This window comes from Geomonas paludis, from assembly GCF_014193585.1.
Classification (GTDB): domain Bacteria; phylum Desulfobacterota; class Desulfuromonadia; order Geobacterales; family Geobacteraceae; genus Geomonas; species Geomonas paludis.
In genome coordinates this window covers 1265988-1322676 of record NZ_BLXY01000001.1, presented here as the reverse complement: position 1 = coordinate 1322676, position 56689 = coordinate 1265988, and the positions used below count along the sequence as shown (strand labels likewise).

At 59.1% G+C, this 56689-nt stretch carries 51 protein-coding genes and 2 tRNA genes (2 of these 53 only partly in view); 11 read left to right on the top strand and 42 right to left on the bottom strand.

Annotation, left to right across the window (positions count from 1 at the left end; genetic code table 11):
- Window positions 1-378 carry the 5' portion of a DUF2845 domain-containing protein gene (locus tag H7687_RS05495; protein WP_183345900.1) on the bottom strand. The gene continues 306 nt to the left of window position 1, outside the view, so 378 of the gene's 684 nt are visible here — the first part of the coding sequence; its start codon is at window positions 376-378; its stop codon lies beyond the left edge, outside the window.
- 291 nt (window positions 379-669) lie between these two features.
- Between H7687_RS05495 and H7687_RS05490 the strand changes: the two genes are divergently transcribed.
- Window positions 670-936: a DksA/TraR family C4-type zinc finger protein gene (locus H7687_RS05490; protein WP_183345898.1), complete on the top strand. Its 267-nt coding sequence runs from the start codon at window positions 670-672 to the stop codon at window positions 934-936.
- Window positions 937-946: 10 nt separating this feature from the next.
- Here H7687_RS05490 and H7687_RS05485 read toward each other — a convergent pair whose 3' ends face one another.
- The 11 genes from H7687_RS05485 to H7687_RS22190 all read right to left on the bottom strand — a co-directional run bounded on the left by H7687_RS05485 (window position 947) and on the right by H7687_RS22190 (window position 13111).
- Window positions 947-1201, bottom strand: coding sequence for a DUF2442 domain-containing protein (locus H7687_RS05485; protein WP_198424611.1), 255 nt, complete (start codon window positions 1199-1201; stop codon window positions 947-949).
- 50 nt (window positions 1202-1251) lie between these two features.
- Entirely contained in the window at window positions 1252-1437 is a 186-nt protein-coding gene (locus tag H7687_RS05480) for a hypothetical protein (RefSeq protein ID WP_183345896.1), read from the bottom strand.
- 174 nt (window positions 1438-1611) lie between these two features.
- Window positions 1612-2943 (bottom strand): butyryl-CoA:acetate CoA-transferase, encoded by a 1332-nt coding sequence (locus tag H7687_RS05475; RefSeq protein ID WP_183345894.1) that lies wholly within the window; start codon window positions 2941-2943, stop codon window positions 1612-1614.
- A gap of 41 nt (window positions 2944-2984) precedes the next feature.
- Window positions 2985-3542 (bottom strand): XRE family transcriptional regulator, encoded by a 558-nt coding sequence (locus tag H7687_RS05470; RefSeq protein WP_183345892.1) that lies wholly within the window; start codon window positions 3540-3542, stop codon window positions 2985-2987.
- A 235-nt stretch (window positions 3543-3777) separates the two neighbouring features.
- Window positions 3778-4710, bottom strand: a complete 933-nt coding sequence (locus H7687_RS05465) for a thiamine pyrophosphate-dependent enzyme (RefSeq protein ID WP_183345890.1) — start codon at window positions 4708-4710, stop codon at window positions 3778-3780.
- The gene (locus H7687_RS05460) at window positions 4707-5864 is read right to left on the bottom strand and encodes a pyruvate ferredoxin oxidoreductase (protein ID WP_183345889.1); all 1158 of its coding nucleotides are present in this window, start codon (window positions 5862-5864) and stop codon (window positions 4707-4709) included. Before H7687_RS05460 ends, H7687_RS05465 begins: the two co-directional genes overlap by 4 nt.
- Window positions 5861-8164 (bottom strand): FAD-dependent oxidoreductase, encoded by a 2304-nt coding sequence (locus H7687_RS05455; protein WP_183345887.1) that lies wholly within the window; start codon window positions 8162-8164, stop codon window positions 5861-5863. Before H7687_RS05455 ends, H7687_RS05460 begins: the two co-directional genes overlap by 4 nt.
- 261 nt (window positions 8165-8425) lie before the next feature.
- Complete coding sequence (locus H7687_RS05450; RefSeq protein WP_183345885.1) at window positions 8426-9994, bottom strand: sigma-54 interaction domain-containing protein; 1569 nt, start codon at window positions 9992-9994, stop codon at window positions 8426-8428.
- Between the two features lie 205 nt (window positions 9995-10199).
- On the bottom strand, window positions 10200-11366 hold the full coding sequence (locus tag H7687_RS05445; RefSeq protein WP_246404609.1) for an Hsp70 family protein: 1167 nt from the start codon (window positions 11364-11366) through the stop codon (window positions 10200-10202).
- Between the two features lie 612 nt (window positions 11367-11978).
- Window positions 11979-12404, bottom strand: a complete 426-nt coding sequence (locus tag H7687_RS05440; protein WP_183345883.1) for a hypothetical protein — start codon at window positions 12402-12404, stop codon at window positions 11979-11981.
- Window positions 12404-13111: an NlpC/P60 family protein gene (locus H7687_RS22190; protein ID WP_183345881.1), complete on the bottom strand. Its 708-nt coding sequence runs from the start codon at window positions 13109-13111 to the stop codon at window positions 12404-12406. Before H7687_RS22190 ends, H7687_RS05440 begins: the two co-directional genes overlap by 1 nt.
- A 434-nt stretch (window positions 13112-13545) precedes the next feature.
- Between H7687_RS22190 and H7687_RS05430 the strand changes: the two genes are divergently transcribed.
- Window positions 13546-14901, top strand: a complete 1356-nt coding sequence (locus tag H7687_RS05430; protein WP_183345879.1) for a tyrosine-type recombinase/integrase — start codon at window positions 13546-13548, stop codon at window positions 14899-14901.
- A 167-nt stretch (window positions 14902-15068) separates the two neighbouring features.
- Here the strand turns inward: H7687_RS05430 and H7687_RS05425 are convergent, their stop codons facing one another.
- From H7687_RS05425 to mobF, 9 genes are all read right to left on the bottom strand, one after another.
- The gene (locus H7687_RS05425; RefSeq protein ID WP_183345877.1) at window positions 15069-15308 is read right to left on the bottom strand and encodes a helix-turn-helix domain-containing protein; all 240 of its coding nucleotides are present in this window, start codon (window positions 15306-15308) and stop codon (window positions 15069-15071) included.
- A gap of 210 nt (window positions 15309-15518) precedes the next feature.
- Window positions 15519-16970: a Fic family protein gene (locus H7687_RS05420; RefSeq protein WP_246404606.1), complete on the bottom strand. Its 1452-nt coding sequence runs from the start codon at window positions 16968-16970 to the stop codon at window positions 15519-15521.
- Window positions 16971-17044: 74 nt separating this feature from the next.
- Complete coding sequence (locus H7687_RS05415) at window positions 17045-17383, bottom strand: DUF4830 domain-containing protein (protein ID WP_183345874.1); 339 nt, start codon at window positions 17381-17383, stop codon at window positions 17045-17047.
- 1197 nt (window positions 17384-18580) lie between these two features.
- The gene (locus H7687_RS21915) at window positions 18581-19426 is read right to left on the bottom strand and encodes a hypothetical protein (RefSeq protein ID WP_246404603.1); all 846 of its coding nucleotides are present in this window, start codon (window positions 19424-19426) and stop codon (window positions 18581-18583) included.
- A 49-nt stretch (window positions 19427-19475) separates the two neighbouring features.
- Window positions 19476-20114 carry a hypothetical protein gene (locus tag H7687_RS05405; RefSeq protein WP_183345872.1) on the bottom strand — a complete coding sequence of 213 codons (639 nt, stop codon included), beginning with the start codon at window positions 20112-20114 and terminating at the stop codon, window positions 19476-19478.
- An 855-nt stretch (window positions 20115-20969) separates the two neighbouring features.
- A complete protein-coding gene (locus H7687_RS05400; RefSeq protein ID WP_183345870.1) occupies window positions 20970-21272 on the bottom strand; it encodes a helix-turn-helix transcriptional regulator in 303 nt (100 codons plus the stop codon).
- Between the two features lie 12 nt (window positions 21273-21284).
- Entirely contained in the window at window positions 21285-23117 is a 1833-nt protein-coding gene (locus tag H7687_RS05395) for a type IV secretion system DNA-binding domain-containing protein (protein WP_183345868.1), read from the bottom strand.
- Window positions 23114-23641 carry a YlcI/YnfO family protein gene (locus H7687_RS05390; RefSeq protein WP_183345866.1) on the bottom strand — a complete coding sequence of 176 codons (528 nt, stop codon included), beginning with the start codon at window positions 23639-23641 and terminating at the stop codon, window positions 23114-23116. Before H7687_RS05390 ends, H7687_RS05395 begins: the two co-directional genes overlap by 4 nt.
- A 317-nt stretch (window positions 23642-23958) precedes the next feature.
- Window positions 23959-27258, bottom strand: a complete 3300-nt coding sequence (gene mobF, locus H7687_RS05385; protein ID WP_183345864.1) for a MobF family relaxase — start codon at window positions 27256-27258, stop codon at window positions 23959-23961.
- 503 nt (window positions 27259-27761) lie between these two features.
- Here mobF and H7687_RS05380 point away from each other — a divergent pair.
- Window positions 27762-27849 (top strand) — tRNA-Ile (locus H7687_RS05380).
- 297 nt (window positions 27850-28146) lie between these two features.
- Entirely contained in the window at window positions 28147-29931 is a 1785-nt protein-coding gene (locus tag H7687_RS05375; RefSeq protein WP_183345862.1) for a retron Ec67 family RNA-directed DNA polymerase/endonuclease, read from the top strand.
- On the opposite strand, the gene H7687_RS05370 is transcribed toward H7687_RS05375, so the two are convergent.
- Genes H7687_RS05370 through H7687_RS05355 form a run of 4 tightly spaced genes read right to left on the bottom strand, consistent with a single transcriptional unit; the run spans window position 29928 to window position 33640 of the window.
- The gene (locus H7687_RS05370) at window positions 29928-30572 is read right to left on the bottom strand and encodes a PIN domain-containing protein (RefSeq protein WP_183345861.1); all 645 of its coding nucleotides are present in this window, start codon (window positions 30570-30572) and stop codon (window positions 29928-29930) included. The genes H7687_RS05375 and H7687_RS05370 overlap by 4 nt on opposite strands.
- Window positions 30550-31728 carry an XRE family transcriptional regulator gene (locus tag H7687_RS05365; protein ID WP_183345860.1) on the bottom strand — a complete coding sequence of 393 codons (1179 nt, stop codon included), beginning with the start codon at window positions 31726-31728 and terminating at the stop codon, window positions 30550-30552. The genes H7687_RS05370 and H7687_RS05365 overlap by 23 nt, the downstream gene beginning before the upstream one ends.
- A complete protein-coding gene (locus H7687_RS05360) occupies window positions 31725-33098 on the bottom strand; it encodes a 7-cyano-7-deazaguanine synthase (RefSeq protein WP_183345858.1) in 1374 nt (457 codons plus the stop codon). The genes H7687_RS05365 and H7687_RS05360 overlap by 4 nt, the downstream gene beginning before the upstream one ends.
- Window positions 33095-33640 (bottom strand): hypothetical protein, encoded by a 546-nt coding sequence (locus tag H7687_RS05355; RefSeq protein WP_183345855.1) that lies wholly within the window; start codon window positions 33638-33640, stop codon window positions 33095-33097. Before H7687_RS05355 ends, H7687_RS05360 begins: the two co-directional genes overlap by 4 nt.
- A gap of 257 nt (window positions 33641-33897) precedes the next feature.
- Here H7687_RS05355 and H7687_RS05350 point away from each other — a divergent pair, with 257 nt between their 5' ends.
- Window positions 33898-34050 (top strand): hypothetical protein, encoded by a 153-nt coding sequence (locus tag H7687_RS05350; RefSeq protein ID WP_183345853.1) that lies wholly within the window; start codon window positions 33898-33900, stop codon window positions 34048-34050.
- A 28-nt stretch (window positions 34051-34078) separates the two neighbouring features.
- Here the strand turns inward: H7687_RS05350 and H7687_RS05345 are convergent.
- Window positions 34079-34153: transfer RNA gene (locus H7687_RS05345), tRNA-Gly, on the bottom strand.
- A gap of 144 nt (window positions 34154-34297) precedes the next feature.
- Here H7687_RS05345 and H7687_RS05340 point away from each other — a divergent pair.
- Complete coding sequence (locus H7687_RS05340) at window positions 34298-34555, top strand: hypothetical protein (protein ID WP_183345851.1); 258 nt, start codon at window positions 34298-34300, stop codon at window positions 34553-34555.
- A 213-nt stretch (window positions 34556-34768) separates the two neighbouring features.
- Here the strand turns inward: H7687_RS05340 and flgM are convergent, their stop codons facing one another.
- From flgM to miaB, 7 genes are all read right to left on the bottom strand, one after another.
- Complete coding sequence (gene flgM / locus H7687_RS05335; protein WP_183345849.1) at window positions 34769-35062, bottom strand: flagellar biosynthesis anti-sigma factor FlgM; 294 nt, start codon at window positions 35060-35062, stop codon at window positions 34769-34771.
- Window positions 35063-35140: 78 nt separating this feature from the next.
- Entirely contained in the window at window positions 35141-35803 is a 663-nt protein-coding gene (locus H7687_RS05330) for an HAD family hydrolase (RefSeq protein WP_183345839.1), read from the bottom strand.
- Between the two features lie 162 nt (window positions 35804-35965).
- Window positions 35966-37516 carry a glutamine-hydrolyzing GMP synthase gene (gene guaA / locus H7687_RS05325; protein ID WP_183345838.1) on the bottom strand — a complete coding sequence of 517 codons (1551 nt, stop codon included), beginning with the start codon at window positions 37514-37516 and terminating at the stop codon, window positions 35966-35968.
- Between the two features lie 86 nt (window positions 37517-37602).
- Entirely contained in the window at window positions 37603-39072 is a 1470-nt protein-coding gene (gene guaB, locus H7687_RS05320) for an IMP dehydrogenase (protein ID WP_183345836.1), read from the bottom strand.
- A gap of 462 nt (window positions 39073-39534) precedes the next feature.
- Window positions 39535-40605 carry a M42 family metallopeptidase gene (locus H7687_RS05315; protein ID WP_183345834.1) on the bottom strand — a complete coding sequence of 357 codons (1071 nt, stop codon included), beginning with the start codon at window positions 40603-40605 and terminating at the stop codon, window positions 39535-39537.
- 343 nt (window positions 40606-40948) lie between these two features.
- A complete protein-coding gene (locus H7687_RS05310) occupies window positions 40949-41452 on the bottom strand; it encodes a bifunctional nuclease domain-containing protein (RefSeq protein WP_183345832.1) in 504 nt (167 codons plus the stop codon).
- Between the two features lie 22 nt (window positions 41453-41474).
- On the bottom strand, window positions 41475-42800 hold the full coding sequence (miaB, locus tag H7687_RS05305) for a tRNA (N6-isopentenyl adenosine(37)-C2)-methylthiotransferase MiaB (protein ID WP_183345830.1): 1326 nt from the start codon (window positions 42798-42800) through the stop codon (window positions 41475-41477).
- A gap of 456 nt (window positions 42801-43256) precedes the next feature.
- Here miaB and H7687_RS21910 point away from each other — a divergent pair, with 456 nt between their 5' ends.
- The 3 genes from H7687_RS21910 to H7687_RS05285 all read left to right on the top strand — a co-directional run bounded on the left by H7687_RS21910 (window position 43257) and on the right by H7687_RS05285 (window position 47214).
- Window positions 43257-45239, top strand: a complete 1983-nt coding sequence (locus tag H7687_RS21910; RefSeq protein WP_246404599.1) for a DUF3373 domain-containing protein — start codon at window positions 43257-43259, stop codon at window positions 45237-45239.
- A gap of 80 nt (window positions 45240-45319) precedes the next feature.
- The gene (locus tag H7687_RS05290; protein WP_183345828.1) at window positions 45320-45649 is read left to right on the top strand and encodes a hypothetical protein; all 330 of its coding nucleotides are present in this window, start codon (window positions 45320-45322) and stop codon (window positions 45647-45649) included.
- A gap of 173 nt (window positions 45650-45822) precedes the next feature.
- A complete protein-coding gene (locus H7687_RS05285; RefSeq protein WP_183346092.1) occupies window positions 45823-47214 on the top strand; it encodes a cytochrome C in 1392 nt (463 codons plus the stop codon).
- Window positions 47215-47437: 223 nt separating this feature from the next.
- On the opposite strand, the gene H7687_RS05280 is transcribed toward H7687_RS05285, so the two are convergent.
- Window positions 47438-48127 carry a class I SAM-dependent DNA methyltransferase gene (locus H7687_RS05280; RefSeq protein ID WP_246404597.1) on the bottom strand — a complete coding sequence of 230 codons (690 nt, stop codon included), beginning with the start codon at window positions 48125-48127 and terminating at the stop codon, window positions 47438-47440.
- Between the two features lie 459 nt (window positions 48128-48586).
- On the opposite strand from H7687_RS05280, the gene rpsT reads away from it, so the two are divergent.
- A complete protein-coding gene (rpsT, locus tag H7687_RS05275; RefSeq protein WP_183345826.1) occupies window positions 48587-48850 on the top strand; it encodes a 30S ribosomal protein S20 in 264 nt (87 codons plus the stop codon).
- Window positions 48851-49083: 233 nt separating this feature from the next.
- Here rpsT and holA read toward each other — a convergent pair whose 3' ends face one another.
- The 3 genes from holA to leuS form a co-directional block, all read right to left on the bottom strand.
- Window positions 49084-50073 (bottom strand): DNA polymerase III subunit delta, encoded by a 990-nt coding sequence (gene holA, locus H7687_RS05270; protein WP_183345824.1) that lies wholly within the window; start codon window positions 50071-50073, stop codon window positions 49084-49086.
- An 81-nt stretch (window positions 50074-50154) separates the two neighbouring features.
- Window positions 50155-50679, bottom strand: a complete 525-nt coding sequence (gene lptE / locus H7687_RS05265; protein ID WP_183345822.1) for an LPS assembly lipoprotein LptE — start codon at window positions 50677-50679, stop codon at window positions 50155-50157.
- A 14-nt stretch (window positions 50680-50693) separates the two neighbouring features.
- On the bottom strand, window positions 50694-53168 hold the full coding sequence (gene leuS, locus H7687_RS05260) for a leucine--tRNA ligase (protein WP_183345820.1): 2475 nt from the start codon (window positions 53166-53168) through the stop codon (window positions 50694-50696).
- A gap of 75 nt (window positions 53169-53243) precedes the next feature.
- On the opposite strand from leuS, the gene H7687_RS21815 reads away from it, so the two are divergent.
- The gene (locus H7687_RS21815) at window positions 53244-53384 is read left to right on the top strand and encodes a hypothetical protein (protein WP_198424610.1); all 141 of its coding nucleotides are present in this window, start codon (window positions 53244-53246) and stop codon (window positions 53382-53384) included.
- 102 nt (window positions 53385-53486) lie between these two features.
- Here H7687_RS21815 and H7687_RS05250 read toward each other — a convergent pair whose 3' ends face one another.
- The 5 genes in view from H7687_RS05250 to H7687_RS05230 are tightly spaced (at most 29 nt apart) and all read right to left on the bottom strand, a layout consistent with a single transcriptional unit that may run on beyond the window.
- The gene (locus H7687_RS05250; RefSeq protein WP_183345812.1) at window positions 53487-53864 is read right to left on the bottom strand and encodes a response regulator; all 378 of its coding nucleotides are present in this window, start codon (window positions 53862-53864) and stop codon (window positions 53487-53489) included.
- 29 nt (window positions 53865-53893) lie between these two features.
- Entirely contained in the window at window positions 53894-54712 is an 819-nt protein-coding gene (locus H7687_RS05245) for a GAF domain-containing protein (protein ID WP_183345810.1), read from the bottom strand.
- A 27-nt stretch (window positions 54713-54739) separates the two neighbouring features.
- Window positions 54740-55807 (bottom strand): protein-glutamate methylesterase/protein-glutamine glutaminase, encoded by a 1068-nt coding sequence (locus H7687_RS05240; RefSeq protein ID WP_183345809.1) that lies wholly within the window; start codon window positions 55805-55807, stop codon window positions 54740-54742.
- Window positions 55804-56673 (bottom strand): CheR family methyltransferase, encoded by an 870-nt coding sequence (locus H7687_RS05235; RefSeq protein ID WP_183345806.1) that lies wholly within the window; start codon window positions 56671-56673, stop codon window positions 55804-55806. Before H7687_RS05235 ends, H7687_RS05240 begins: the two co-directional genes overlap by 4 nt.
- Window positions 56673-56689, bottom strand: the 3' end of a protein-coding gene (locus H7687_RS05230; RefSeq protein WP_281376678.1) for a HEAT repeat domain-containing protein. Its footprint extends 1972 nt past the window's final position; 17 of the gene's 1989 nt are visible here — the last part of the coding sequence; its start codon lies off the right edge, out of view; it ends in the stop codon at window positions 56673-56675. Before H7687_RS05230 ends, H7687_RS05235 begins: the two co-directional genes overlap by 1 nt.

Genomic DNA, 56689 nt, shown 5'->3' with positions numbered 1-56689 from the left:
CATGCTCTGCATTACTGGTTGGGATGCTGACGGGGAAACTGCTGAATAGTCTGGCACCGGTGCTGTCTGAACAGGGGCTGATTGGTGGTCCGCTTGGTATCTCGCCGGGACAATTACCACCTCATTCCCATTTTTGTCGGTGTAGTGCTCGTAACCATCCGAGTTCGCCTGTGGAACCGGCTGTTCAACTTGTACCTCTGGCGGCTTTATAGGGTTTACTACAGTCGGGTTAGGTGGCGGAGCAGGGGTTCCAACTCCAAAGATCAGACTGGTGAGATTGACATTCAGCAACGCTGAACCTGCCACGATTATGAACATTGCAATGCCTAAGAGATTACCTAAAGCACCGCTGACCTTTGATTCGTGCCTCACTGCCATACACGGTCCTCTCCAGGCTCACTATTGGAGGTATACTTCAGAAAAACGCATTTGTTATAGCAAATGCTTAAGTTTTGATAAAGACTTTATATTAGAACACCCCAAATCATTGGCCACGGAGAAAGTCTGAGGAAATCTGAGAGAGGCGACTGGAGTCTGGGGGCAATGGCCGAGGATATCGACTGGGTGGGCTCGACCGAATTCAAACCCAAATGGGGGAGGAAAGAGTATACTGAGTCGGTGGCTAATCGGCCTTCACGTGCAGTCATATAAGAACCAGAGGAACAAGCCATGGCGGTTGGATGGTCGAGAGATGGAGCGGTGCAGGAACAGATAGATGCCACGGTGGAATCCGCAGTCGAACGGGCTAAGAGCCGTTTGCCTAAAGGCGAAAGTCTCACCCATTGCGAGGAGTGCGAGGTTCCGATTCCTGAAGCGCGTCGCAAGGCAATTCCAGGAGTTAGATACTGTGTTGCCTGCCAATCGGAACTTGAAAAGAAGGAGAAGGCAGCAGCGCTCTACAACCGGAGAGGCAGCAAAGATAGTCAACTGAAGTGAGTGGTGCGGATCAGGTGGGATGAAACGTGGGCGGAAGGGGTGCGCCTTCCTGATAGAGGGTGTCGGCACTCAGGTCGGCATCGTTGTCCCACGCAACGAAGTAGCCGCCGTTACGGGCGGTTTTGAACATTGCGGCATCTTCCAGCCCTCTGAATGCCTCTCTTTGCAACAGGGGGCTCACATCGTATCTGCGCAGTTCGCCGTTGGCGAAGCAGACATCGAGGGTCCAGTCATCATTTGCACTGATCGATGCTACCTTTTTCACGTCGTCTGGCCCTTTATATCGTCCGAAAGTTTCTGTTCATCTAGGAAACCTCATTTCTGAGTTTCGGCAGTTTTCGGCGCATCGTCACCAGTCAGTACCGGCTTGCCATCTTTCCAGATCACCGCGTACTGACCCAGCCGTCTTTTCTTCTCCAACGCCTGCGCTACCGCCTCCTTAAGGTTTTCCAGCACAAGCTGCGCTTCTGTAGATGCAGCACTTTTCCGGGTAGCGTTCATACAGCGGCCTCTGTTTGAAAAAATTGACAACATTCCTCGTGAAGAGCAGGTATTGCCATCCCCTCCTTTTCCCCCTCCCGCGCACTGCGCGATTTTATCTCACCCCCCACTACGGGTAAAGGAATAATCTACTTGTCCTTGTCTTCCAGCAATCGTCGCAGCGGCTGGCGCCCCTTAGATCCGGTTGCTGTTTCTCCAGATGTTCATCTGCTCGGCCTGCTTTATCAGTTCTTCCTGGAAATCGGGATGGGCTATGGAGATGAGGGCCTCGGCCCTCTCCCAGGTGCTGAGCCCCTTCAGATTCACCTTCCCGAATTCGGTCACCACCCAATGGGTGCAACTGCGCGGGGCGGTGACGATGCTGCCGACGGGCAAGGTGGGCACGATGCGCGACTTGGCGCTGCCGTTCTTGCCGTAGGTGGAGGAGAGACAGATGAAGCTCTTGCCCCCCCTGGAGAGGTAGGCGCCGGTCACGAAATCGAGCTGGCCGCCGGTGCCGCTGATATGCCTGACGCCGGAGGACTCGGAGGAGACCTGGCCGAACAGGTCGACCTCGACGGCGTTGTTGATGGAGATGAAGTTGTCCAACTGCGCCACCTTCTGAACGTCGTTGGTGTAGTCGGCCGGGCGGCAGAGCAGTTCCGGGTTGTCGTGCATGAAATCGTACAGCTTCTGCGTCCCGAGGGCGAAGGTGTACACCTGGCGGAAACGGTCGATGCTCTTCTTGGAGCCGGTGACCTTCCCCTGCAGGGAGAGTTCGGCGAAGACGTCGGTGTAAAGCTCGGTGTGCACGCCCAGGTCGCGCAGGTCGGTTTCCGCGATCAGCGCTCCAACCGCGGCGGGCATGTCGCCGATGCCGAGCTGCAGGCAGGCGCCGTTGGGGATGTCGTCGATGATCAGCTCGGCCACCCTGCGGTCCACCGGGCTGGGCTCCGCCCCCTTCACTTCAGGGAGGACCGGGTTTTCCCCCTGCACCACGTACTTCACCCGCGAAACGTGGATGGCGTGTTCATCGCCGACGCAGCGCGGCATGTTCTCGTTGACTTCGACGATGATGTTTTCCGCACGGTCGCAGACCGCCTTCATGTGGGAGCCCTGCGGCCCGAAGTTAAAGTACCCCTGGTCGTCCATGGGCGCGACCTGGAAAATGGCCGCGTCGATCTTGGTGATGTTCTCGCGGTAGAACCGGGGCAGCTCCGAGTAGCGCATCGGGCTGAAGTAGCCACACCCCTTCCTGAGGATCTCGCGGTCCACGCCGGTGCAGTGCCAGGTATTCCAGGTGAAGTGCTTTTCGGGTTCGGGGATGGCGCAGATGGCGGGCAAGCGCATGCTCACCATGCCTCTGACCTGGACCCCCGAGAGCTCCCCCGCGCGTGCGGCGAGCGCCTGGTCGGCCGCTATCGGCTGTCCCAGGCAGATCCCGTAATCGACCCAGTCCCCCGACTTGACGATCTTCACCGCTTCCTCGGCGCTGACCTGCTTCTCCCTATACTGTTGCAACGACATCGTACGTCTCCTCCTTGCCGGTACCTCGTTCAAATAACAAATCAGGCGGAACTCACCACGGCCAGCAGGCGCGCGGGAGAGTCGCCCAGACCGCGGAAGGTGTGGGGGCGACCGGCGTCGAGATAGGCGCTGTCTCCCTGGCCCAGTACCTGGGTCCGTCCGTCATAGAAAAGTTCGACGCTACCCTCCAGCACGTAGACGTATTCCTGCCCGTCGTGCGCGATGGGGACGCCGGGCTCGGCGGCCGGATCGAAAGTGAGCAGGAAGGGCTCCATGAGGTGGCCGGCGGTGCCGGGACGGGTCAGGGACTTGTACGAATACCCCTGGTCGGTGTCCCCCTGCTCCCCTGCCAGCGATTCGCCGCTGCGACAGATGGTGAGCGCCTCCGAGACCACGCCGCCGCCGTGCAAAAGCCCCTCGACCCGGGAGCCGAAGACACGGGAGAGCTTGATGACCGCCCCGATGGCGGGGACCGCGGTCCCTTCCTCGAAGGCCCGCAGCCGCTCCGCTGGGATCCCGGTGAGTTTGCAGACCTGGTCCAGGGTGAGCCCCTGTGCCTCGCGCAGCTTCTTTACCCTTTCGCCTACATATTTGCGCATGTGCTTCCTCCTTAAAACCATTGGCCACGGAGAACATCTGAGAAAGTCTGAGAGCCCCCTTGGATCCCCACCAAAGGCAAATCCCCCTAAATCCCCCTTCGCAAAGGGGGACTTGCCCGGAGAAGGGGACTGGCTCCGCCAGGTGCCTGTCCCCTTGGTGCTATTCAAGCTTGCTGAGCTGAAAGGGGCGTTCCGCTAGAGGGACAGGCACCTGACGGAGCCTGTCCCTTTCTGCCTAGCGTGTTTCGCGCCGGGCCGGCACGATGCGGCCGCTCAGGACGCGCAGGTTCAGCCAATGCCGCTCGATGGCGGGCCTGAGATCGGAGGCCTTGAGCCCGGTGTTCTGGAAACGGCGCTGCAGGGAGAGGTACATCTCCAGCGCCTCGTCCGAGAACTCCGGCTCGATGTTGATCTGGTGCCTCCTGCCGTCGAATACCTCCAGCACCGGGTAGAGCCCGGAGCGCACCGCCAGCCGCACCAGCTCCATACCCAGGGCCGGCTCGGACTTCCAGCCGGTGGGACAGGGGGAGAGGACGTGCAGGAAGCGGAAGCCGCGCAGGTCCAGGGCGTGCCGCAGCTTCCTCAGGGTGTCGTCGGCGTGGGCCAGCGACAGGGAGGCCGCGTACGGGATCCGGTGCGCAGCCATGATGGCCATGATGTCCTTTTTCTGCTCGACCTTGCCGCCGGGGGTGCTGGTGGTGACCGCCCCCGCCGGGGTGGCCGAGGAGCGCTGGCCGCCGGTGTTGCCGTAGATCTCGTTGTCGTAGCAGATGTAGAGGATGTCCTCGTTGCGCTCGGCCGCCGCGGACATGGTGGCAAAGCCGATGTCGTAGCTGCCGCCGTCCCCGGCCAGGCAGATGACGCGGGTCTCCTCGCCGTTGAGCCGCGCCACGGCGGCGGCGCCGGTGGCGACAGCGGCGGCCGACGCGAAGGTGGTCAATACGGTCGGGGCGCCCAGCCCCGCCTGGGGAAAGGCGCCGGCGCTGATCGCCGCGCAGCAGGCGGGGATCACCAGCTGTACCGGACGGTCGGCCACGGCGCGGCGCATCATCTGGAGCAGGTTGGACATGCCGCAGCCGCCGCAGTTGGTGTTGCCTGGGCGCAGGAGCGGGGTCTCGCGGTCCACGGCGCTCTGGGCCATGCCGCCCAACAGGGGTTCGTTTCTCATATGGCCTCCACGTTGACCGGGGTCCCCGACTGGCGCCGCCCCTTGAGGTCGGCCAGGACCCGCTCCAGGTGTTCGGGACGGACGTCGCCCCCGCCGATGCCGGCCAGGTAGTTCTGCACCACCGGGGCCTGCGCCAGGCGGGCCAGCTCGCCCCAGAGTACGCCGCCGAAACCGAGGCTTATGTCGCGGTCCAGGATGGCGATGCGGCTCTTGCCCGCGAACTCCCGGGCGATGGCGGCGACGGGCAGCGGCCTCAGCATCCTGATCCGCAGCGAGCCGACCTTCTCTCCCCTCTCCCTGGCCCGGTCCACCACCCGCTGGGCGGTGAGCCCCATGGTCCCCAGGGAGACGATCAGGGTGTCGGCATCCTCGGTCCGGTACGGGACCAGCGCCCCCTGCAGTTCCCGTCCGAAGATGTCAGCGAAATGCCCGCGCACCTCCTCGAAGACCGTTTCGGCCGCCAGCATGGCCTGGTGATGCTGCATGCGGTGCGTCTCGGTCTGGGCCGGGAGCTCGATCTGCCCCAGGGAATGCGGCGTGCTGCCTAGCTGCTGCGGGACGCTCGTGAGCGGCAGGAAACGGTCCACCTGCTCCTGGGAGGGTATCTCGGTCTGCGCCACCGTGTGGGAAAGGATGAAGCCCTCCATGCAGACCATGGCCGGCATCAGCACCCGCTGGTCCTCGGCCAGCCGGAAGGCGGAGAGCACGGTATCGAAGAGTTCCTGGTTGTCGGCGCAGTAGATCTGGATCAGCCCCAGGTCCCTGAGCATCAGGGCGTCGCCGTGGTCGGCCCAGATGTTCCAGGGGGGCCCCATGGTCCGGTTGGCGACGGCCATCACGACGGGAAGCCTGAGCCCCGCGGCGGCGACGCAGTTCTCGGCCATGTAGGCCAGGCCGTTGGAGGCGGTGGCGGTGAAGGAGCGGGCTCCGGCCGCCGCGGCGCCGATGCAGACCCCCATGGCGCTATGCTCGCTCTCGACCCGCACCACCCTGCCCTTCTCGATCTGCTGGGCGCAGAGAAACTCCATGCACTCGGTGGAGGGGGTGATGGGATAGACGCCGCTGCAAAAACCGCGTCCGGTCCGGTTGGCTCTCGCCGCCAGCGTGGCGGCCAGGGCGGCGGCGTGGTTTGCGCTTAACAGTTGTCCTTTCATCGGCTACCTCCCGGCAGGGCTTTGTCCTTCATCTCCATGGCGCTTCTCGGGCACTCCGCGACGCACATGCCGCATCCCTTGCAGTGATCCAGATCGATCCGGTAGCCATCCTGCGCGCGGTAGATGATCCCGTCCGGGCAGTAGACGAGGCAGGTGTCGCAGCTCGTGCACTGGCCGCAGGAAAAGCAGCGCTCAGCCTCGGCGGGGCCGGCCAGCCCCTGGTTGAATTCCTGGAAGCCGGCGCGCGCCTGGTTGAGCGGCAGGTGCCGGTCCCGGCCCGGGGGATCGGGCTCGAAATGGGAGAAGCGGATCTGCGCCGGTGCGACCACCCGCTGCGTCGCGCCTGCTTCACGGTCGCCTTCCAGCTCTTCGGCCTCCTCGCCCTCCAGCGCGGCCAGTGCGCGCAGGGCGGCGCGATGCCCGTTGCCGATGGCGTGGGTCACCGTCCCCTCGCCCGTCGCACAGTCCCCGGCAAAGAAGACGGAGAGCGCTTGCCCCTCGCTCCAGGCGCGCCCGGCGTCGACCTTCCAGCGGGCGGGCAGTAACGGCTCCAGGCCATCCTGCTGTCCCAGGGCCAAAAGGACCCGGTCACAGGGGAGCTCCGTGGTGCGCTCGGTGACCACCGGGCGGCAGCGTCCGCTCGCGTCCGGCGCCCCCTGCTCCACCTCCGCCAGCACCAGGGCGGCGACCCGTCCGCTACCGAGGCAGCGCACCGGCTGACGCCGGGTCATCAGGCGCACCCCTTCCTGCTCCGCCTCCGCGATCTCCTCGTCGATGGCGGGCATGTCCTGCCGGCTGCGCCGGTACACGAGCCTGACCGATGCGGCGCCCAGGCGCAGGGCGCTGCGGGCGCAGTCGATGGCGCTGTTGCCTCCCCCCACCACGACCACGTGCCCCGAGACGCTTTCGCTGCCCGCCTTGACCCGGTCCAGGAAGGGAAGCCCCTGCTCCACGCCGGCAAGCTCCTCTCCCGGGACTGCCAGCTGGTGCGGCGCGCCGAACCCGGTGCAGACGATGACGGAGTCGTACTCGGCGGCGAGGCGGGAAAGTTCCGCAGGGCCGAGGCGCTCGCCGCAGCGGGCCTTGACCCCGAGGTCGAGGATGCGGGAGAGGTCCCGATCCAGGACGTCGAGCGGCAGCCGGAAGGCCGGGATGCCGTAGCGGAGCACCCCGCCCAGGGCGGGGGCCGCCTCGTAGATGGTGACGCCGTGCCCGCGCAGGGCGAGCTGATAGGCGGCGCTCAGGCCGGCGGGTCCTCCACCCACCACGGCGACGCGGCGGGGACGGAGTGCGGCAAGTTTGGGCAGGACGACCTGGGAGTTGTCCGCGATCCAGCGCTCCAGGCTGCGGATGTTGACCGCCCCGTCGAACGCCTCGCGGTTGCAGTGGTTCATGCAGGGGGCGGGACAGACCCTGCCGCAGACGGAGGGAAGCGCCTGGGTGCGCAAAAGGATGGCCGCCGCGGCCTCCGGGCCCTGCTCCTTGAGGGCCTGCACGAAGCCGACGATGTCGTTGCCGGCCGGGCAGGCCGCGTTGCAGGGGGGAGTGTAGCGGCAGTAGGAAGGGGACTGGTTGCTCCAGAGCCCGGTCCTCAGTTCGATGGGGAAATCCTGCGCCGGCGCGGTGAGGGGGGCGACGACAGCCTGGCCGGGTGCCTGCGGCGCCGCGTTTTCGGGAGACGCCCCGTCCGCCGAGGCTTCCTGTATCCGCACCCGCTCATGGGCCAGTCGCGCGGCGGCGAGGTCGCCCGGGACGCCGAAAGAGGCGTAGACCTCCTCGAGCAGTTGCAGCGGCAGTCCCAGGATGCGGGCGTAGGCGCCGACGATGGTGGTGTTGACGATGACTACCGAGCTGGAGCCGATCCCCTGTTCCCGCGCGATGTCGGTGGCGTCGACGGTGGCCAGGCGGTAGCCGCGGTAGCGCGCCCCGAAGTCGGCCGGAGCCCCGCTTGTGTTGAGGAGGATGAGCGCGCCGGGAGCGACGCCGGCCAAAACCGGGGTCTCCAGCAGCCCCGCGTCGAGGACCAGCAGATGATCCGGCCGATATACCTTGTTGCGGTTGGTTATGGCGAGACGGTCCACCCGCGTGAACGCCTGCACCGGTGCGCCGGAGCGCTCGGAACCGTAATCCCCGAAGGTCTGCACGGCAAGCCCCATCCTTGCGTAGAGTGCCGCGATCAGCTTGGCACAGGTGACGCCCCCCTGCCCGCCGCGGCCGTGCACGCGGATCTCCAGCGGCAGATCCGTTCCTTGCGGCAGTACGACGCCGTTTGTGCTGTCAGAGTTTCCCAAGGGATGCATGGCCACCTCCGTACCATCTGCTCCTGCGCATGTTCAGGGGCGTATACAGCAAGGGGTGTGCCTGTACGGGAAGCGGCAGTTAACTAAGCGAAAAAACGAGGGATTGAACGGATGGAACGGGAAGAGCAGAACGAGGGGATCGGCGAAATGGAAACCCAGGTTGCCAATTCGGACGCAACCGCGGCTAAACCCTCGATAACTCGGGGTCGGCGGGTGGTAACTTTTGGGTCAAGGCGGTAACCTAAGTTACCAGCAGCGGGATCAGCTTTCCTTCTTGAGCTTTTTCAGAAGCGCCGTATGGGAGAGCCCCAGCGTGGCTGCCGCCTGCCTGATGCTTTTGGAGCAGGAGAGGGCTTCCTCGATGATCTGCCGCTCGTAGCGCTGCAGTTTGTCGTGCAGCGATGCGCCCGGTGCGGTGGCGGGGCCCTGGACGCGTATCTCCCTCCTGGTCTGATCCAGGTCGAAGCTCAACATGATGACGTCGACGTCGATTTCCCCGCCGCTGCAGAGGATGGCGGAGCGCTCTATGACGTTGCGCAGTTCGCGGACGTTGCCCGGCCAGCTGTGGCCGGCAAGCTCCGCCAGCGCCTCCCTGGTAAAGCCGGCGATCGGCTTGTCCAGAAGGGGGTTGAGCTGCATCAGGAAGTGCTCGGCCAGAAGCGGGATGTCCTCGGGGCGCCCGCGCAGGGGGGGGATGCGGATGGGGAGGACGTTGATCCGGTAGTAGAGATCCTCGCGGAAGGTCCGCTCCTGCACCATCTGCTCCAGGCGCTTGTTGGTGGCGGTGATGAGGCGGGCATTCACCGGGATCTCCTGCGTCCCGCCAATGCGCCGCACCGTTTTTTCCTGGAGCGTGCGCAAAAGCTTCGACTGCAGCGCCAGGGGGAGCTCGGTGATCTCGTCCAGGAATATGGTCCCCCCCTGGGCCACCTCGAACAGTCCGGGCTTCCCCTCCTTGCTGGCACCGGTGAAGCTCCCCCCCACGAAGCCGAACAGCTCGCTTTCCAGCAGGTGCTCCGGCAGCGCCGCGCAGTTCACCGGCACGAAGGGGCCGCTGCGGCCGCTGGCAGAGTGAATGGCGGCGGCGAAGAGCTCCTTCCCCGTGCCGCTCTCCCCCTGTATCGAGACGTAGGAATCGGTCCGGGCGATCTTCTGCGCGAAGGAAAGGGCGTCCTTGACGGCGCGGCTCTCCCCGATGATGTCGCTGAAGGTGATCTGCCGGGGCTTGAGCAGCGCGTGGGCCAGGCTCTTGATCTCCTTCATGTCCTTCATGATCTCGACGGCGCCGATGATCCTGCCCCGGCTGTCGGTGATCGGCTTGCAGGTGACGAAGAGCTGCAGGCGTCCGGTCTTGGTGATGATGTCCTTCTTCACGTTGACAAAGCTGCGGCCCGACAGGCATTCGAGGACCGTGTAGTCGGGAAGTTGCAGGTCCGTGATCCGCCTTCCCAGGCTCGACTCTGGTGAGATCCCCAGCACCTGGTGCGCCACGCTGTTCATGAGGACGATGCAGCCGGCCTCGTCGATGAACAGGAACCCGTCGCTGACGCTGTCCAAGAGGATCTGCATCCGCTTTTCCCTCTTTTCGTGCGGCAGCGTCTGGATGACGGCGATGTCGAGGAGGTCCGGAAGGGCGGCGATGGCGTCGATGAGCCTCTGCCTCCCCTGCTCCTGTCCCTCTGCTTCCAGGTAGAGAGTGGCCCTGCCTTCTTCCCTCTCCACATCGAGGCCGCAGATGTTGAACTGCTCCGCGGCCATCAACGCAGCGAGGCTTGCCAGTATGCCGGCACGGTCAGTGAAGAGCAGTTTCAGCTTCAGGTTGATGTCCATCCGGGAACCTCGTGACAGAAGCGACGGGTGTGTCAGGCGATGGGGGAGTTTCTCACATAGGCCGCATCGCGTCAATCCGGTAAGAAAGGGCCGGCAGTAGACCTCAAAACCATTGGCCACGGAGAAAATCTGAGGAAATCTGAGAAATGCAAGACCGGGGCTGAGGAAAGTCCCGGCCTTTCGGAGGTGCGGCGTTGCGGGCGTGTTAACGGCCTTGATAAAAGAGCGGGACACTGGCGCCCAGGCCGTGGACGACGCTGGTGAAGGCGTTGCGGTGCTCCAGCTTGTCAGGGCCGAAACGGTCTTCGAAGAGGCGACGGATCATCGGGATGCGGGAGGTGCCCCCGGTGAGGAACACGGTGTCGATCTGATCGCTGCTGACTCCGGACTTGCTGATGACTTCGTCGATGCAGCCGGAGATCCGGGCCAGGTTGTCACGGTTGATCGTCTCGAACTCCTCCCTCGTGATTCCCTCCTCGATGACCAGGCCGCGCTCCTGGAACCTCACCAGCGCGGCGTCCTGCTGCGACAACTCGCACTTCGCCTTCTCGATGCACTGGAACAGGAAGAAACCATAGTTGTCGCTGATGAGGTGCTCCAGGTTTTCCAGGGCCTGCCGGTCCGTGGCGGCGTTCTTGATGAGGCGGATCTGCTCCCGGGTCTTTCTCGCCCTCAGGAGCGGAATCCGGTGCCACTGGCACAGCGTGTAGATGATGCTGTGCGGGATGTCGAACAGCTCGTCCTTCCCCATCCCCTTGTACCGCACGCCGCGGCCGAAGTACTTAGCCACCTTCTCCCACATGATCTGCGAGTCGAACTTGTCTCCCGCCGTATAGACCCCGCCGATGGAGAGGACGTCGGCGCGCCGGTCAGCCCTGCCAAAGTCTCCCCCCTTGACACGGATGACGGTGAAGTCCGAGGTACCGCCGCCGAAGTCGCCGATGAAGACCAGCTTTTCGGCGCCGGCGGGAAGGGTCTCTTCGTATGCCAAGGCGGCGGCGACGGGCTCGAACTGGAAGTGGATGTGGCGAAAGCCCGCCTTGCGCGCGGCCTTCTCCAACCGGTTTTGCGCCAGGGCGTCCTTTTCCGCATCCTCGGAGAAAACGACCGGGCGACCCAGGACGACGCTGTCCACGGGAGCGCCGAGGTACGCTTCCCCTTTCGCCTTGATCCTCCTGAGGATGATGGCGACCAGGTCATCGATGCCGTACTTCTTGCCGAACACCTCGGTCCCCTCGAAACTCCGGTTGGGCAGGAAGTTCTTGATGGACTGCATGAAGCGACCGGTCGCGCCGTCGCCGACGTACTGGTTGATGGCGTCCTGGCCGGTGAAGATCTCGTCGTCCTCGTTGAAGTACAGGACCGAGCGCATCAGCGCAGCATTGCCGCTTGTCTCGTCGATGTCGACGACTTCGACGCGGCCGTCGTGGTAGAAAGGGCGGAGTTGGTGGTGCCAAAATCGATGCCGAAAACTGCCTTCATGCAGACTCCCGAAAACAACAAGGGCGGGTCCCTTGGGGACCCGCCCGGAGAAATGAAATAGGTGGATGTTGTAACAGAAAGGCGCGGGCGGTGGCAAGTTGTAAACGCCCTCACAACCATTGGCCACGGAGAAAATCTGAGGGAATCTGAGAGATACAAAAGAGACCTATTTGAACCATCGATCACGAATGATTCCGTTGCAACGCCACGCGATATTCCCGTATCCCCAGCACAAGGCAGCCAACTGTGCCAAAACAACTAGAAGAACCCAACCACTCCATCCCCATCTGCAAAATGGAAGACTGTTCGCTATTCGGAACCAATCAGGCATCACACTGCCGAGAACAACAGTGAGGTATCCGCTAAACAAAGAAGCTGGTGTGCCAATTATAACGAGCAATGAAGAGGGCATATCAGAAAAATGCCTATACTTTCTTCGGTTCTCCCATGTTCTTCTGACGTGTTCAAGCACGATATCCTCCCTTGCCACCGCTTGACTAGTTCATTCCTCCAAGTACGCCCTAACAAGAAACCATCGACCTTTTCGCTTCTCGAACTCAAGCTGGTGAAAGCGGAAAAAGGTTGGCGTTGCGAGATCTTGCTTAGTGAGCGTGGCTTTGTCGTAAATAAGGCCGAGCATGGTTTTGGTCCTAAGGCGACCATTGACTAGAAGGTATTGGGGTTGCAGCAAGATCTTCTTAAAAATCCCAGGAAAGTCCCGCCTGTTGTATGAGGTTGCAGGGATGTCGTCGCTGACGCCGCGGACATCCAGGGGGAAACTCGTCATCTCAAGCAACTTCGCCTGATCATTGACGAGCACCGCCTTCCGGAACGAAGTCCAAAACTTGCCTGCGCTGTCAGTTTCATCAGATCCATAGCACAAGGCCTGGATTGATATTGCCAGCAAAAGAAGGACCAGCACTCGCATCACGGCTCCTTTACATTCACTTGCAAAGGCCATCGATGTCCTACCGACCCATATCCGGATTTGGGGAAATTTGAAAACTTGACCATTCGGCTTTGGTTGCCCCCCAAGAGCTTGAAGTGAGACCCGGTTTCTTCTATCCAAAAGCCGACATGATACCCAGACCGGGTACATGGCCTACTAAACTCATAAATGACAGTGATCGCACCGAGGATAGGACCGCAAATCTGGCCCCAGTGCAACCAGCTTCTTGCAGCAGCAGACCTCGTACCAACAATCCCCGCTCCTTTTAGACACCAGTTTACAAAGGATGAACACCAAGCCGTCTCGTCATCTGTCGCACCACATAGGGTTGCTGCGTGATATTGGAGAATACGAGGATTGTGGGCATTATCTTTAAATTGCACTTGTCCAATCTCCCCAGCAGCAATTTTGAGCCACGGCGCGCGGGAAAAATCCAGAGCCACATGTTGAGGCATTGTAGCCTGCGGCACCATCCCCTGTTGAAGAGCAGCCCAAGAGTGTGGACCTGCAACTCCATCAATGCCTATTCCAACGGCCGCTTGATACTTCCTCAGCGCGTTCTCCGTGTGAGCCCCGAAAATGCCGTCAGGTTTCAATGGTGGCTGAGGTCTGAGGAGCTTATTCAGAAGCACCTGTAACTGTAGGACCTCGGGGCCACGACTTCCAATCTGGAGTACTGAGCTCATCCTTTCCCCCCACGTGCGAAGGAGTAAAAACTTAAAAATTACCAACCAGTCCGCAGATGTCAATCTGGTCATACAGCTAAGGAAAAGATATTGGCAGCTAGTGGGATTGAAGAGAGCAGAGGGGGGGGAATACAAGGGAAATAGCCGGAAGAAGGTGCCTAAATGCAAAAACCCCGGCTGCGTTAGCAGTCGGGGTTGGAATTGCTTTGGAGCGGGAAACGGGATTCGAACCCGCGACCTTCAGCTTGGGAATCTGTTATTTGACCGTCTCAGCGCGTTTCAGGGCCTTCCAATCCGTACCACCGACCCTACATATTGACTTGATTTTACACGGCTTTACCGATAATATCATTTCACACCGTTTCAACCCACCTCACCTCAAGCCGGATGCAAAACGGATGCACAAACGGATGCAAGCCGGATTTGGAGGCAATATGGGTAACCAATTTACCGAAAAAATGATCGCGGCCGCAAAGCCCAGAAGCCGCAAATATTACCTCCGTGAAGGGCGTGGGTTCACCCTGCAGGTCATGCCAACCGGCACCAAGACCTTCTTGTACATATTCGAGTTGGACGGGAGCAAGGGCTATCTGCGACTTGGCCAGTATCCCGGCTGTACCCTTGCCGAGGCCAGAAGACTTTATAATGTCGCCTATAACTCAGTCAAAAAGGGAATCGACCCGCGCGAGGAGAAAAAAGCCGCCACGGAGAAGCAGCTTGAGGCGGCAAAACAGGCTGTAGAAGAGGCGAAAGCCGCCGCCAGTGCCGCGGAAGAGTTGGGGAGATGCACCTTTGACTATCTCCTTGAGGGTGGTATTCCGGAAGAATTCACTCCTCAGACGGTGGAACAACTCGCGGCGGTCTGGATGGTAAGATTTTCCCAAGTCAACCACACCAAGCGCTGGCGCGATACAGTCCTCTCCTGTCTCAGGCTTCACGTTCTCCCGGCTATAGGGGGCGAGGAGATAAACGCCATCAGACGAAGGCACGCAGTGGCTCTGATTGAAAAGATCGCAGCTACCCTACCCGGGGCGGCACGCAACGCCATGAAGCTCTGTCGCCAGATGTTCAAATATGCCTATCGGATGGAGTGGGCGGAGATCCAGCCCTTCAATGAAATCACCGAGTCCGTCCCCCGGATCGCACCCAAAGCCGATGAGCGGCACCTGGACGACGACGAGATCGTGAGGGCCTGGAATGAGATCGACCGGTCGGCGATGTCGCTGCAGGTCAAGCGCGCCATCAAGCTGGTGCTGGTTACGGCTCAGCGCCCCGGCGAGGTGACCCAAATGCACCGCGAGCAGATCAAGGGGCGCTGGTGGACCATTCCTGCCGAAGTCGCCAAGAACCGCCGGGAGCACCGAGTCTATCTCACCGACACAGCCCTCAACCTCATAGGCGACACCCATGGCTACATCTTCCCCTCCGACGGCAAGAGCCCCCACATCTCGCCCACCGTGCTGTCGAAGGCGATCAACCGAAGCTATGAAAACACCGGAACAAAGACAGTCGGCAAAGAGATCATCAACGCCAGCAAGAAGCCCTACTTCGGCATGAAGCCGTGGTCCCCCCAGGACCTGCGCCGTACCGCCCGAACCAACATGGCACGAGTCGGAATTATCGAAGAGGTCGCCGAGGAGGTGGTGAACCACAAGAAATCGGGGATTGTGGGGATCTACAACAAGTACCGGTATGACAAGGAAAAGGAAGTAGCGCTGACCAAGTGGGAGCAGCTACTGATCGAGATCCTTAAGGGGGAGCCTGAAGCGGACGGCAGACCTCTGGCTTAGCAGAACTCCGGCTCTTGATTATGATGCGACCGATATTTCAGTTTCGAGCTTAATTGAGGCAAATAAGCAAAGTATATATTACTTAAATCAACAGAATAACGAGTCCTGAGGAGGGAATCCGCCACCCGTGCATCATTTCGTTCCCGACCAGACCTGCACCGTGCCGCTCATAAATCCTCTCTCAACTCTTCAAGGGTGGGGGGAGCACCGGCCTTACGAACACGCAGTTCAAGCCCCAGGTAGTCGAGCACCCGTATCACCTTTCTGATCCCGAGCTCCTGCACTGTACCCGCCTCGAGCTGGCTGATGGTAGCCCGGCTCATGCCGAGTTCACGTGCGATCTGTTCTTGCGTGACCTTCCGGAGCTTGCGGACTTTGCGGATCTCTTGGCCAAGTTCGAATAACATGCCGCGTATCATATGCAATACATAACCACACTGCAATGCTTAAATGTATCACATATAGAACATTCAGACACAAAGTCATAAATGGTGGTGCATCTTGCTCCGAATACTGCGGAACGATTCAGAGGAGGAAAGATCAGCATAAGTGCCTTGTATCCTTCCATACAATTTTTTGTACGTATCAGTACAAATGATTGTACCTCCCTGTACAACTCAGCGCGAACCTCCAGCCTCCATGCAACTGCGTATGAAAGCCGCCAATGGAGCGATGTCGCCGTGCGAACTTGCCGCATCAAGCGCATCCAGGTACTCCCCGCGCCGCTCCACCCGGATTACCGTCCAAGGATACCCTCCCGACCCGAGCATGGCGTTCATCAAGAACCTTCCCAGCCTGCCGTTGCCATCCATGTAAGGATGGATGTAGACGAACAGGAAATGTCCAAGGACCGCGCGCACCGCTGCGCTCTCCTCCGCTTGCAGCAGGGAGCAGAGTTCAGGCATCATTTCCCGAACCGCCTCTTTCGAGGGGGGGACATGGGCCGCGTTCTTGATGTAGACGGGGTGACTGCGGTAGCCGGCGAGATCAACCGGTCTCAGGATTCCAGCGGCAACACAAGGCTCCCAAAGGCTCTGGTACCAACTCGCATGGTCGCTACGAAAGGCGGCCCCGGGGTTCGCGCCTGAGAACACCTTGACCATCGTCTCCTTCACCTTGTTGTGGGCAAGCCAGTACCCCCTCGCAGCCAGAGCGTTCTTCGCCTCCAGGTCAGCCGGAGCAGTATCGGGGCTCCATCCCCCTCCGGCCACCCGGCGGATCAAATCGTCGGATACCCGGTACCCCTCGATGGAAAGGGAGTGATAGGCATCACTCGCATAGACTTCCTCGACGCTGTCCATGAATCCGGCCACGTCCGCAGGGGGCCCTGGTTCGCCAGGAAAGGCCTTCAGCACTGCCCCCCTCATCTCCTGCCACATGAGCCGCATGCGAAGCACGTAAGGCGACTTCGCCTCCCCGAGGTGAAGCTCCGACAGGGGAGCAGCGAAAGGGTTCGTCTCGGTAACGGTGTATCCCACCGCGCGCATGGTGGATAGGATTTCATCGGCCACCTGTCCCCGCCCCACGGCCCGAAGCGCTCCGGCCAGCCTGCCAGCAATAGCGGAGTGCCCTCCTTCCACCAGATCCCTGAGCAAATCGGACGGGTCAACCTGGTGCAGCGCGATACGTGCGTCCCGGACCGAACTGCGGAAGAAGACCTCCGGCACCTTGATCAGAGCAAGGGACAGGGGCATCACCCGCACCCCCGACACGAGTTCCACCCGCCCCGGATCGATGTCCCTGCGGTAGTCAAGCAAGGAGAAGGTATCGGGAAGCGGTAGGATACGGTTGCTTGCTTTTGGTGACCAGACCACAATCTGCCGCGGGGGAACCGTCGCTCCCACATGGAGCGCCACCGAGTATTCAGGCGAGGCGTGCCACAGCTCGTCAAAGCGGTCGTCGCAGTACTCCCGGACAAAAGTTTTCAGCGCCGCATGCCATGGGGTCGTGTCCCCCGGCGCGTCATCGGGGCGTGACGGCATATACCACCCCCTGACGACCTGACGCAGAAAGCCATTCTTGACCAAGACCTCCCGCTGCTGCCGGGAGAGCTCTTCCGACTTCAACACCGTCCTTCCTGCATCCTGTAGCACCTTAAGCGCCTGCAGAGCATCCGAAAAAAGCCTCTGCCCCGGACTCACTTTCACTTGAGACTCCTCCCCCCGCGGCGTTCCGGCGGTACGGACTCTTCGCAGTAATTTTTCGCCTCGGTCAGCGGCAACACCCCGCCCACAAGCCCTTTGGGATAGCTAAAGGCACCTACCAGGTTGCCTTGGTAGAAAAGAACATGAACAAACGTGTCTCTACAGGGTGGCCTCAACGTGTAGGAGTATGTGGCAACCCTCTTCCCCCGGTATGAAGAGGGGTCGAGACCAATTGCCTTTGATGCGGAAACGATCGAGTGGAAGTTGCAGTGCTTGTTGTCGAGTACCAGCGTCCCTACCTTGTAATCCCTCTTTGGACTCAGCCCGTAGGTTGCCATCAAGCCCAGTGCCTTTTCCTGTAAAGGATCGGAAGCTTCTCCTTTTCCTGTGCACAGTAGGATTGCAAGTGCACAAAAACATGCCACTAGTCTCGTCACTGAATATCTGTCCTCCGTCAGAAAGCTTTGCGCCAGCCGTCGCGGGTTGCTATACTCTACGGACCTGCTTCCAGGTTGAAGAGAGTCTCCGCCCCCCTCCTTCCCCCTACGCCTACCCGCCCTATGCATATGAATTGCTGTTCGGCAACCCATATGAGTTAACGCTGAACAAACCATATGAGTTAATGTTGTAGGATGTATATGAGTTATTGTCAAGCGTCACTTCAAAAAAGATAGAACCTGCTGTCCTGGCCGGAGCTTTTCTCCGGCAACTAGGCTTCTTTTCCACCCTGCGCCACTTCAGTGGATGGCATGAGGCCGGTTCGGAAACCGCAGCCTGCTGCGGTCTCCGAACGGGCCGGACCGGTAAAGCGACCGGTACGAAAGTGCCGGCGGCTTTGGTCCAAGCTGTCCTGTTTTTCTACCGGGGGCGTTGCGGGGGAAGCCCCCGCAGAGGGGGGAGCGGAGAACGCCCAGCGGTCGCAGCGAGGGGGAAACTTCCCCCCTAAAAGCCTCCTACTCTCTGCCCGAAGAACGCCCGAAAAAAAGGTCCCCCATTTTTCCGGTTTGAAGACTTGATCCTGCAAAATAACGAAAGTGTATTTTATCTAGTTAGCAAAAATAGGGAGAAATGAGCTCGATAGCTGCCGATTTTGGGGTGCAAAGCCTTGCGGAAGGCGAGATCGAGGCGCTGAAGATTCCCGCCCCATCTGGCATGTTACTGGCTAGGGAGGTCCAAGTTGGAGGTGACGGACCTACAGGAGGTAGACGCGTGACAAACGTAAGAGTAGGTACTGCTCCGGATTCTTCGCAAGGATGCGGAAGAGGAGGAGCGGGATAGTTTGGCCGCCCGGCGTCAAACTGGTTTACATCCTGTAGAAAATAATGATCTCAAATTCACAGGTCGGGTGTTTGTGTATCACACTGGAACTTTATTCTCCTCTCAAAAAGAACGCCTCATAAATGAGTATAAGAAGAAAAATTTATATCTGCAACTAAGAGGTTTTGACTATTGGCATGACCGTAATAAGGGAGCAGGTGGCTAGACCAAGCGGATTTAGCATCCGTAGATTTTTATTCGCTCTCCATATGGAAAGCTTAGCGGTTCACGGCCAATACTGGAGCGAAGATGAGGTTATCGAAGGTGCGCTTCAGGGTCTTGCTTTGGAAGTTTACCATCGGCGGCGAATGGGGAAATTCGACTATGTCACCTACCTTTACCGGAGTCTGCACCGCTGCAACCCACAGCTTATGCCCGTTTTCCGCAATCTCTGCGTAGGTGTAACCGCCAGAGTCCATGGTCTGGACAACTGTTCCTTTGTGATTGGTACCGGCGAAAATTTCCGCCGGTTGTTGCCCAACGGGCGTAGCCGTTGTCATCCTTCCTGTTGACTGTTTGAAAATATTGAGTAATTCAATGACCTCATTAGCGGTTCCGTGATCCAGTACATAGTCGTAGTGAGCTTTGGCTTGTGGGGACTGTGCTGCAACCCACCTTTCAATTTCGGGCAATAGCGCGCGTGCGTCAGGGTGTTTTGCAAAAATTTCGGAATCAAATTCCTGTTGAGATAGAGTTTTTTGGTCTGTGACGGGTTGCGAAGGCACTGAGGATGCACTAGGGACGTAATCTCTGGCGTATTTAGAAAGCTGATCACCCTTTTTTTTGCCTGTTTGCCATATTCCCATAACTGAACACACTGCAATTGCTATGATTACAAAAGAAAAAATATACTGGCAAAAATTTTTGCCTGAAGACGTAGTATTTCCTAAGGTATCTCCGGTTACTTTAGATGCAGGATTAACAACGAAGAATTCGTATCCTGCAGCAAAACCAAGCGTGAGTAGCAATACAGGTATACCCTCAAGGTTGTAATAACCGACAAGCCATAGGTTGAAAAGAAGCACAAGGCCACCGTACAAACGTAATTTAGTTGTCTTTTTCATCAATTCACCCCCGTGTAACCCTTAAACGTGCACTGAAGCACCTTTTATATCATTCTTGAAAGGATTGCCAATGACCGCACAGCGCGCAAGTCCCATCATTGCTTGGCACCGTGAGCTCACCACACTCATCACAACAAGAAGGGTAATCTCCTTGAGCTCTAATTCTCGCTTCTAACCTTTTTCCATGAGCACGGACGAATTCAGGCAGTTCACTTACGAAAAGGGTCCACGTGTCATCTTCTTTGAAGACAGTTGCCATATCTTGGCCTAACTCGTAGTTTGCAAAAGCCAAGGCGAAGCTGAGAGCATTCCCGATTGTCGCTTGCGCCTCCTTCTCTGTCGTTCGCCACTCGTGATGCTGAAGGTTGTTACGGGTTTCCCGCAAATGGTCGAGAAAACTTTCATCGTCTGAAGAGAAAGCAACACCTATTTTCTTAAGGAGGCGAACAGCAGAAAGAATACTAACGGTTTTAGTTTTTTGAGGGTTGCACCATATCAATTCTGGATCTTTGTCATGAAGTCTTGCCTTAAGGAGCAACTCAACACAGTGAGCAGAGCCTGCAAGTGCTTGCTTGAGGCGGGCATGGTTGGAACCAAATTCCTTCCAGGCCAACAGTTCTACGACCCGTTTGAACGAATCGGTGGCATTCGATAGAAGGTCAAAATGAATGGTGTGTTTCTGTGCCATCGGTAGGCCTCTAGAGTGACAATATATCGTCCTGCGAAGCAGTCCTTTGAAGAGGTATAATTCACACATGGCAAGAGTTCTTTTTTGGGGAGAGTCCAAACAATTTAGAACAATTAATCCTTCCTGACAAGTCGATTTCGTGGTTCTGAGTCAATCGTTTCTTTTTTTGTGAGCCGGTTATTTGTGGTGATGCACCGCTCTTACGTGGCAGACCCGGCGAGTTGGCGGGGCCAAGCACGAAAGCGGGAAACAATCAAAGGAATCTTACGCGTGGACCGGAGGCGGACCGGAACCCCAACGCAAAAGCCCCTCCAGCAAATGCCGAGGACCTCTTTAATAGGAATGAGGGGCTTAGAGCCTCCGCCCCCTGCTCCCGAAGCAATAGCATCAGCTCGCCCCTCTAAATAACCGACCCTAGTCTCATCCACTTCTACTCAGCAAGCGCCCCTATTATCGGGTCCTGATTACCTGTCGTAGCAGCAGTGCGAATTGAAATACCTTTCCAGCTTGCATAAAGGCTAAATACCTGCGGGTCTCAAGCGGGATCGGGGTGGGAGCAGAAAACGAGGCGAGGCCCGGCTTCTTCGGGACCGGCCGGAGACCGCCTAAAGCTGTCGGCGCCAGCCGACGGCTTTGGTCCACCTGGAGGGGCGGGAGATCCCGCTTCCCAGGGGGGCGCGGGGCACTCCCCGCTGTAAGGTTTAAGGCCGGTTGACAGACAGCCGGTGCAACCGGCAGCCTGCCAACGGGCCGGGACCGATAAAGCGGCCGGTACGGAAGTGCCGGCGGCTTTGGTCCAATTTATCCGCCCTTTCAACCGGGGGCGTTGCGGGAGAAGTCCCCCCTCAAGGCGTCCTAGGTCCTGTCCAGGGAAACGCCCGAAGACGGCGAGGCCACCTCCCGGAAATCCAAGACTCCTTCCCTCAACGCGCGGTCCGCCGCACGGCGCCCGGAAGTCCTCTGAACCATGTGCCGCTCCACCCGGTCCCTGCTTTTCAGCCACTCTTCCACCTCGGCAAGATGCCATCCCACCGCACCTCTCCCCACCCTGATGCGTCGCGGGAAAAGCCCTGCCTTTTCCAGGCGCCACTGCGTCGCCGCACTCACTCCAATCATCTGCAAAAGCTCTCTTCTTCTGATCACCTTGTCCGCTTCCATGATCGCCTCCGGTCAAAAATCGTAATCATGATCGAGCCCGCCGGTGGTCCCGGGAACGTAGCCCTGCGCAGGCTCCAGAGCCCCCTTCTCCATCAACTTCCGGACCTGTGCCAACTGCCGCTCCCTGACCCGTATAGTGTCGAGAGAGAGTCCCGAGCGGAGAATGAAGTCCCGGTTTCGCACCGGAAGCCGGTTAGCCGCCCGGATCTGAAGCTCGATCTTCGCCGGTTCGTGCTCCGGAATGAGGAGGTAACCGGCCAACTTCGGGAGCCCCTGGATCTCCGAGGGAAGGATCAGCCGGTCGGTCCGTTTCACCCGGGAATAGGAGACACTGTCGCGGCTTTTCCCCTGCCCGATGGAACGCGTTTCCGTGATCTCCCAGTCCTGCGTCTCACCGAAACGCCCCGAGAAGATCTTCGCCGTCGCCTCGTCCGCAAGCTTCAAAACGAGAGAAGTACCGCAGCTGTTCATGATGGTCGCCGCGTCGTTGTTGCCATAGGTTTTGGCTATCGCCGCGAAGTCCTGGAAGCCCAGTATCATGGAGGCCCCCTTGCTCCCGCCCGCAGTCAGAAGCCTCGTTATGGTAGGGAGCCGCTGCAGGTTGCCGAACTCATCCAGCAGGAAATAGACGCGCCGATCAGGATCGTCCGGACTGGAGAGGAGCCTTTTGCCGAGAAGGTCGATGAAGAGCGAAAGGTAGGGGCGCAAGGTGTTCTCCACCTCTGGCCTTCCCGTGATGAAGATGAAGCTGCCGCGGTCATTGTTGATCCAGTCCTTGATGGTGAAACCGCAGCCGTTGCAGGCAAACTCCAGCCAGGAAACGTAGGACATGAGCACCGCTCCCACGATGGCCGCCTGCTTCCCCGAAACGTCCTCGATGTACTTGAGCCCCGCCGCCCCCTGCTCTATCGAATCGCAGATCTCGGCCACATCCCTCGTGTGCGAGGAGAGCGCACGCCAAAGGTCCTCGTTGGTGCGATCGCCCCGCTGGTAGAGCCCGGCGATCACCCCGCGCAATACATCCTGGGCCGCCTTGCACCAGAAATGCTCCTCTCCGGCACCGGGAGGGATGAGCGAACCGGTCACCGCGGAGATGTCGGGAATGGTGTCGATGTCGTCGAATATGTTCCACTTGAGCCCCCGCTCGTCGAGCGGGTTGGCGATGTAATCGATCCCCGGCGTGTAGAACTTCTGGACGTACTCTCCCTTGAAGTCGTAGATGACGGCTGGGAGCCCGGCCTCCCTGATCTCCTCCAACTGCTGCATGAGGGCGACCGTTTTCCCGACCTGGGTCTTCCCTGCGATCATGACGTGCTCCGCCTCGTACCGAACCGGCAGGTAGACCGAACCGAAGGGAAGACGCCCCTCCTGTTTGGCCGCTTTCTTGGCGAGTTCCTTCTCAGGAATGAGCCGCATCCCCCGAATGTGTTCCCCCTTTTCGAGCTTCGCCTTTTTGGCGCGCAGGAGATAAAAGGCGAGCCCGTAGGTCAGGGGAAATACCAGCGCGGCGAGAAGTCCGCACCCCTTCGACTGCTTGACGACGATCTCCTCGATCCGGTAAGCAACCGGCTGGGCCCGGAGGTACGAAGCCGGGTAACGGCCCCCCCGGATGGTGAAGGTCGGCTGCAGGGGAGAGCCCTTGAACAGCTTCGCCACCTCAAGTTTCCAGCTCACCTCAAAGTAGTAGGCAGGGATGATTTTGTAGACCAGGAAACCGAAGGTGCAAATGTAAAGGACGAAGGCGAAGGCGCTGATCCTGGTCCAGATCCGGACCTTGAGTTTGAGATCGGCCGCCCACATGCCGATCCCCTGGTACCCCGAATTGTTCGACGTTCCGAAGCTCATGGCGTACCTCCTTCCGTCTTCAAGGCGCGGCGCCGCGCTTCTTCCTTGTACGGCTCCCACGCCTCGGGGTTGTGGCTGAAGGTCCCTCGGGCCAGGGTGAAGGCCGCCATGGTCGCGACCTGCATAAAGGCCCGGCTCATGCCGAACGGGGCCTCCCTTTCCTCCACCTGAAGATCCACCAGCCTGGTTACGTTTTGCGACAGGGCGCGAAGCTCCTCCTCCGCGTTTTCCACCCTGCCGGCCAGTTCCGCCTGCCCCCCTTTAAGCTCGAAAACCTCTGCGAGCACCCCCTCCAGAACCGCCAGTTTTTCGCAGGTGAGATCCACCTTTCCGGCCCAGACATCAAGCCTTTTCCCCAACTCCTCCACCTCGGCAGAGGTGGCAGGCCGAAGCGCCGCGCTTCGCTCTGGATGGGCAAAAAGCGCCTCGCGCACCACCTCCGAAACGGTCCTGCCCGAGGCTTCCGCGAGCCGTAAAAGCTGCTCCTCTTCCTCGTCCGAAAGCCTTACATGGATGCTCTTCATGGCGACCTCCCACGGCTTTAGCCACGTAGCACGCGGTTACACCTGTGACATCAGCCGTTTACCCGACAAAGTCCCCCCTTCGTAGCACGCTGTAGCACAACCAGGCATAACATTCCAGCTACTTGCAACTTCCTCCCCTCAGACCGTACCCCGAAGGGTGCATGGGGTGTGAAAGGATAAGACGCCGAGCGGTCGCGAGGCCCGCTTCGTTTTTCGCCTCCCTCGACCAGGCAAAGACGCTGCACAAAAGCCCCTATCATACACGACAGGAAAACGCTTCCCAGCACCGTGCATTGCCGCCCTCCAAAGCAAGACCATCACTTACCGAAACCGTGGTCGATTTCCTTCACCGGCAACCGGGAAGCCGCGACCGTGATGGTCCTCCCCGGCAGCGCCGGCCCACGCACCTTGGGCAGGATATCGTCGGGCAGTTTCACCGCGTGTCCACTGACCCGCGCCAACTCGTCCAGACGGCTTTTCAACGCCGCCCCACGGTCGAAGCCTGGATGTTTCATACTAGGCTCCGTTCTCCCCAATGCTGCCTCGCCCACAGACCACACCGTTCTCTCCGGCATCACCTCCTTTTCTTTTCCCGGTACCCGTCGCAGCACCTCCGGTGGCGCAACCTCACTCACCTCCTTACGCGCCCCATCCTCCCCGTTCGGCAGCTTCACGACAGCGGGGGGCACTACCTTGTTTGTTGCCTCCCGATCCAGACTCGAACTCTTCACATCCACCCGCTCTACTTCCCGGGCGAGGTCGGCAAGCGAGTTGGTGAACACAGTGGCCCCGTACTGGGCACGGGTGACCGCGACGTTGAAGGCGTTGTAACTCGCCCGACCAAAGCTTTCCCGGGGAACCCCCTCCTCGAACTCTCCACGCTCCACTCCGCCTGTTCGCACCGGGGCGAACCAGATGGAGTGCTCCACCGTCGAGCCCTGGCTCTTGTGAATGGTGACCGCGTAGGCGTGATCGAGATGGGAATAGCGGTTCAGGTCCAAGGCGACCTGCCGCCCTTCGAATTCCACCTGAGCAACGCCGTTCGCCTCGATGCTCCTGATCACCCCGAGCGATCCATTTTGCAGGTGCAGGGTGCGATCGTTTTTCAGCGCGACAATCCGGTCCCCCGCCGAGAAAAACCGCTCATCCTCCCGGTATGCTGTGGTCTTCCCCACCATCTCGGCCGCCGGTAGGTTCTTGGTCACGGTCCGGGTGACCTCCCGCCCCGCTTTATCCTTCAATGCAAAGATATAGGTAACCGCCACCCGGTTCTTATCCGGGTCGATCTTCGACACGGTCCCTTTCGTGTTCAGCCGGGCACCCCAGCGCTGCATCCTGCCATCCCCGCCGCGGTAACCTGAGAAGAGGATCAGGTCACCTTCCCGATAGCAGTCCGCCGTGCTCCCTTCGGGGACCGGCACCAGCACCCTGGTTCGCACCCCCTCTCCTATTTCACCGTCACGGATGCGGGCCTCCCGAATCTCCCGGTTCAACAGAATACGGTCGGCGTTGGTAGAGGTGACCAGCAGCACCGACTGCTTTTCGCCCAACGCCGCCTTTTCCTGATCGTGCGCGGGGGTCATGCTTTCCGTCCGGTATCGCTTGACCGCGGCTGCCACCATCTCCTCGTGCGGCAATTCGAACACCTCGCCCTTCTCCTTCAAAAGCTCCAGCGCCTCCCTGGCATTCTCCCCGGGAAGCCGTCCCTCACGGTTCAGTGTCTTTGTCACCTCCAGAAGTTCCGGGTCGCGCTGCCTGCGGATCTCGTTTAAGCGCGCCACGTCGCAAACCCCTTCCTTTTCCAGCTCCAGCACCTGCCGGAAAAGATCGCCCGCCTGGATCGCCTGCAGTTGCCTCGTGTCACCCGACAACTGCAGCTTTGTCTGCACTCCCTGGTATTGCAGCTCCCGCACTACCTGCAAAAGATGCCGTGCCTGCCGGGCTCCGACGAAGCTCACCTCGTCCACCCGCAAAACGACCTGGGCACCCGCAGGGATGACAATTTTCTCTTGCCCGGCCTCTACCCTTGGCACATCAGCCTTCTCCTTCTCCAGGCGAACGTCACCCCTGAAATAGCTGTTCAGGAAGCCGTCCACCGTCCAGGCTGGGCGTCCGCTGGCACGCTGCAGCTCCTGCGCCGCCTTCCCCGTGAAGGCGATGTTTATCGAGTAGTGCTTCTCCCCCCTGGGCCTCAGCACCTCCGAGTTGAACCGCTCGATGATCTTCGGTGCGAGGGTCTTCCCGGAACCAGCCACTCCAATGGCAGCTCCGACCGGAGCGGAACCGGTAAGCTCCTTTTCGATCTGAGCCATCTGCCCTTCGCTCACCCGGAAGCCATCCTTCTCCACCTCGTTTTTCACGAAGGCCCTCACCTCCTCCAGGGTCGTTACACTCTTGAAGGGAGAAAGTTCCCGTACCAGTTTCAGGTTCTCCCTCTCGACGTCCCGGATCTCGGAGGTGGTGTAATACTCCCTCCCTTTGCCGTTCGGCCCCAGCCGCAGCACCCCCTTTGCGCCCCCGTCGACTGCACCGTTCAGCTCTCCAATATCATGCTGTCCGCCGGAGATGAGCACCGCCTGGTCGAGAAGCCTTGCCCGGTCGATGACCGCTTCCTTGTCAACGAGCCTATCCGCCGCGAGGAGAACCACCTCGGGTGCCGAGTACTCCGGCACAGGAGGGTCGAAGGTGCGGGACATCTCCAGTTCGTGCTTCACCTCCGGCATCGTGGTGCCGCAAGCGGCGAAGCCCTTCTCGAAGATCCTCTCCACATCCTGCCGGGTCACCTCCCTTTTCACGTCCCGGGTCTCCAGCGCCGCCATCTCGTAGAGCTTCGCATGGGACACGCCGTAGAACCGCTCAGCTTTCTGCCAGTTCCTCACCTGTTTCTCGATCGCCTTGCGCCGTGAGCTGAAGTGCTCGACGAGGCGCGGGTCGATCCCCTCGAGCTCAAAGAACATCTGGGAGCGGTCCGTGACTCGCAACGGAAAATCGCGCAGGCGAAGCTCGTGGGCCAGCGCCTGGCGGTACAAAAGTCCCAGAGATTTCTGGTCCTGGAACACAGGCTTGATCCAGTTCGCCCTCCAGTCGCCCTCCCCGGTCAGGACCGCATTTAGGATGAAAACGTGCGAGTGCAACTGCGGATCCAGATTCCTTGAAGTCGCATGATCGAACGATGCCGCGAGGAGGCCGCCGTTTCGCACCCTATTGGGGCTGCGGTAAAGGGCGTAGTGTCCATCCATGTGCTCAAGGACCGCAGCAACCGCCGCATCGTGCGCGTCCTTGATCCCTTCCACCCCCAGCACAAAACCGATGGAGACGGATTTGGGGGCCGAAAAGGTGGCGTCGTTCCCCGCCCGATGCTTTTTGATCAGGTCTCCAGTCTTCCCCTCCCGGGAGTACCCAGGAACCACGAGCTGCACTCCAGTACCTGGATCGCGTCCAGCGGAGAGCGCGTGCAACTTCTCCTTCTCCACCGGCCCGCGAAGCCCCAAGACTTCGGCGCCTTTCCCGTACCAGCAGGAGTTCCGCTCCAACGCATCTTCCTTCAGGTAATAGTCCTCCCGGGAAAAATACCCTCCGGCCTGCCCTGCACTCATGCCGCGCGATATAGAAAGCATGTGACCTCCCCTTGAGCCGGACACCCTAGTCAGGATTCTTGGCTTCAGCCACCTACTCGCAATATATAAGCCAACGCTAATTTGTTGTTTTTACTTAGCCTCATTTCAAAGCGGAACATTAACATGTTCACAAAAGAAACTGAGCCTGTTCAAAATTTGACCTTCCGGCGGTCGCACTGGCGGATGCCGATTTAAACCGGGACGTTTGAGGAGGAACATTAAAAATGGGAGGGAAGACACGGGGCGCAAATCGACAACTAGGTGAGGTGAACCTAGCGTTGGAAGCCTACCGCGGATTCTAGCCCCGGCGATCTATTGTTTACTAAGGATGGGAACGCTACAGGTAGGATTATGGAGGAAAGGGAGTACTACCAAAGCGAGGAGCAGGCGGAGAAGAGGAAGCATGCGCCTTCCCATTGCCTGGACGATACGATGTCAGCCTCCGGCTTAGAAAAAAGTTGTTTACAAACGCAGGCGCCTATGTTAAATAATCTCAAGCTTATGGAGGGGTTGGCTTGTTGGTAAAGCCAAGGCGCCTGATAAGCGTCCGGTCGGGCAACCGATCCAGGAGTTCGATTCTCCTCCCCTACTTAAGAGGGCCTAGTGAAACTAGGCCCTCTGCCTTTTTGTAACCATCCCTTCTTTGGACATAGGGTTATTACAGCCCATCCCTTCACTTATAACGCACAAATACAATTGCATTTCCCAATTATATATGGTTTATTCGGCCTGCGGCTTATAGGCAGATTTATTGATGCGTTTCGCATTCATAAGAAACCAATGTTACGTTGGCAGTTGTTGCTTTTCGGTGTCCCATAGTATTACGTACTGTTCGCCTATTACTCGCATAAGAGTGCCTATAAGCCGCCTTTAAAAAGAGTACGAAATATGAGTGACTTAGAAAAACTTAAGAGCTGCAAGTCATTAAACGATTTAGCTGTAGTTCTTAAATACAAGCCAAGTGCCCTCGCTTATATCCTCTATAAACTCCCAGATAGCCAGAAATACGAAGAATTCACTATACCTAAAAAAAGTGGAGGATCTCGTAAGATTAGAGCGCCTAAAGAGCGTCTAATGGCTCTCCAAAAACGACTATCAGAGGTACTCAATAATTGCTATTCAGAAGTAATTAAAAACTACGGGAACCCTCTATCCCATGGGTTTCGTAAAGACTGTTCGATTGTAACAAACGCACTCCTGCACAGAAACAGGCGCTTTGTCTTCAATATTGACTTAAAAGATTTTTTCCCCTCAATTAATTTCGGTAGGGTCAGGGGGTTTTTCATATACAACAAGCACTTTAGCTTGGAACCAAAGGTAGCTACTGTAATTGCTCAAATAGTTTGTTATGACAATGAATTACCACAAGGCAGTCCATGTTCTCCAGTAGTAAGCAACTTAGTAGGCCATTTGCTTGACATCAAGTTAGTTCAGCTCGCTAAGTTGCATAAATGTTCTTACTCGAGGTATGCTGACGACATTACATTTTCAACTAACAAAAAAGATTTTCCTGAAGAAATCGCGTACATTGCAGCTGGAGGTGATTGGGAACCTGGGCCGAAGCTAACTGCGACTATCAATAAAATGGGCTTTGCAGTCAATGAGCGTAAAGTATCAATGCAAAGCAAGACTAGAAGACAAGTAGTTACTGGACTTGTTGTAAACAAAAAAGTAAATGTCAAAAAAGAGTACTACAGAATAGCACGAGCTATGTGTCACTCATTATTTAATAATGGAAGTTTTTATATTAGCACTATGGGCAATGACACTACTCAATCTGGTACTATTGATAGCAATAATAATTGCACAGCAAAACAGCTTGAAGGTATTTTAAGCTATATTTACATGATCAAGGGAGTTCACGACAGTAGAACTAATGTGGAGAAAAGGAACAAGCCCGCATCAATCATGAAAGCATATAGGCAGTTTTTATTTTACAAGCATTTTTACCAAGCAGAAAAGCCAGTGCTTATCTGCGAAGGCAAGACTGATCATATTTATATCAGGTGTGCATTAAAGCAACTGCACCAACACTACCCTGCTTTAATCGAAAAAACAACTGAAGGGTGGTCTTGGAAGATTACTTTTCTGAAGATGTCAGAAAATTTTAGAGAAGTCCTTTCCATAGCAGAAGGAACCTCTGGATTAGCGGCTTTAATGGATATGTATAAAAAAAATATTGGTATTTTTAAAGACGGGACAGGGAAAAAACATCCTGTTGTAATGCTTATCGACAATGACAAAGGCGCAAAGGAAATTAAAAGCAAGCTAAAGAAGACTGAAGACGGGAAAGGGTACAAACCGTATTTTACTGAAAACCTCTATGTCATGACTCTTCCACAGGGAGCCAACGGAGAGGAGATCGAAATTGAAGATCTTTTTGACAAAGACCTACTTGAAACTAAAGTAGCCGGCAAAAGTTTTAATAAAAAGACGAAGACCGATACGAAAACAGAGTATTCCAAAATTATATTTGCGGAAAAAGTCATTAAGCCAAAGCAACATATTATTAACTTCAGCAACTTCATGCCGGTACTAAACCATCTCAACGGCATAATCTTAAGTTACCAGCATTTAAAAGGTTCTGCCCCCACAGAAAAAGAAACAGAGGCCCTGAATGTCCTCCTCCCAACGCAAACGCCACAACCGCCTATATACGTACCAGGAGTTTAAGCGGAGTTAAAGAGAGTCCCCGTTGTTAAATCTGTACGTCGAACGGCCTTTGGGAGACTGTTACAGCCTGCCGCCGTTTCCAACCCAATAAGAGTGACTATCATCTCTTGCTGGTGCGGCAAGACTCGCATTCTACCATTTTTTAGCGCACTAACGACAGAAGCTACATGCGCCTCTCTCCCCAAAGCGTCAACTACTGCATTATGCATGAGCAAATCTACTGAGGATTTAAGCTGCAATTGCGGGAATTCTTTTTGACATATTGCCCTTGCCTTTTTTTCATCAATAATCGCAACTGCCCCTGTCTCATCTGCATATCCAATCGTAGCAGCTTCACCATCATCTAAAGTCTGAACAGCCGGCCCATTAACCAATGAGAAATAAACCTCGCTACCAGCCTCACCTAGACAAACAGCTCTTACCCTCCCGACCTCAATCAACTCCTGCAACTTTTTGCCATCACTGTATCCTTTGTTGCCACCTAGCAACAGTTCATCCAGAGCTTGAGTGGTGACGACGACGGTTCCTGGGTAGGCGGTTAATATGTCCATAGCTCGACCAGTTGCATTAAGATTTATAATAACACTCGCATCTGCAACCAAGATCATCTCAGTATCATCAGGAAAGCTTGAAGAGTTCATTTGCCTCGTTTTCCTCTTGTTCAGCACCATCAAGAATCAACCTAGTTTCACACCTAGTTACTCCCAAGAGCCTAGCCAATTGCCCCTCGCTGTAAAGCCCCTTCCTCCAAGCTTCTCGTGCTAACAAACCAAGTCGAGGCGGCACCGGTCCTTGCGCAGCCGAAAAATCATGCGATTTTTCGGGATCCACTCCCAAAACCTGTTTTACTTGCTCATTAGTAATGCCACCATTTGCTACGAACCAATCCCAAGTTCCGCTCTTTGCAAGCTTAAGCTCTTCCAGCCTCCTGCACATTGCCTCACGTGATACACCAAAACTGTGGGCAAGAAGGATGATATGTCGCCGCGTCAAATGAGATTGACCAGCAGTAATTTCAGCAAAACGCTGACGTACAGCTCGGCCAGGCGTAAGAAAGCATCTAGCAAAATGATTAGCATACTTTTCTTCGCGGGATGAAGTGTTCTCTACTACGACTAAAACTTCTGGTTCTCTTCTCGTGCTCACAAAATGCGCTAATTCATGAGCACCAGTATTCTTCAAGCGTTCTGCTGGATGATTTGCGTTCAGCAACATACAGGCACCGGCTTGCTCGTCGTATGCAAATAATCCCGATACGCTGCTATCTAATTGCCTAACATAGACTCTGACGCCAAGTTGTAGATCTAATATGGAAACAATATCAAAAATTGCCCCACCACCTAAGCCAAGCCAGTCTCTTAATTCTTGCGCATCCAGCTCCGCTTGGTTCCGTACATCCCCTGGGAGGATCGGTCGTTCTGGTGGATAATTCCGCGGCCTATCTACTGCTAGAACCGTTTCCAACTCTAATTCTGCAGCAACTAGATCATGTAGAAGTTTTATTGACTTTTCTATGGCATTATCTTCACTCGAGACTAGTTTCCTAAAACGTGGAACTAAATCTATATGCACAGCCTCTTTTCTCAATATACTATTTACAGAAGTGTTGTATAGACGAGCCAGCTGTTGAAGTTCATCTGGTCTGACACGCCGTTGTCCCTGCTCTATAGCAACGATTGTAGTTCGAGCAACATTGATAGCTTTAGCCGCTGCAGCTTGCGTAGTTTTTGCCGATTCTCGTGCTACCCGCAGGCGCTCTCCAAGTTCCGAATCTGATATTTTTTCTCTATAACTCATATCTCAACTCGTACCCACTGTTTCACAAACGAGTCTTCCCCCAAAGATTCCAGATAATTCCGCCACTCTTTTGCATGCCGGTTCAATAAAGCCCCTAACCGTTGCTCGGCCTCTTGGCATGGTAAATCCATAACAGACGCAAGTAAGGTTGCATGGCGCTTCACGATAGGAGAAGCAGCTGCATCCGCCATCCGTGCTAGATCATCCATGTGTAAGGTGCCGGCGATTGCGTACTCCTTAAATGCTTTTGTGACCTTGCTGTAGCCTTTATGAACCGCACTTTCCATTGATTTAGCTGTTAGATCTGTGACGATATAGACATCAGGGTCTTCAACAAGGCCAGCCGCATGAACACTAACGCGTCTCAACATACATGCTGCACATATACCACACTGCCTTAACTTTCCGTTCACGCCCGCCCAGATATTGCTTTGCCAACAAGACCTAGTCGATTTCCAATCCGCTCCATTACAGACCTCCACAAATTCTTTTAAGGTCTCTCCCTTTGTGCTCCAAATGCGTGGAAAAATAAAGTGAAGCTCTGAACCGAAAAGCTGTTTATACAAGTGCTCCATTTTTTTGGTAAAGAAAGGATGATTTCTATAATCCGGATATCCGTGCCCGACATTCATTATCGCAGGTCCTAGCGCCCCCTGTCCGCTTTCTGGAATTACAATTTCGGTGGCACCAGCTAGATAGGCGGCTATGCATGAAATGATTGTGTATTTAAAGCCACGTGAACGTCCGCTGGTCTCTCTATTTCGTGCCCTTACAGGTACTTTGTAAGGAACGGTAGTAAACGGTTCACAGTTTTTTGCAGATATCTTCCTATCCCAACTTTTTGAACCAACCCGAACACGAACGAGCTGATTCTTATAGGCTTTACCAAGGATGCCAGCAACAGACCTTGAGTCCATACCGTCACTGTAGGGAAGGACGGCAACTGTGTTTGCCGGAAACTGCAAGGAGTCCTGTGACGGCGGTTTAGCTGGCAACACTCTCTGTACGAACTCAAATGTCCAATAGTCCCCAGTTAAAAACTCAACTGCGTTTTGAAGCGCTGTAGCTACAGTTGATGAACTCCAAACATCTAAACTGTGCACTGGAATTTTAAGACGTATTCTCCGAGCCCAACCAAGAGACGGGCGCCGGAGTACCTTATCCGCATATTCGATGCCAGCAGCTAAAACTATGACATCAAAAATAAGAGGATCCCAGCGAGCAAAAGCATAGGACTGAAGGGCCCAGGTAGAAAAAATTATATCTTTACCAAGATATAGGCTTTCCCAACCATCCATTGCTGGACAGCCTTCCTCAAGCACCTGCACTTGTAATTGTGGCAGCTCATCATGCTTTTTATCTGGATTCATAACGGTGGCCCCTCGTCAATCCCGGTTTGTTTCTGAATCGAAAAACTTCTGGGATTAATTCCATTCCCACTGAGAATCCTTTTTGAAAGATCCGGCAGCGATGCACACTCTCCTACTTCAGCTAGTCGTTTTCGCATATCAACCGGAAAAGCAGGAGCGCGTCTAAGATAGTGCTCTACCACCTGCCGAGACACTCCAAGGAAATACTGCTGCAGCGAATTTTCCACTGCGGCTATGCAAGCTAAATCGCCAGTTAGCCCTAATGTGTTAGCCTCTATAGCACAGTCAATGAGAAGGTTGTCCATAGCAGATCCTCTGCATTGATTGCGAACCTCCTCAAGCTGCGCCTTACAATCCTCGGCAAAAAGGCCATTCAAGATCTTTTGTAACTGCTTTAGGACGTTGCTACTCAAGTCCTTCACTAGAGCAGCTCTCAGTAGAGCCGCAACATCTCCTACTGAAAACGCCGGCTTTGAAGCGAGCTCAGCAACTTTTTTCCAATGCCTACGCAACGGAAGACTTCGGTGTGGGCCATCACTCATAGTATCTCCAAACTTTATGTTTTAGAAAGACTCTGAAACTCCCGGACTCCATCAAGAAATCAGCTACACCCTTCTCTTCAACTCAAACAGACGGCAGACTCGCAACAACCTTTCCCAGAAAGCTGTCGAAACCATATCACCGAGGATCTGACATTGTCAATATTTTTATCTACACATTCTGACATCTGATGAAAACTGGCGCTTACCAAAGAGGTGAGCGGGGGGGCAGGAAAAGTGAATTTCCTGAGGAGAGAAAGTTGGCAAGAGAAATAACCGAAGAGTACTTGTGGGCGGGCGGCGAAGGAAAGCGTTTGACGAGGGGCACCAACGGTAAAAACAATGAACCTTCTTCACAAAAAACAGATGCAAAAACGGATGCAAACGGTTGCAAGCAACAAAAAAGGGCTTAGCCTTAACTGGCTAAGCCCTTGATTTTTTTGGAGCGGGAAACGGGATTCGAACCCGCGACCTTCAGCTTGGGAAGCTGACACTCTACCACTGAGTTATTCCCGCTTGGTGGAAGAAAACTTTTACCGCATTCGAGTGGGTCTGTCAATGGTTTTGTTGGCTTACCCACCTACACGTGCCCTCTTCGCGGCCGGCCGGTGGACTGAACCGGTGGACTGAACCGGTGGACTGAACCGGTGGACTGGACCGGTGGTCTGGACCGGTGGTCTGGACCGGTGGACTGGACCGGTGGACTGGACCGGTGGACTGGACCGGTGGACTGGACCGGTGGACTGGACCGGTGGACTGGACCGATGGACTGGACCGATGGACTGGACCGATGGACTGGACCGGTGGACTGGACCGGTGGACTGGACCGGTGGACTGGACTGGTGGACTGGACCGGTGGACTGGACCGGTGGACTGAACCGCGGGGGAGGGAGCCGGGGGAGGGAGCCGGTGGACTGAACCGGGGACTGAGCCGGGGACTGAGCCGGGGACTGAGCCGGGGACTGGGCCGGGGACTGGGCCGGGGACTGGGCCGGGGGAGTGAGCCGGGGGAGTGAGCCGGGGGATGGGGCCGGTGTCTGAGTTGGTGCACGGTTGCGGCGACAGGTATCGGTCGACAAACGGTGGACAGGCTTGGTCAGGTGCAGAAGGGGGGCCGGACGCCCCCCCGGGCTACTTCACCACGAGCTTGGAAAGCATCTTTTCGGCTAGATCTTTGCTGGAAACCTCGTAATTGCCGCTCTTGATCTGCGCACGTAATTCCTCAACCCGTTCCACCCGGATGTCGTCCCGCCTCTGCTTGGAGGTGGGCACCACGGGCATGTAGCTGGACAGCTCGACTTTGTCGCCGGACGCCTGCTGCTTGGCCGCCACATCTGCGTGTGCGTCGCCCGCTTCGGGCTTGTCGTTGCGCACTACGGCAAGATGGGAAACGGCCGGATTGGAATTGAGCTCTTCTAGTTTCATCAGTTTCGCCCCCAGTAAGGTAGGTTTCAGGTTTTAATCCGTTTCGACACCTCGACGGATAACTTTAGCTTTTATTCATCACCCGTCGATTTTTCTTACAAAAGGGAGCTGAAGCAGTTCCGGAAAGTCGCTGACCCGGTAACTTGCGGCCTCCAGCTCGCTCTTTTCCCCGTAGCCGTAGCTGCAGCCGACGGTCCAGACCCCGGCCCCGCCGCCGGCGGCGATGTCGTTGACGCTGTCGCCCACCATGACGCATTGCCCGGCGGCGACGCCGAACTCGTTCAGCACGGCGAGCACCGGCTCGGGGGAGGGTTTGCGGTACGGGAAAGAATCGGCGCCGAAGATGTCGGTGAAATGCCGCTCCAGCCCCAGCTTCGCCAGCACTTCCCGGCACAGAGCGACGTTCTTGTTGGAAAGGACCACCATCGGGATGTCCAGCCCGGCAAGCTCCTGCAGGGTCTCGGGGACGCCGGGATAGGGACGGGTCTTGTCGGCTATGTGGGCGAGGTTGTAGGCGAGAAATTCCTCAAGCGCCGCCTCGATCTCCGGCTCGCCTAATCCAGGGAGCGCCCGCTCCACCAGGGAGCGTGCCCCCTGCCCCACCAGCTTGCGCACGTCCGGTATGCCGATCTGCGGCAGCCCGAACTTGCCCCGGATCAGGTTGGTGGCGTCGGCCAGGTCGGGCAGAGAATCGATCAGCGTGCCGTCCAGGTCGAAGATGAGCAGGCGGATGGGATCCATTGTTCTCTCCAGTAAGAGGACAGTAGTCAGGCAAAGGGGACAGGCACCTGCGGAGCCAGTCCCCTTGGGCCCTGATACGAAAGAACCGCGGCAACGGGCTTGCGCCGGTCACCGCGGTGTTTTTGTGCAATAAACGAACCTGCTGGAAATGAGGCGCGGGAGTTATTCCCACTCGATGGTTGCGGGGGGCTTCTGGCTGATGTCGTACACCACGCGGTTGACACCCTTCACTTCGTTGATGATTCGCGAGGATATGCTCCCCAGAAGCTCGTAGGGGAGCTTGACCCAGTCGGCGGTCATGCCGTCCAGGGAGTTCACCGCGCGCAGCGCGACGGTCCACTCGTAGGTGCGGGCGTCCCCCATGACGCCGACGGTTTTCACCGGCAGCAGCACGGCAAAGGACTGCCAGATGTCGCGATATAACCCAGCCTTGCGGATTTCCTCGATGACGATGGCGTCGGCCTCGCGCAGGATGTCGAGCTTCTCCACGGAGAGCTCGCCGATGCAGCGGATGGCAAGACCCGGGCCAGGGAAGGGCTGGCGGTAGACCACCTCGTCGGGCATACCCAGTTCCTTGCCCAGGAGCCTGACTTCGTCCTTGAAGAGTTCGCGCACCGGCTCGAGGAGCTTCAGGTTCATCTTCTCGGGAAGGCCGCCCACGTTGTGGTGGCTCTTGATGACTGCGGAGGGGCCCTTGGTGGAGACGGACTCGATCACGTCGGGATAGAGGGTGCCCTGCGCCAGGTAGTCGACCTGGCCCAGCTTCTTGGCCTCTTCCTCGAAGAGGTAGATGAACTCGTTGCCGATGATCTTGCGCTTCTGCTCGGGGTCGGAGACGCCGTCGAGCATGTTGAGGAAGCGGTCGGTGGCATCGACATAGTCGAGGTTGATCTTGAAGTGCTTGGTGAAGAGGTTCACCACCTTCTCGGCCTCGCCCTTCCTGAGCAGACCGTTGTTGACGAAGACGCACTGGAGCTGGTCGCCGATCGCCTTGTGGATCAACACGGCGACGACGGAGGAGTCGACGCCGCCAGAGAGGGCGCAGAGCACCTTGCCGGTGCCGACCTTCTTGCGGATCTCCTCGATCTCAGTCTCGATGAAGTTGGCCATGGTCCAGGTCGGCTTGGAGCCGCAGACGTTGAACAGGAAGTTGCCCAGCATCTCGTCGCCGCGCGGGGTGTGCACCACTTCGGGGTGGAACTGCACGCCGTAGAAGTTGCGCTTCTCGTCCTTCATGGCGGCCACCGGGCAGCCGGTGGTGTGGGCCATCAGCTTGAAGCCGGCCGGCATCTGCTCGATGCGGTCGCCGTGGGACATCCAGACTTCGGCGCCCCCTTCGAAGCCGGCGAAGATCTCGCTCTCGCCGTCGAGCAGCAGGGTGGCGCGGCCGAACTCGCGCTTGTCGCAGCGCTCGACGCGACCGCCCAGCTGCTGGGTCATGAGCTGCATGCCGTAGCAGATGCCCAGGACCGGGATGCCGAGGTCGTAGATGCCGAGGTCGGAGTGCGGGGCATCCTTGTCGTAGACGCTGGAGGGGCCGCCGGAGAGGATGATCCCCTTGGGGGCGAAGGCCTTGATCTTCTCCAGCGCCATGTTGTAGGGGTGGATTTCGCAGTAAACGCTCTGCTCCCTCACCCGGCGCGCGATGAGCTGGGTCACCTGGGAGCCGAAGTCGAGGATGAGGACTTTTTCGGAGTGGATATCGACGGTCATGCTTTATTTCCTTTAGTGGGAACTATGGGACTTATGGGAACTATGGGAGCTATGGGACCATAGTCGACGGCTGCCGCTCTTTTCCTTTACTTCTCCACCCGATAGTTCGGGGCTTCTTTGGTGATCATGACGTCGTGGACGTGGGATTCTTTCAGACCCGCGCCGGTGATCCGGACGAAGCGGCCGTTTTGCTGCAGGTCGAGGATGGTGCGGCTGCCGGTGTAGCCCATGCCGGCCCTCAGTCCCCCCATCAGCTGGTGCACGTTGGCGGAGAGCGGTCCCCTGAGCGGCACCATGCCCTCGATCCCTTCCGGGACCAGCTTCACGTCGGCATCGACGTCGCTTTGGAAGTAGCGGTCCTTGCTCCCCTCTTTCATGGCGCCGATGGAGCCCATGCCGCGGTAGCTCTTGTAGGCGCGCCCCTGGTACAGGATGGTGTCGCCCGGGGATTCCTCGGTGCCGGCGAACAGGGAGCCGATCATGATGACGTCGGCGCCGGCCGCGACGGCCTTGGTCAGGTCGCCGGAGTACTTGATGCCGCCGTCGGCGATGAGCGGGATGTTGTGCTTCTTGGCCACCTTGGAGCACTCGGCGATGGCGGTGATCTGCGGCACGCCGATGCCGGCGACCACGCGGGTGGTGCAGATGGAGCCCGGTCCGATGCCGACCTTGATGGCGTCGACGCCGGCCTTGATCAGGGCCTCGGCGGCAGCGGCGGTGGCGATGTTGCCGGCCACGAGCTCGAGGGTCGGGTAGGTCTTCTTGATGCGGGCGATGGCTTCGAGGACGCCCTGAGAGTGGCCGTGGGCGGTGTCGATGACCACGACATCGACGCCGGCCTTCATGAGCGCCTCGATGCGGGCGTCAACGTCCGGGGTCGGGCCGACGGCCGCGCCGACCCGCAGGCGTCCGAGGGAGTCCTTGCAGGCGTTGGGATACTTCTTGATCTTCTCGATGTCCTTGATGGTGATGAGGCCCTTGAGGTTCTTCTCCTCGTCCACCACCAGGAGCTTCTCGACCCTGGTGTGCTTCAAGTGTTCCTTGGCCTGCTCCAGGGTGGTCCCCACCGGCACGGTGACCAGGTTCCTCTTGGTCATGCGGGCGGAGATGGGGAGGTCGAGGTCGGTCTCGAAACGGAGGTCCCTGTTGGTCAAGATGCCGACCAGCTTCCCGTTGGCCTTGGTGATCGGCACCCCGGAGATGCGGTACTTGGCCATCATCTCCAGCGCTTCCCGGATGCGCTGGTTGGGGCGCATGGTGATCGGGTCGACGATCATCCCGGACTCGCTCTTCTTCACCTTGTCCACTTCCATGGCCTGCTCGGCGATGGTGAGGTTCTTGTGGATGAAGCCGATGCCCCCTTCACGCGCCATGCAGATAGCGGCCCTCGACTCGGTGACCGTGTCCATGGCGGCACTCACCAGCGGGATGTTCAGCTGAATGTTGTTGGTCAGTCGGGTGCTCAGATCGGTATCGCGGGGGAGGATGAGTGAGTGGGCAGGGAGAAGCAGGACGTCGTCAAACGTGAGACCTTCGGGAAGGCTGCTTTCTAACATTAGGGAAACTCCTTTTGTTGTTTCGAGGCAGGTTTTAACCGGAAAACTTATTACAAGGGGGAAGGCAAGTCAACTAAAAATAGGCTAATGACAGAGATAAAACCGTAGCGGTTTCCCAGCGTTAGCGTCTACACAACCGGGGCTCATGGGGAGCGGTTATCCGCTGTGCAGTGAGGGGGCAATCGCCCTCACCTGCCCCTCACCTGCCCCTCACCTGCCCCTCCCGCAATTCCGGCAGAAGCCCTACGTGGGCGGCTCACAGGGCGAGCAAAGATGCCCCCTCCCAGCCTCTCTCGCGGAGGCACACTCCCCTCACCCCTGCCCCTCTCCCGGGGGGCGAGGGGATACGGCTCCCCCCTCCCGGCCTCCCCTCCGGGGCGAGGAGCAGACAGCAGGGCGAGGGGCGCATGGATGGGGCGAATGATTATTCGCCCCTACACATCCGCGGCGGCTCCTGCTTGGTTACATCGGGATGAAGGCGTCCTTGCTCCCCATCCGGCCCAGGGAGGCGACGATCAACTCGACGGCGTTGTCCAGGTCGGAAAGGGACATGGTCTCCACCGGGGTGTGCATGTAGCGCAGCGGCAACTTGACCAGGGCGGTGGCGACGCCGCCGCGGGAGATCTGCATGACGTTGGCGTCGGTGCCGGTGGCGCGGGCGATGCCGGTGTACTGCACCGCGATGCTGTTTGTGGTCGCCGTGTCGGAGAGGAGGTCGAAGAGCACCGGGTTGATGTTGGCGCCGCGCGGCAGGATCGGCCCCTTGCCCAGCCCCACCTCGCCGTTGTGCTTCTTGTCCACGTCGGGCTGGTCGGTGGCGAAGTCCACCTCGACGCAGATGCCGACGTCGGGGTTGACCGAGTAGGAGCTGGTGGTGCCGCCCCTGAGGCCCACTTCCTCCTGGACCGAGGAGACCCCGTAGAGGTCCACCGGGAGCGGAGCCGGGAGCTCGGCGACCCGCCGCAGCACCTCGGCCACCACGAAGCTCCCCGCCTTGTCGTCCAGCCCGCGCGAGCTGACCCGGTCGCCGAAGAGGCGCTCGAGGTTGCTGGCGAAGGTGATGGGATCGCCCACGCGCACCCACTCCTGGGCCTCTTTCTTGTTGGCCGCGCCAATGTCGATGTACTGGGCGTCCAGCTTGATGACCGTGTCGCGCTCCTTGGGCTCGATCAGGTGAATGGGGCGCTTGCCGATGACGCCGTTCAGCCTGCCGCGGGAGGTGTGCACGTGCACCCGCATCCCCGGGGTGATGTGCGGATCGACGCCGCCGATGGCGGAGAAATAGATGAAGCCGTTGTCGTCCAGGTAGCGTACCTGGAGGCCGATCTCGTCGGAGTGGCCGACCACCATGACGCGGGGACGGTTCTTCCCTTCGCCCTGGATCATCCCGAAGACGTTGCCCATGACGTCGGTGGCCACCTGGCAAAAGGGTTCTATGTAGGAGCGGAATACCCGCTGGGCCGGCTGCTCGTACCCCGAGGGGCTGGGCGCGGCCAGAAGCTGCTGCAGAAAGTCAAAGGATGCTTCGCGCATGTCGGAACCTCGTAGGAACAGATTGAGATTGAGATTAAGATTAAGAAGGCGCTGGGCCTGTTCTCACACTACCCTCAATGGCGGTTTTTTTCAACGCCACCGGGTGCCACCGGGTTGTCCGTGGCGCCGCGTTCACCCGCCCTTCCGCATACCCTCTGCGGGGAGACGAGGGGACGGGCGAATGATTATTCGCCCCTACAGGTGGCGGGGTGCGGTGCCAACGCCACCGGGTGCCACCGGGTTGTCGGTGGCGCCACGTTCACCCGCCCTTCCGCACACCCTCTGGCGGGGGACGAGGGGACGGGCGAATGATCATTCGCCCCTACAGGTGGTGAGGGGGGAGTTACATCGGGTACTTGCCCATGGCGGCGGGATCCATGTGGTCGAGGAAATCGACGAAACGGCGGGCGTTGTTCTCCTGGGCGAAGCCTTCCTCGTTCATGTCAAGGCTGGAAGCGCGGATCAGCACCTCGTCGTTCACCTGCACCGGCAGGTGGTACTTGAGGGACATGAGCATGGCTTCGGCCACGTGGACCTCGAGCCGGAGTTCCTCTCCTTGCGCGGGCTTCAGGCGCACCGAGGCGGTGAAGACGCCGTCGTGCAGGCTCTCGACGTAGATCCCGGCGACGGTCATGTCCAGCCGCTCGATGAGGGTGGTGAAGACGTCCTTGCGGCTGTTGCGCGCCCCCATCTCGCGCCCCACGAACTGGGCGGCGAAGGAGACCGACTCGGAGGCGTTGATCCATACCGGGACGGCGTGCTTCTCCTCGGCGTCCTTCAGGATGATGACCGGCATCTGCGCGATGGCGTCCAGGGCAAAGCCGAATACTTTCATTTCAACGTACATGGGTGCCTCGTCCCTTTCGTTGTCAGACATCCAGGATCTCTCCCTTGAGCAGAGTCTGCAGCCCTTCCGTGATCCTCACCTCGACCAGGCGCCCGGCCAGGGCGGGATCGCCGTTCATGACCGTGGCTCGGTTGCCGCCGGTCCTGCCGAAGAGCGCGTCACCGGTGCTGCTGGGGCCTTCCACCAGTACCCGCTGCACGCCGCCCACGAAACTCTCGTTGCGGGCCAGGGTGATCTTTTTCTGCGCCGCCTGCAGGCGCTCCAGGCGCGCCTGTTTCTCGGCCCGCCTCACCTCGTCCGGGAACCCGGCGGCCTTGGTGCCGGGACGGGCCGAGTAGATGAAGGAGAAGAGGTCGGCGTACTGGACCTCCTCGATCAGCTCCATGGTCTGTTCGAAGCACGCCTCGTCCTCGCCGGGGAAGCCGACGATCATGTCCCCGGTGAACTGGATCCCGGGGCAGGCATCCCGGAGCGCGCGCACCTTCTCCAGGTACTGGACGCGGGTGTAGCCGCGGTTCATCCCCTGCAGGACCGCATCGCTACCCGACTGGGCCGGCAGGTGGATGTGCGGCGCAAGCTTCGGTATCTCCGCAAAGCAGGCGATCAGCCTGGGGGAGATGTCCTTGGGGTGCGAGGTGGTGAACCTGAGCCTCTCTATCCCCTCCACCTGCGCCACCAGGCGCAAGAGGTCGGCAAAGTCGGGCGCGCCGGGCTCCTTGAAGCCGTAGGAATTGACGTTCTGCCCCAGGAGGGTCACCTCGGTGACGCCGGCGGCGGCCAGGGCGGCGACCTCCTCGACCACCTTGTCGGCACTCCTGCTGATCTCGCGGCCGCGCACGTGCGGCACGATGCAGTAGGCGCAGAAGTTGTCGCACCCCTGCATGACGGTGACGAACCGGGAGACGCCCCCTTCGCTTTCGGCGTGCGGGAACAGGTCGAAACGCTTTTCGTCGTCGAGAAAGTCGGTGGCGACGCTCTGCTTCCCCTGCTCGGCGCCGGAGACCATCTTCTGCAACAGGTGCAGGTTATGGGTGCCGAAGACCAGGCTCACGAAGGGGGCCTTCCGCAGCAGCCGCTCCCCTTCCTGCTGTGCCACGCACCCGCCCACGCCGATGATCAGGCCGGGCTTTTGCTTCTTCATCGACTTGAACTTGCCCAGGTGGCCGTAGACGCGCTGCTCGGCGGTCGCCCGGATGCTGCAGGTGTTCAAAAGGACCAGGTCCGCCTCCACCGGGTCGGCGGTCTGCTGGTACCCTATCCCCTTCATCAATGTCACTATCTTTTCGGAATCGCTCACGTTCATCTGACAGCCGAACGTTTCCAGGTAAAGCTTTTTCGCCTTATTCACGTCTATATCCTGATGGTTAAATGGAGGAATAGTACGAAAATTGGCCGCACCCAGTCAACATCTATTAGCTGCCGCGCCGGTTCTTCTCTCCCAGCCCCCGTTGCCGCGCATTAGCCGGCATAAATCATTGTCCTACCGATATATGCAATAAAAAATATATTGACATATCATGCGTCGAAGATCTATAACGCTCATTAGCGTGGCGGCCCCGGGGCCGGTTGCACGTCTCTGCCACGACACATCACCTCTCCAAGCTAAACAGTACTAATGATTAGGGCACTTCATTTCGATTATAAATATCCAACACACCACATTTTCCCTAAATCTACCGGTGAATACACCGATTAAGACAGCAACGCCCAGAATTTAATTAGTTAGGACCGATCACACGGTGCCACTGAAATACCTTCGACCAGAGGTTGGTGTAAAAACCAACGAAACAAAAAGGAGAAGTGAATGAAAAAACTGGAAAAGCTGTTGATCGGCGCAGCCGTTTGTGCCCTGGCTGCCCCTGTCGTGGCGCAGGCAGACGACCAGGACATGCAGAAGAAGATCGACGAACTGACCAAGAAGGTGCAGAAGCTCGAGGAACAGCAGAAGAGCCCGGACCAGAAGAAGATCGAGGACCTGACCCGCAAGGTGGACAGGATCGAAGAGAAGTCGCTGGGCAAGTGGCTCACCATCGGCGGGGACTACCGCTTCCGCGTCGATTCCCTGAGGGGTGACGTCGCGGCCCACTCCGACGCCATCGGCACCATGAACAACCTGGTCGGCGCCTTCGTGGTCGGCCCAAACGCAGTCGCGGGGCTGACCGTCGGTGACAACGCCCAGATCGTCAACCCCTCCGGCACCGCCTTCATGTTCCAGGGCAAGGCAGGCTCCCTCTTCACTCCGGCCCAGTTCAACACCATACTGAACAACTACATGCCGTCGGCGATGTACAACGCCTTCATCGGGCAGATCATGCCGGCCCTGGGCGGGATGACCCCGACCGACGTCAACAACTACCTGGCCGCCAACCGCCTCACCGCCCAGCAGCAGGGGATCCTCGCCACCCTGACCCAGAAGGGGGTCATGGACAAGGTGATGAGCATGATGACCCCGGCCAACCAGGCCGCCTTCGCCGCCCTCCCCCCCGCGTACCAGCAGGCCGCCATGGTGATGGCGATGCAGGGCTTCCTGGGCGCCGGCAGCGGCAACCTGGCCACCACCCAGTCCTACAAGGCCAAGAACGACCTGCTCTACACCAACCGCCTCGGCATCGACCTGCACGCCAAGGCCACCAAGGACGTGACCGTGAACGTCCGCCTGGTCGCCTACAAGACCTTCGGCTCGCAGGATGACTCCGCCGTCACCAACAACGGCAACACCCCGTTCTTCGCCGACCGCGTCGGCGTCTTCGACGGCACCCTGGGCCACGTCCCCTCGTCCAGCCTCCTCGACGTCGACCGCGCCTACGCCACCTGGTCCAACATCGCCGACCAGCCGATCTGGTTCTCCGTCGGCCGCAGGCCCTCCACCAACGGCGCGCCGAGCAACCTGCGCCTGAACAACGAGCGCCCGGGCAACGGCGGCACCCCGGCCCTCCTGGTCGACTACGCCTTCGACGGCATGACCATCGGCTGGGCGCCCGACATCGAGGCGCTCCCCGGGGCCTACGCCAAGGTCTGCTACGGCCGCGGCTTCGAGTCCGGCTTCGAGACCCCGAGCAACAGCTTGAAAGACACCGACATGCTGGGTGTGGCCATCATCCCGGTCGACACCGACCCGCTGCGCGTCTGGCTGCAGTGGAACCGCGGCTTCGAGATCTTCGACTTCCCGGTCATGTCCAACACCGCCTTCGGCAACACCGGTCCGGCCACCTCCCTGGGTGACATCGACTGGTACGGCGCCGGCTTCATGAGCACCCTGAAGAACATCGGCCCGGGCAAGCTCAACTTCTTCGCCGATGCCGGCCTGAGCGTCACCCACCCCAACGGCAACGTCTCCAACAACGCAGGCTTCCAGGGTCTCATGACCGGTTCCTTCTTCAACCAGGAGGCACCCTCCGACAAGACCGGCTGGGCGGCCTATGCCGGCGCCCGTTACGACTACGAGCCGACCAGGACCAAGTTCGGCATCGAGTACAACCACGGCTCCAAGAACTGGATCACCTTCGCGCCTGCCGCCGACGACATGTGGACCTCGAAGCTTGGGACCCGCGGCGACGTCTACGAGGCGTACCTGATCCAGGAACTGAACCTGAAACCGGTCTCCTCGCACCTGTCCAAGGCCTTCTTCAAGATCGGCTACCAGTACTACGACTTCGCCTACACCGGGAGCAACAACTGGGTGGGCGCACCGCAGAAGATCTCCGACATCAAGTCCACCGACTTGATGCTGCTCCAGCCGCTCAAGAGCGCGCAGGACATCTACGCCACCTTCGAAGTCAAGTTCTAGAACCCGTGCCGCGGGTGCGGCACAGCGCAAACCGGGGTGGCGGCAAAAGCCGCCACCCCACCCCCAAAAGGAGAAAGAAGATGAAAAAAGCAGTTTCGGTAATGGTCCTGGTAGCAGTCGCAGCGCTCACCATCTTCTGCTTCGGTAGCGTCGCCAGCGCAGGTGAAGAGATCAAAATGGTAGGTGTAATCACCAAGATCGACATCGCCGGCAAGGACGCCAAAACCGCCACCGCCACCTTGAAGGACAACAAGACCGAGCAACTCGTGGTGATCACCGTCGAAGACGACCTGACCCTGGACAAGTTCAAGGATCACAGGATCGTTGAAGGCGACGAGATCCGCTGCAAGTACGAGGTTATCGACGGCAAGAACGTCTCCAAACTGTTCAGGAAAACGGCGGGCTGCTAGCAAGTTTCCCTTTTCGTTGGCCTCGCGCTGTAGTTTGCCGCCAAATTACAGCGTTTTCTTTGCGCCACTACATTCAAGTATATAAATATTTGCCCTGTACCGTAACCATGCGGCGGGAAAATCGTGGCGCGCCCGCTCCGACATCGGGTCGCGCCGAACAGGAGAGGAACATGATGAAAATGACGAAGGCGATTGCAGCAGCACTTGGACTCGCCCTGACGGCAACCACCGTCCTGGCGGCAGGCGTGCATCCCGGCAAGGAATCGATCGAGAAAAGCGGCTACAAGGGGCCTGAGACCTGCGAGGAGTGCCACCCCGGCAGCGCCAAGGGATTTCTGGACACCGTGCACTGGAAACACGCATCCAAGGTGACCAACGTGGAGGGGATCGATGCCAAGGTAGAGTACGGCATGAAGAACCGCATCTACGTCATGTGCAACGGCAACGACATCGTCAACAACCTGAAGGAGATCCCCAAGAGCCCGGTGACCGGGAAGAGCAAGTTCTCCGGCTGCAACACCTGCCATCCCGGCAACCACCTCTCCGACGTCGGCAGCACCGGAGCCGCGGCCGAGGCGGCCGTCGACTGCCTGGTCTGCCACTCCACCGACTACGACTTCCGCCAGAGAAAGCCGTTCAAGAACGAGAAGGGCGAGGTGGTCATGGGGCAGGACCGCAGCACCAAGGCGGCGCTTGCCATCGGCAAGCCCACCGTCAAGAACTGCATGGTCTGTCACGAGGCGGCCGGCGGCGGCGTCATCGTCAAGCGCGGCTTCTCCTTCACCAAGGACACCGATGCCCACGCCGCCAAGGGGATGGTCTGCGTCGACTGCCACAAGGCCAAGGACCACAAGATGCCGACCGGCCACGATCCCAACAACTGGGCCAACGACGGCGTCTTCGTCTCCTGTGCCGACACCTCCTGCCACGGCGTGAAGCCGCACAAGGATGCCGACCTGAACCGCCACTGCGCCAAGATCGCCTGCCAGACCTGTCACATCCCGCGCACCGGCGGCGCCTTCGCCAAGGACTTTACCGTCTGGGAGCAGACGCCGGACAAGTTCTACGAGCCGACCACGCTGAAGAAGGAGGCGAACGAGACCACGCCGGTTTACGCCTGGTACAACGGCACCGTCAAGAACACCCCGCACTTCATCGGTCCCAAGGGGAGCAAGAAGGACGGCAAGAGCAAGATCACTCCGTTCAAGATCTTCCAGGGCAAGGCCTACTACAACAAGCAGACCGGCGAGCTCCTTTCCATGGACTTCGCCCAGCCGATGTCCGACGGCGACACCCGCGCCGGTGTCCTCTCGGCGGCCAAGACCCTGGGGCTCAAGAACCCGGAAAAGATCGCCAAGGAGGCTGTGCCGGGGTGGCAGACCATCTATTTCGGCAGCAACCACCTGGTGACCAAGACCAAGGCGCTTTATTGCGCCAACTGCCATGCGCCCAACGGGGTCCTCAACTTCAAGGACCTGGGGTACAGCGACAAGGAGATCGTGAAGCTCACCTCTCCGGAGCTGTTCATGGAGAAGCTGGCGCAGAAGCAGAAGGAAGAGTGGTAGCGGCGAGAGCCGCGGGTAGAAGTTGCAGAGACAGGAAAGCCCCCCTCGGAAGAGGGGGGCTTTTTTTGTGGGCAGTTTTCAGGCAAATCCCCTCTGTCCCCAGTCTATACACCCTTCGCAAAGGGGGGAACACCGGGGCGCGTGCAGCGCTGCGTGGCTAGGCCCTCACCCCCGCCCCTCTCCCGGAGGGCGAGGGGAGAGTGGGGCATACGTAACGTGCGGGTCACTTGCGGCCGACGCAGAGGAGGACGGGATAGCGGCGGGGGGTGCCGTCGGCTCCCGGCTTGTCGATGACGGCGGCGGTGACGACGGCGACTTCGGCAAGGCCGTTGGCGGCAAATTCGCCGGTGAGGAATTCGCGGGAGAACCCGTGATGCAGAACGCCGGTGGAATCGTCGTGGAAACGGCCATCCTCGCTTTCGAGGTCGGCAAGGGCAAGCCAGCCGCCCGGCTTCAGCGCATGGGACAGCGTGGCAACCAAGGCTGGGACGTCCTGGACGTGGTGCAGGGTCATGCTGCTGACGATGAGGTCGAAACCTCCTTCCAGGTGCTGGTGCTCAAGGTCAAGAGGGAGGGTGGTTACGTTGGCAAGGCCTTGCGCCTGGATCTTGCGATTGAGAACTTCGAGCATGCCGGCAGAACTGTCGGCGCCGGTGATGTGGCCGACGTGAGGCTGCAGGCCGAGGGTGACCAGACCGCTGCCGCAACCGTAGTCCAGGGCTTTCATATCGGGACTGAGGGGCAGCGCTTTGCGCATGGCAGCCACGACATCCTGCGCCAGCTTCAGACGACGCGGTTCCTGGTCCCACGTGTCGGCTACGGCATCGAAGTCACGCTTGTTCTCTGGGGGCATGTTTCTTCCTCCGTTGTGGCAGGGCGATGCCCTGAAGGTAGGGCAGCATAGTATTCGCATACCACAATGTCAAGCTGGCACTGCAACGGGCCAGCCTCCCCCCGGTGGACCCGGTGGACCCGGTGGACCCGGTGGACCCGGTGGACCCGGTGGACCCGGTGGACCCGGTGGACCCGGTGGACTGCGAGGACTGCGAGGACTGGGAGGACTAGGATGACTGGCGGCTGGGGTGGTGGCTGGGGTGGTGGCTGGGGATGGCTGGGGGTGGCTGGGGGTGGCTGGGGGTGGCTAGGGGTGGCTGGGGATGGCTGGGGCGGCTGGGGCGGCTGGGGCGGCGGCTGGGGGTGGGTTTTTTTTGCTGGCTTTCACACGGAAAGAATGGTATGGTCGCCTGTTCGCGCGGCGGGAAGCATTTTTTGACTGCGGGTGGTTTTATGCTTGACTCTGCGCCGCCCGGGTGATATATAATTCCTCTTTCCAAAAACCTAAAAGCTACATTTAAAATACCGGAGGTGCAGTTTGGCAAATCATAAATCGGCAATGAAGAGGATCAAGCAGACCGCAAAGAGGACTGAGCGCAACAAGCACGAGCGTTCTACCCTGCGCACTTTCATCAAGCGCGTCCGCGAAGCGGTTGCCACCAAGAATCAGGATGCTGCAAAGGCTGCTCTGGCTGCTGCTATCCCGGTCATCGACGGTGCCGCAACCAAGGGGATCATCCACTCCTCCAACGCTTCCAGGAACGTCTCCCGCCTCACCAAACTGGTCAACACCCTGGCCTAGTCCGGTAGCGGATTACTTGAAAGCAAAAAGGGAATTCCCGTCGGGGATTCCCTTTTCTCGTTTCTGCTACCTTCTGCTTTTTAGTCTCTGCTTTCTCTTCTGCAGGACTAGCCCCCTCCCTGGCCCTCCCCCTCCTGGGGAGGGAACTCGGACAAGCGCTCCCGCTGAACCGCTGCTTCCTGCCAAAGCCAAATTCCGACCGAAGTTACTGCCGCAAGCCGTCGGCAACACTCCTAGCGCCGGCAGGCCTCCATCACGAAACGTTCGAAGAGCGGCTCTTCCAACCCGCCGGACTTGAAGGCCAGGTCCAGCTCCAACATACGCTCGAAAATACGCTGCAGTTCCGTCACCGTGTAGTTGCGCGCCTGCGCCGTCACCTTGCCCAGAAAGTACGGGTTGATCCCGGACGCCTTGGCGAGCTCGGACTGGGGGACCTTCCGGTCCAGAAGCTCGCGCACCTGCCAGAGCTGGCGAAAGTGCCGCGCCACGGCTCCCAACATGCGCAGGGGAACCTCGCCGTCCTGCAAGAGCGCGGTCAGCATCTTCAACGCGCGAGGAAGATCCTTGCTGCCCAGGGCATCGGTGAACTCGAAGACGCTTTCCACCTTGGTGTCGGAAACGATGGCCTTGACGTCGGCAACGGCAACCGTTTCCTTCTTGCCGCAATAGATGCACAGCTTCTCGATCTGGGAGACGAGCTCCTGCAGGTTGTTCCCGACCAGGTAGGCGAGCAGTTCGGCCGCGGCAGGCTCGATCTTCTTGCCGGCCGCGCGCACTTCGTCGCGGACGTAGGGGCCGAGCTGGTTCTCGTAGGGGCGCTTGAACTCGACGGCTTCGCCGCGCTTCTTGAAGTCGGCGTAGAACTTCTTGCGGCCGTCAACCTTCTCGGCCTGCAGGATGAGACAGGTGCCGGGCGAGGGATCCTGCAGGTACGGCAGGAGCACTTCCATGGCGTGGGCGGAAAGGTCGCCCCCCTTCTTCACCAGCACGACACGGCGGTCGGCAAACATGGGGAGCGTCTGGGCGGCACTGAAAACCTCCTCGCCCTTGCACTCGTTGCCGTAGAAGATGTCCAGGTTGAAGTCGCGAAAGCCGGGATCGACGGCCCGGTCCATCAGCTTCTTGACGGCCCGCTCCACGAGGTACGGTTCGTCCCCGTACAGAAGGTACAGCGATGCCAGCTCTCCCTTTTCCACCGCCTTGTTGAACTCTTCCGGTTTCATCTCTACCTCACCTCAAAAAAACCGCCCACCCAGCCTGATGCTGAATGGGCGGCGTCGATCTAAGCAGCTGTCGTCGGTCCCTTAGAAGCGCTCGCCGAGCTTCTGCCAGATCCGCTCGGAAATGCGCCGGCTGATCTTCTCGATGGCGGCTTCCTCGGCGTCCTGCTGCAGGGCGATGTTGGCGTTGACCGGGTAAACCTGCTGTTCGGTGACATCCCCCTTCCAGACGACCCTATGCGACTTCTGGTCGTGCAGGGTGGCCTGGACCGAGAGGATGGCGTTGTACTCCCTGATGACGTCGGCCGCGGTATAGGAGACCGGGACGCTGTTGTAGGAGAGCACCACCCCGGAAAGCTCGTAGTCGGCCCGGTCCCCCGGGAGCACCTTGCCGCCGGTCCGGAAGTTGAACTCGTTGATCATCTCTTGGGCCAAGACCGCCTCCACGCCGGCGCGGTAGCTCTTGTTGGCGAAGAGCACCACGTTGACGCCGTTGGCGCCGGCCAGGGGGCCATGCTGGATGACCGGACTGTAACTGCAACCGCCGGCGAATAGTGCGGCGAGCAGGGTGAGCCAACGGAGCATTGTGAAGAGCCTGGTGGCTGTCATTGTTCTCCTCACGCCTAGGCGACGACGATGCTGACCAGCTTGCCCGGGACGTAGACCACTTTCTTGACGTTCTTTCCTTCCAGGTAGGGGATGATCTTGTCGTCGGCCAGTGCGGCGGCGCGGACATCGTCCTCCTTGGCGTCGGGGGCGACGGTGAGCTTGCTTCTCAGCTTGCCGTTCACCTGGATGACGACGGTGATTTCCTCGTCGACGACGGCGTCGGCGTCATAGCCGGGCCAGCCGGCCTGCTCCAGGGCAACCTCGTGGCCGAGCTCGGCCCAGAGTTCCTCGGCGAAGTGAGGGACGAAGGGAGCCAGCAGGCGCACCACGGACTCCACGGCCTCGCGCACCACGGCCACGTTTTCAGGGGCATCCTTGGCGGCGAAGCCCTGGATGGCGTTGACCAGTTCCATTACCGCGGCAATGGCGGTGTTGAAGTGGAAGCGGTCCTCGACGTCCTCGGAGACCTTCTTGATGGTCTTGTGCACCGCGCGGCGCAGCTTCTTACCTTCCGCGGAGAGCTGGTCGGGCTGCACGGCCCCGACTCCCTTGACGGCGGGGAGCACGTCGTAGACCAGGCGCCAGACGCGGTTCAGGAAGCGGTAGCTGCCGTCCACGCCCTGGTCGCTCCAGTCGAGATCCTTCTCCGGCGGTGCTGCGAACAGGGAGAAGAGGCGGGCGGTATCGGCGCCGTAGCGCTCGATGAGGGCGTTGGGATCGACCACGTTCCCCTTGGACTTGGACATCTTGGCGCCGTCCTTGATCACCATCCCCTGGGTGAGCAGGTTGGAGAACGGCTCGTCGACGTTGCAGTAGCCCAGGTCCCTGAGCACCTTGGTGAAGAAACGGGCGTAGAGCAGGTGCAGGACGGCGTGCTCGATGCCGCCGATGTACTGGTCCACCGGCATCCAGTGCTCGACCTGTTCGCGGTCCAGCGGACCGGCGGTGAACTTGGGCGAGCAGTAGCGCAGGAAGTACCAGGAGGACTGCACGAAGGTGTCCATGGTGTCGGTCTCGCGGCGCGCGGCCTCGCCGCACTGCGGACAGGTGCAGGTGGTGAAGCTGTCCACGCGGGCCAAGGGGTTCCCCCCCTCGCCGGTGAACTCGGCGTCCATGGGGAGCACGACCGGAAGGTCCTTTTCGGGAACGGGGACTACGCCGCAGAGGTCGCAGTTGATGACCGGGATCGGGTTGCCCCAGTAACGCTGGCGGGAGATGCCCCAGTCGCGCAGGCGGAAGTTGACCGTCTTCTTGCCGATCCCTTCCTTCTCGAGGAAGTCGGCGATGGCTTCCTTGGCGTCGTTGTTGCCCATGCCGTCGAAGCGGCCGGAGTTGACCATGGTCCCTTCGGCGGTGTACGCCTCGGTCATGGTGGCCGGATCGAGGGTCTCCCCTTCGGGCTGGATCACCACCTTGAGCGGCAGATCGTACTTCTTGGCGAACTCGAAGTCGCGCTGGTCGTGGGTCGGCACGGCCATGACGGCGCCGGTGCCGTAGTCCATGAGGACGAAGTTGGCCAGGTAGATCGGCATCTTGACGTTGGTGACCGGGTTGATGCAGTAGGAGCCGGTGAAGACGCCTTCCTTCTCCTGGTCCTCGGCGGAGCGCTTGATGCGGTCGGTCTTCTTCACCTTGTCGATGAAGGCCTCCACGGCGGCACGCTGCCCGGCGGTGGCGAGGTCAAGGGCGAGCGGGTGCTCGGCGGCCAGCGACATGAAGGTGGCGCCGAACAGGGTGTCCTGACGGGTGGTGAAGACCTTGATCTTGGTGAGGCCGTTCTCGAGCGGGAAGTCGATCTCGCAGCCGACCGAGCGGCCGATCCAGTTGCGCTGCATGGTGAGCACGCGCTCCGGCCAGCCGGTAAGCTTGTAGGTGTCGTCCAGGAGTTCCTGGGCGTAGTTGGTGATGCGGAAGGACCACTGCTCAAGTTCCTTCTGCTGGACCAGGGAGTCGCAGCGCCAGCAGCAGCCGTCCTCGACCTGCTCGTTGGCGAGCACCGTCTCGCACTTGGGGCACCAGTTGACGGCGGAGGACTTCTTGTAGGCGAGACCTTTCTTATACATCTCCAGGAAGATCTTCTGCTCCCACTTGTAGTAGTCCAGGTCGCAGGTGGCGAGCTCGCGGTCCCAGTCGTAGGAAAGGCCCAGGCGCTTCAGCTGGCCGCGCATGTAGGCGATGTTCTCGTAGGTCCACTTGGCGGGGTGGCTCTTGTTCTGGATGGCGGCGTTCTCGGCCGGCATGCCGAAGGCGTCCCAACCCATCGGGTGCAGCACGTTGTAGCCCTGCATCCTTTTGAAGCGGGCGATGACGTCACCGATGGAGTAGTTCCTGACGTGACCCATGTGGATCTTGCCGGAGGGATAGGGGAACATCTCCAGGAGGTAGTACTTCTTCCTGGTGGCGTCTTCGGTGGCCTTGAAGCTGTTGTGGGTAGCCCAGTACTGCTGCCATTTGCCCTCGACTGCTGAGGGGACGTATTTCTCTTCCATTAAACCCCGCCTTCCAGCGCCCCTAGCGGGACGCGCAATATTTTAATGTCGGCAACCTGCGGTTGCGGAAACTTGGTGGACCTGGTGAACCTTTGGTGGACCTTTGGTGGACCTTTGGTGGACCTTTGGTGGACCTTGGTGGACCCGGTGGACCCGGTGGACCCGGTGGACCCGGCGGAGCCGGCGGAGCCGGTGAGAGCCGGTGAGAGCCGGTGAGAGCCGGTGGACGCGGAGACACGTGGGCCGGTGGCAACTGTGGAAAGTGCCGGTGAATCCACCCCCTCCCCACGGGAAGTGGTGCGGGCCCGGTTAAACCGGTTAGACGATCCGGAGCAGGTTCTTGGCTACATCCAGAATCTTGGTCGGCTGAATCGGCTTGGTGATGTAGTCGTTGGCTCCCAGCGCAAGGGCACGCTCACGGTCTTCCTGGGCACCCTCGGTGGTGATGACCACAATGGGTATGGTCTTGTAGTTGGCATCGTTACGCACCAGGCTCACCAACTTGAGACCATCCATGATCGGCATGTTGATGTCGGTCAGGATCAGGTCGAAACGCTCCGAGGAAAGTTTCTTCAACCCGTCGACACCATCGTTGGCTTCTACTATACGCACCCCCCGGATCCGCTTCAGCGCAAAGGCGATGAGCTGCCTCATGGTGGGTGAATCTTCAACTATCAATACGTTGTAATCTGACATCTGAACTGTATCCCCCGTTGCACTGCTGGCTATTTCGTCAATAGATCGATAAACCCTTGGATGGTCGACAGCTTACGCTCGGAATCGCTGTAGAGCCGCGAGCTGAAGATGGCGGTGGCGGCATGACCGGCCAGCAGGGTGAAGAGCTCGTAGTCGACGGCGGCAAATTCCTTTTTCTGCATCAACAGCTTGTAGATGGCCAGCACGCCAATGACGTGCTCCTTGATCTTGAGCGGGATGCACACCATCGGAGCGCTGAAATCACGCTCGTAGCTGTCGAAGTCGCTGGCGAAATGGTTCTCGCCGGACTGCGCCACGCTCCCGATGATCCCCTTGCCGAGTCGGAAAGACGGGATCTCGCTACGCTCGATCCCTTCCGTCGAGACCGCCTGCAGCTCGTCGCTCTTCTCGTCGAGCAGCATGATGGCGAACTCCTCGGCACCGATCAGGTTGATGATGATCTCGGTGATGATCTGGAGCACTTCCTTGAAGTCGAGCGTGGAGTGGAGCTGGTAGCTCGCTATGTAGAGGTTGGCGAGGTTGTTGTTCTCGTCCTCGATCTCCAGGTAGCGTGCCGCGAAATCCTGGTTTTCTTCCTCGACGTGCTTGATCCGGTCCAGGATCTCCTGCTTCTCCTGTTCCAGATCGGCGATCCGCTCGTTGAGTTTCTTCAGCTCGGCGGCCGGCGCCGGCTCTCCCGACACCTGGGATTTCTCCAGTTCCAGTAGCCGGAACCTGAGACGCTCGTTCTCCCTCAAAAGTTCCTGGGTGAACTCCGCTCCCTTTTTGAAAACCTGCAGGAACTCCTCGCCCCTGCTATGAACCAGCCGTTCATCGTCCTTTTGCATGCGCACCCCGAATTTACGTCTAGTTGATCAAGCGAATCGCGGCAAGAGGCCGCAACGAAGTACAATCTCTCGCACCATGCCGTCCATGGGCACCACCCGGTCCACCACGCCCGTGGCGATCGCCTCGCGCGGCATGCCGAAGACCACGGCGGATTCCTCGGACTCGGCCACCACCTGGGCGCCGACCTTCTTCGCCTCGCGCACCCCGAGGGCACCGTCGTTGCCCATGCCGGTCAGAACCACCGCCAGCATCCGGTTCTTGTAGAGCTCGGCGCAGGAGCGGAACATGACGTCCACCGACGGGACGTAGCGGTCCTTGGGGCCGGGGGGCAGGATGCGCGCCACCACCTTGTCGCCCAACCTGGCAAAAACCAGGTTGTGCCCGCCGGGGGCGATGAGCGCTCGTCCCGGGAGCACCTCGTCGCCGTCCTTCGCCTCGCGCACCTCGAAGCCGGTGCTGCGGTTCAGCCTCTCGGCGAAGGCGGTGGTGAAACCGGCCGGCATGTGCTGGGAAATCACCATGGCAAAGGGAGGCGCGTCCTTGAAGGAGGAGAAGATGCGCTGCAGGGCCGGCGGCCCGCCCGTCGAGGAACCGATGGCGACGATGTCTATGGTGCTGGCGGTCCCGGCGGGAGCCGTGGGGACGGCCACCTCGGCAACGGGGGGAGCCGGTTCGACCCGTTTCTGCACCCGCGCCATGTTCAGCTTGAAGACCGCCTGCACCTTCTGGTGCAGGTCCTGCTGGATCTTCAGCAACTCGTCGGAGATGACGCTGGTCGGCTTGGCGATGAAGTCGACGGCACCCAGTTCCAGCGCCTTGAAGACCTTCTCGTCGCCGGAGGTGGAGCTGATCACGATCACCGGGACCGGCGTACTCGCCATCAGGATGCGCAGCATGGTGAAGCCGTCCATGCGCGGCATCTCGAGGTCGAGCGTCACCAGGTCCGGGGTGAGATCGATCACCCTGCGGATCCCCTCCTCGCCGTTGGTGGCGTAGCCCACCACCTGGACCCCCGGGAGCTCTTCCAGCATCCTGGTGATGGCGCGCCGATTATAGGCCGAATCGTCTACGACTACTACCCGTATCTTTTTCACGAGGCCACTCCGCCGCCGGTCGTATCCGTTTTCTGGTAGACCATGTCATTTTTCAGGTGTCTGAGCGCAAAGGCCGTGGACAGGTTCATCAGGGACTCCGAGTGCCCCAAAAGGAGGTAGCCCCCGCCGCGCAGCGTGTTGTAGAACGATTCGACCACCCGCTTCTTCGAGGTCTGGTCGAAATAGATGATCACGTTGCGGCAGAAGATGACGTCCATCTTGCCCAAAAGCGCCAGCCGGTTGGCGTCGAACAGGTTCATCTGGCTGATGGTGACCAGTTCGCGCACCTCGTCGCAGATGCGATACCCCTCGTCGGTCTCGGTGAAGAACCGCTTCAGGTAGCGCTCCTCGGTGGCGCGAAACGACGCCTTGGTGTAGATCCCCTTGCGGGCGTGCTGCACTACGCGCTGGCTGATGTCCGACCCGACGATCTCCACCCGCCAGCCGTGCAGGCACCCCATCTCCAGCAGGAGCATGGCGATGGTGTACGGCTCCTCGCCGGTGGAACACCCCGCGCTCCAGATGCGCAGGGTCCGTTCGCGCTGCTTGAGTTTCATCACCTCGGGCACGATCTCGTCGGTGAAGGCGCGCAGCTGGAACGCCTCGCGGAAGAAGTAGGTCTCGTTGGTGGTGAGGAGATCCATGATGTCGGCGATCTCCTGGTCCCTCCTGCGGTCGTACTTCAGGAACTGGTAGTACTCGCGGAAGCCCGACAGGTTGTGATGGGCCACGCGCTGCCCGAGCCGGCGGTCCAGCAGGTACTTGCTGTCGTCATCGAAAAAGAGGCCGCAGTGGTTGTAGATCAGGTCCCGTATCAGGCGGAATTCTTCTTCCGTCAGTTGCAATTCAGGTTCGAAATATGGCATTAGCGCAGCCTGTCGA

What these genes read in the sequence shown, in the direction of transcription:
- H7687_RS05490 (WP_183345898.1), top strand. Translation starts at nt 670, where the DNA reads ATGGCGGTTGGATGGTCGAGAGATGGAGCGGTGCAGGAACAGATAGAT.
- H7687_RS05480 (WP_183345896.1), bottom strand. Translation starts at nt 1,437, where the DNA reads ATGAACGCTACCCGGAAAAGTGCTGCATCTACAGAAGCGCAGCTTGTG.
- H7687_RS05475 (WP_183345894.1), bottom strand. Translation starts at nt 2,943, where the DNA reads ATGTCGTTGCAACAGTATAGGGAGAAGCAGGTCAGCGCCGAGGAAGCG.
- H7687_RS05470 (WP_183345892.1), bottom strand. Translation starts at nt 3,542, where the DNA reads ATGCGCAAATATGTAGGCGAAAGGGTAAAGAAGCTGCGCGAGGCACAG.
- H7687_RS05465 (WP_183345890.1), bottom strand. Translation starts at nt 4,710, where the DNA reads ATGAGAAACGAACCCCTGTTGGGCGGCATGGCCCAGAGCGCCGTGGAC.
- H7687_RS05460 (WP_183345889.1), bottom strand. Translation starts at nt 5,864, where the DNA reads ATGAAAGGACAACTGTTAAGCGCAAACCACGCCGCCGCCCTGGCCGCC.
- H7687_RS05455 (WP_183345887.1), bottom strand. Translation starts at nt 8,164, where the DNA reads ATGCATCCCTTGGGAAACTCTGACAGCACAAACGGCGTCGTACTGCCG.
- H7687_RS05450 (WP_183345885.1), bottom strand. Translation starts at nt 9,994, where the DNA reads ATGGACATCAACCTGAAGCTGAAACTGCTCTTCACTGACCGTGCCGGC.
- H7687_RS05445 (WP_246404609.1), bottom strand. Translation starts at nt 11,366, where the DNA reads ATGCGCTCGGTCCTGTACTTCAACGAGGACGACGAGATCTTCACCGGC.
- H7687_RS05440 (WP_183345883.1), bottom strand. Translation starts at nt 12,404, where the DNA reads ATGCGAGTGCTGGTCCTTCTTTTGCTGGCAATATCAATCCAGGCCTTG.
- H7687_RS22190 (WP_183345881.1), bottom strand. Translation starts at nt 13,111, where the DNA reads ATGAGCTCAGTACTCCAGATTGGAAGTCGTGGCCCCGAGGTCCTACAG.
- H7687_RS05430 (WP_183345879.1), top strand. Translation starts at nt 13,546, where the DNA reads ATGGGTAACCAATTTACCGAAAAAATGATCGCGGCCGCAAAGCCCAGA.
- H7687_RS05425 (WP_183345877.1), bottom strand. Translation starts at nt 15,308, where the DNA reads ATGTTATTCGAACTTGGCCAAGAGATCCGCAAAGTCCGCAAGCTCCGG.
- H7687_RS05415 (WP_183345874.1), bottom strand. Translation starts at nt 17,383, where the DNA reads ATGGCAACCTACGGGCTGAGTCCAAAGAGGGATTACAAGGTAGGGACG.
- H7687_RS21915 (WP_246404603.1), bottom strand. Translation starts at nt 19,426, where the DNA reads ATGAAAAAGACAACTAAATTACGTTTGTACGGTGGCCTTGTGCTTCTT.
- H7687_RS05405 (WP_183345872.1), bottom strand. Translation starts at nt 20,114, where the DNA reads ATGGCACAGAAACACACCATTCATTTTGACCTTCTATCGAATGCCACC.
- H7687_RS05400 (WP_183345870.1), bottom strand. Translation starts at nt 21,272, where the DNA reads ATGGAAGCGGACAAGGTGATCAGAAGAAGAGAGCTTTTGCAGATGATT.
- H7687_RS05395 (WP_183345868.1), bottom strand. Translation starts at nt 23,117, where the DNA reads ATGAGCTTCGGAACGTCGAACAATTCGGGGTACCAGGGGATCGGCATG.
- H7687_RS05390 (WP_183345866.1), bottom strand. Translation starts at nt 23,641, where the DNA reads ATGAAGAGCATCCATGTAAGGCTTTCGGACGAGGAAGAGGAGCAGCTT.
- mobF (WP_183345864.1), bottom strand. Translation starts at nt 27,258, where the DNA reads ATGCTTTCTATATCGCGCGGCATGAGTGCAGGGCAGGCCGGAGGGTAT.
- H7687_RS05375 (WP_183345862.1), top strand. Translation starts at nt 28,147, where the DNA reads ATGAGTGACTTAGAAAAACTTAAGAGCTGCAAGTCATTAAACGATTTA.
- H7687_RS05370 (WP_183345861.1), bottom strand. Translation starts at nt 30,572, where the DNA reads ATGAACTCTTCAAGCTTTCCTGATGATACTGAGATGATCTTGGTTGCA.
- H7687_RS05365 (WP_183345860.1), bottom strand. Translation starts at nt 31,728, where the DNA reads ATGAGTTATAGAGAAAAAATATCAGATTCGGAACTTGGAGAGCGCCTG.
- H7687_RS05360 (WP_183345858.1), bottom strand. Translation starts at nt 33,098, where the DNA reads ATGAATCCAGATAAAAAGCATGATGAGCTGCCACAATTACAAGTGCAG.
- H7687_RS05355 (WP_183345855.1), bottom strand. Translation starts at nt 33,640, where the DNA reads ATGAGTGATGGCCCACACCGAAGTCTTCCGTTGCGTAGGCATTGGAAA.
- flgM (WP_183345849.1), bottom strand. Translation starts at nt 35,062, where the DNA reads ATGAAACTAGAAGAGCTCAATTCCAATCCGGCCGTTTCCCATCTTGCC.
- H7687_RS05330 (WP_183345839.1), bottom strand. Translation starts at nt 35,803, where the DNA reads ATGGATCCCATCCGCCTGCTCATCTTCGACCTGGACGGCACGCTGATC.
- guaA (WP_183345838.1), bottom strand. Translation starts at nt 37,516, where the DNA reads ATGACCGTCGATATCCACTCCGAAAAAGTCCTCATCCTCGACTTCGGC.
- guaB (WP_183345836.1), bottom strand. Translation starts at nt 39,072, where the DNA reads ATGTTAGAAAGCAGCCTTCCCGAAGGTCTCACGTTTGACGACGTCCTG.
- H7687_RS05315 (WP_183345834.1), bottom strand. Translation starts at nt 40,605, where the DNA reads ATGCGCGAAGCATCCTTTGACTTTCTGCAGCAGCTTCTGGCCGCGCCC.
- H7687_RS05310 (WP_183345832.1), bottom strand. Translation starts at nt 41,452, where the DNA reads ATGTACGTTGAAATGAAAGTATTCGGCTTTGCCCTGGACGCCATCGCG.
- H7687_RS21910 (WP_246404599.1), top strand. Translation starts at nt 43,257, where the DNA reads ATGAAAAAACTGGAAAAGCTGTTGATCGGCGCAGCCGTTTGTGCCCTG.
- H7687_RS05290 (WP_183345828.1), top strand. Translation starts at nt 45,320, where the DNA reads ATGAAAAAAGCAGTTTCGGTAATGGTCCTGGTAGCAGTCGCAGCGCTC.
- H7687_RS05285 (WP_183346092.1), top strand. Translation starts at nt 45,823, where the DNA reads ATGAAAATGACGAAGGCGATTGCAGCAGCACTTGGACTCGCCCTGACG.
- H7687_RS05280 (WP_246404597.1), bottom strand. Translation starts at nt 48,127, where the DNA reads ATGCGAATACTATGCTGCCCTACCTTCAGGGCATCGCCCTGCCACAAC.
- holA (WP_183345824.1), bottom strand. Translation starts at nt 50,073, where the DNA reads ATGAAACCGGAAGAGTTCAACAAGGCGGTGGAAAAGGGAGAGCTGGCA.
- lptE (WP_183345822.1), bottom strand. Translation starts at nt 50,679, where the DNA reads ATGACAGCCACCAGGCTCTTCACAATGCTCCGTTGGCTCACCCTGCTC.
- leuS (WP_183345820.1), bottom strand. Translation starts at nt 53,168, where the DNA reads ATGGAAGAGAAATACGTCCCCTCAGCAGTCGAGGGCAAATGGCAGCAG.
- H7687_RS05250 (WP_183345812.1), bottom strand. Translation starts at nt 53,864, where the DNA reads ATGTCAGATTACAACGTATTGATAGTTGAAGATTCACCCACCATGAGG.
- H7687_RS05245 (WP_183345810.1), bottom strand. Translation starts at nt 54,712, where the DNA reads ATGCAAAAGGACGATGAACGGCTGGTTCATAGCAGGGGCGAGGAGTTC.
- H7687_RS05235 (WP_183345806.1), bottom strand. Translation starts at nt 56,673, where the DNA reads ATGCCATATTTCGAACCTGAATTGCAACTGACGGAAGAAGAATTCCGC.